The organism is Leifsonia sp. YAF41 (genome assembly GCF_052113185.1).
Lineage (GTDB): Bacteria > Actinomycetota > Actinomycetes > Actinomycetales > Microbacteriaceae > Cryobacterium.
Genome location: NZ_JBFRCS010000015.1, coordinates 1 through 56645, shown reverse-complemented (window position 1 = coordinate 56645; position 56645 = coordinate 1). Strand labels below are relative to the sequence as shown.

The 56645-nt window shown below is 65.7% G+C and carries 53 protein-coding genes (1 of these 53 running past the window's edge); 19 read left to right on the top strand and 34 right to left on the bottom strand.

Going from position 1 to position 56645, the window contains the following annotated elements; genetic code table 11:
• From AB4Y63_RS16710 to AB4Y63_RS16685, 6 genes are all read right to left on the bottom strand, one after another.
• Positions 1 to 393: the beginning of a globin domain-containing protein gene (locus AB4Y63_RS16710; protein WP_441792202.1), read on the bottom strand. 774 nt of this gene lie to the left of the window's left edge; 393 of the gene's 1167 nt are visible here — the first part of the coding sequence; the start codon lies at positions 391 to 393; its stop codon lies off the left edge, out of view.
• 101 nt (positions 394 to 494) lie between these two features.
• The gene (locus AB4Y63_RS16705) at positions 495 to 956 is read right to left on the bottom strand and encodes an RrF2 family transcriptional regulator (protein ID WP_441792201.1); all 462 of its coding nucleotides are present in this window, start codon (positions 954 to 956) and stop codon (positions 495 to 497) included.
• 75 nt (positions 957 to 1031) lie between these two features.
• Positions 1032 to 2318, bottom strand: a complete 1287-nt coding sequence (locus AB4Y63_RS16700; RefSeq protein ID WP_441792200.1) for a sugar ABC transporter permease — start codon at positions 2316 to 2318, stop codon at positions 1032 to 1034.
• Positions 2315 to 3085, bottom strand: a complete 771-nt coding sequence (locus tag AB4Y63_RS16695) for an ATP-binding cassette domain-containing protein (RefSeq protein ID WP_441792199.1) — start codon at positions 3083 to 3085, stop codon at positions 2315 to 2317. The genes AB4Y63_RS16700 and AB4Y63_RS16695 overlap by 4 nt, the downstream gene beginning before the upstream one ends.
• Positions 3086 to 3208: 123 nt before the next feature.
• Positions 3209 to 4270: a sugar ABC transporter substrate-binding protein gene (locus AB4Y63_RS16690; protein WP_441792198.1), complete on the bottom strand. Its 1062-nt coding sequence runs from the start codon at positions 4268 to 4270 to the stop codon at positions 3209 to 3211.
• 179 nt (positions 4271 to 4449) lie between these two features.
• Positions 4450 to 5559, bottom strand: a complete 1110-nt coding sequence (locus tag AB4Y63_RS16685) for a sugar ABC transporter substrate-binding protein (RefSeq protein ID WP_441792197.1) — start codon at positions 5557 to 5559, stop codon at positions 4450 to 4452.
• A 149-nt stretch (positions 5560 to 5708) separates the two neighbouring features.
• Between AB4Y63_RS16685 and AB4Y63_RS16680 the strand changes: the two genes are divergently transcribed.
• The 4 genes from AB4Y63_RS16680 (at position 5709) to AB4Y63_RS16665 (ending at position 8927) form a co-directional block, all read left to right on the top strand.
• Positions 5709 to 6998: an Nramp family divalent metal transporter gene (locus AB4Y63_RS16680; RefSeq protein WP_441792196.1), complete on the top strand. Its 1290-nt coding sequence runs from the start codon at positions 5709 to 5711 to the stop codon at positions 6996 to 6998.
• A gap of 67 nt (positions 6999 to 7065) precedes the next feature.
• Complete coding sequence (locus AB4Y63_RS16675) at positions 7066 to 7749, top strand: metal-dependent transcriptional regulator (protein ID WP_441792195.1); 684 nt, start codon at positions 7066 to 7068, stop codon at positions 7747 to 7749.
• 53 nt (positions 7750 to 7802) lie between these two features.
• Positions 7803 to 8603, top strand: a complete 801-nt coding sequence (locus tag AB4Y63_RS16670; RefSeq protein ID WP_441792194.1) for an HAD-IIA family hydrolase — start codon at positions 7803 to 7805, stop codon at positions 8601 to 8603.
• A 189-nt stretch (positions 8604 to 8792) separates the two neighbouring features.
• Entirely contained in the window at positions 8793 to 8927 is a 135-nt protein-coding gene (locus AB4Y63_RS16665) for a hypothetical protein (protein ID WP_441792193.1), read from the top strand.
• Positions 8928 to 8979: 52 nt separating this feature from the next.
• Here the strand turns inward: AB4Y63_RS16665 and AB4Y63_RS16660 are convergent, their stop codons facing one another.
• The 12 genes from AB4Y63_RS16660 to AB4Y63_RS16605 all read right to left on the bottom strand — a co-directional run bounded on the left by AB4Y63_RS16660 (position 8980) and on the right by AB4Y63_RS16605 (position 22863).
• Positions 8980 to 10614 (bottom strand): hypothetical protein, encoded by a 1635-nt coding sequence (locus AB4Y63_RS16660; protein WP_441792192.1) that lies wholly within the window; start codon positions 10612 to 10614, stop codon positions 8980 to 8982.
• Positions 10614 to 11162 carry an orotate phosphoribosyltransferase gene (gene pyrE / locus AB4Y63_RS16655; protein ID WP_441792191.1) on the bottom strand — a complete coding sequence of 183 codons (549 nt, stop codon included), beginning with the start codon at positions 11160 to 11162 and terminating at the stop codon, positions 10614 to 10616. The genes AB4Y63_RS16660 and pyrE overlap by 1 nt, the downstream gene beginning before the upstream one ends.
• 195 nt (positions 11163 to 11357) lie before the next feature.
• Positions 11358 to 11999 carry a HutD/Ves family protein gene (locus tag AB4Y63_RS16650; protein ID WP_441792190.1) on the bottom strand — a complete coding sequence of 214 codons (642 nt, stop codon included), beginning with the start codon at positions 11997 to 11999 and terminating at the stop codon, positions 11358 to 11360.
• Between the two features lie 12 nt (positions 12000 to 12011).
• Positions 12012 to 13511 carry a CoA-acylating methylmalonate-semialdehyde dehydrogenase gene (locus tag AB4Y63_RS16645; protein WP_441792189.1) on the bottom strand — a complete coding sequence of 500 codons (1500 nt, stop codon included), beginning with the start codon at positions 13509 to 13511 and terminating at the stop codon, positions 12012 to 12014.
• A 142-nt stretch (positions 13512 to 13653) separates the two neighbouring features.
• The gene (locus AB4Y63_RS16640; protein ID WP_441792188.1) at positions 13654 to 14991 is read right to left on the bottom strand and encodes an aspartate aminotransferase family protein; all 1338 of its coding nucleotides are present in this window, start codon (positions 14989 to 14991) and stop codon (positions 13654 to 13656) included.
• A gap of 154 nt (positions 14992 to 15145) precedes the next feature.
• Positions 15146 to 16306, bottom strand: coding sequence for an ABC transporter substrate-binding protein (locus AB4Y63_RS16635; protein ID WP_441792187.1), 1161 nt, complete (start codon positions 16304 to 16306; stop codon positions 15146 to 15148).
• A 98-nt stretch (positions 16307 to 16404) separates the two neighbouring features.
• Positions 16405 to 17181, bottom strand: a complete 777-nt coding sequence (locus tag AB4Y63_RS16630) for an ABC transporter permease (RefSeq protein WP_441792186.1) — start codon at positions 17179 to 17181, stop codon at positions 16405 to 16407.
• Positions 17178 to 18176 carry an ABC transporter ATP-binding protein gene (locus tag AB4Y63_RS16625; protein ID WP_441792185.1) on the bottom strand — a complete coding sequence of 333 codons (999 nt, stop codon included), beginning with the start codon at positions 18174 to 18176 and terminating at the stop codon, positions 17178 to 17180. Before AB4Y63_RS16625 ends, AB4Y63_RS16630 begins: the two co-directional genes overlap by 4 nt.
• Entirely contained in the window at positions 18173 to 19075 is a 903-nt protein-coding gene (locus AB4Y63_RS16620) for an ABC transporter permease (protein WP_441792184.1), read from the bottom strand. Before AB4Y63_RS16620 ends, AB4Y63_RS16625 begins: the two co-directional genes overlap by 4 nt.
• 156 nt (positions 19076 to 19231) lie before the next feature.
• Complete coding sequence (locus tag AB4Y63_RS16615; protein ID WP_441792183.1) at positions 19232 to 20248, bottom strand: TIGR03842 family LLM class F420-dependent oxidoreductase; 1017 nt, start codon at positions 20246 to 20248, stop codon at positions 19232 to 19234.
• Positions 20249 to 20338: 90 nt separating this feature from the next.
• Entirely contained in the window at positions 20339 to 21799 is a 1461-nt protein-coding gene (gene hydA / locus AB4Y63_RS16610; protein WP_441792182.1) for a dihydropyrimidinase, read from the bottom strand.
• A 200-nt stretch (positions 21800 to 21999) separates the two neighbouring features.
• Positions 22000 to 22863 carry a nitrilase-related carbon-nitrogen hydrolase gene (locus AB4Y63_RS16605; RefSeq protein ID WP_441792181.1) on the bottom strand — a complete coding sequence of 288 codons (864 nt, stop codon included), beginning with the start codon at positions 22861 to 22863 and terminating at the stop codon, positions 22000 to 22002.
• A 213-nt stretch (positions 22864 to 23076) separates the two neighbouring features.
• On the opposite strand from AB4Y63_RS16605, the gene AB4Y63_RS16600 reads away from it, so the two are divergent.
• A complete protein-coding gene (locus AB4Y63_RS16600; RefSeq protein WP_441792180.1) occupies positions 23077 to 24483 on the top strand; it encodes an aminotransferase-like domain-containing protein in 1407 nt (468 codons plus the stop codon).
• A gap of 144 nt (positions 24484 to 24627) precedes the next feature.
• The gene (gene cofD, locus AB4Y63_RS16595) at positions 24628 to 25656 is read left to right on the top strand and encodes a 2-phospho-L-lactate transferase (protein WP_441792179.1); all 1029 of its coding nucleotides are present in this window, start codon (positions 24628 to 24630) and stop codon (positions 25654 to 25656) included.
• 715 nt (positions 25657 to 26371) lie between these two features.
• Here cofD and cofE read toward each other — a convergent pair.
• Together cofE and AB4Y63_RS16585 are read right to left on the bottom strand one after the other, a co-directional pair.
• Positions 26372 to 27286, bottom strand: coding sequence for a coenzyme F420-0:L-glutamate ligase (gene cofE, locus AB4Y63_RS16590; RefSeq protein ID WP_441792178.1), 915 nt, complete (start codon positions 27284 to 27286; stop codon positions 26372 to 26374).
• Positions 27283 to 28284: a TIGR03557 family F420-dependent LLM class oxidoreductase gene (locus AB4Y63_RS16585; protein ID WP_441792177.1), complete on the bottom strand. Its 1002-nt coding sequence runs from the start codon at positions 28282 to 28284 to the stop codon at positions 27283 to 27285. The genes cofE and AB4Y63_RS16585 overlap by 4 nt, the downstream gene beginning before the upstream one ends.
• 87 nt (positions 28285 to 28371) lie before the next feature.
• Here AB4Y63_RS16585 and AB4Y63_RS16580 point away from each other — a divergent pair, with 87 nt between their 5' ends.
• Together AB4Y63_RS16580 and AB4Y63_RS16575 are read left to right on the top strand one after the other, a co-directional pair.
• Positions 28372 to 29208, top strand: a complete 837-nt coding sequence (locus AB4Y63_RS16580; RefSeq protein ID WP_441792176.1) for an exodeoxyribonuclease III — start codon at positions 28372 to 28374, stop codon at positions 29206 to 29208.
• Between the two features lie 45 nt (positions 29209 to 29253).
• A complete protein-coding gene (locus tag AB4Y63_RS16575) occupies positions 29254 to 30084 on the top strand; it encodes an alpha/beta fold hydrolase (RefSeq protein ID WP_441792175.1) in 831 nt (276 codons plus the stop codon).
• A gap of 254 nt (positions 30085 to 30338) precedes the next feature.
• On the opposite strand, the gene AB4Y63_RS16570 is transcribed toward AB4Y63_RS16575, so the two are convergent.
• Both AB4Y63_RS16570 and AB4Y63_RS16565 read right to left on the bottom strand, forming a co-directional pair.
• Positions 30339 to 31352, bottom strand: coding sequence for a serine hydrolase domain-containing protein (locus AB4Y63_RS16570; protein ID WP_441792174.1), 1014 nt, complete (start codon positions 31350 to 31352; stop codon positions 30339 to 30341).
• A 259-nt stretch (positions 31353 to 31611) separates the two neighbouring features.
• Entirely contained in the window at positions 31612 to 32448 is an 837-nt protein-coding gene (locus AB4Y63_RS16565) for an SDR family oxidoreductase (protein WP_441792173.1), read from the bottom strand.
• A 143-nt stretch (positions 32449 to 32591) separates the two neighbouring features.
• On the opposite strand from AB4Y63_RS16565, the gene AB4Y63_RS16560 reads away from it, so the two are divergent.
• From AB4Y63_RS16560 to AB4Y63_RS16530, 7 genes are read left to right on the top strand one after another with little or no spacing between them, the layout of a single operon-like run.
• On the top strand, positions 32592 to 33881 hold the full coding sequence (locus AB4Y63_RS16560) for an extracellular solute-binding protein (protein ID WP_441792172.1): 1290 nt from the start codon (positions 32592 to 32594) through the stop codon (positions 33879 to 33881).
• On the top strand, positions 33881 to 34846 hold the full coding sequence (locus AB4Y63_RS16555; RefSeq protein WP_441792171.1) for a carbohydrate ABC transporter permease: 966 nt from the start codon (positions 33881 to 33883) through the stop codon (positions 34844 to 34846). The genes AB4Y63_RS16560 and AB4Y63_RS16555 overlap by 1 nt, the downstream gene beginning before the upstream one ends.
• On the top strand, positions 34843 to 35670 hold the full coding sequence (locus AB4Y63_RS16550; RefSeq protein ID WP_441792170.1) for a carbohydrate ABC transporter permease: 828 nt from the start codon (positions 34843 to 34845) through the stop codon (positions 35668 to 35670). The genes AB4Y63_RS16555 and AB4Y63_RS16550 overlap by 4 nt, the downstream gene beginning before the upstream one ends.
• Positions 35667 to 37304: a glycoside hydrolase family 3 N-terminal domain-containing protein gene (locus tag AB4Y63_RS16545; RefSeq protein WP_441792169.1), complete on the top strand. Its 1638-nt coding sequence runs from the start codon at positions 35667 to 35669 to the stop codon at positions 37302 to 37304. The genes AB4Y63_RS16550 and AB4Y63_RS16545 overlap by 4 nt, the downstream gene beginning before the upstream one ends.
• Positions 37301 to 38233: an N-acetylglucosamine kinase gene (locus AB4Y63_RS16540; protein WP_441792168.1), complete on the top strand. Its 933-nt coding sequence runs from the start codon at positions 37301 to 37303 to the stop codon at positions 38231 to 38233. The genes AB4Y63_RS16545 and AB4Y63_RS16540 overlap by 4 nt, the downstream gene beginning before the upstream one ends.
• Positions 38226 to 39188, top strand: coding sequence for an N-acetylmuramic acid 6-phosphate etherase (murQ, locus tag AB4Y63_RS16535; protein ID WP_441792167.1), 963 nt, complete (start codon positions 38226 to 38228; stop codon positions 39186 to 39188). Before AB4Y63_RS16540 ends, murQ begins: the two co-directional genes overlap by 8 nt.
• Positions 39175 to 40083: a MurR/RpiR family transcriptional regulator gene (locus AB4Y63_RS16530; protein ID WP_441792166.1), complete on the top strand. Its 909-nt coding sequence runs from the start codon at positions 39175 to 39177 to the stop codon at positions 40081 to 40083. The genes murQ and AB4Y63_RS16530 overlap by 14 nt, the downstream gene beginning before the upstream one ends.
• A gap of 222 nt (positions 40084 to 40305) precedes the next feature.
• On the opposite strand, the gene AB4Y63_RS16525 is transcribed toward AB4Y63_RS16530, so the two are convergent.
• The 8 genes from AB4Y63_RS16525 to mshB form a co-directional block, all read right to left on the bottom strand.
• A complete protein-coding gene (locus tag AB4Y63_RS16525) occupies positions 40306 to 40794 on the bottom strand; it encodes an OsmC family protein (RefSeq protein WP_441792165.1) in 489 nt (162 codons plus the stop codon).
• Positions 40795 to 40918: 124 nt separating this feature from the next.
• Entirely contained in the window at positions 40919 to 41884 is a 966-nt protein-coding gene (locus tag AB4Y63_RS16520; protein WP_441792164.1) for an ROK family protein, read from the bottom strand.
• Positions 41862 to 43382 (bottom strand): argininosuccinate lyase, encoded by a 1521-nt coding sequence (gene argH, locus AB4Y63_RS16515; RefSeq protein ID WP_441792163.1) that lies wholly within the window; start codon positions 43380 to 43382, stop codon positions 41862 to 41864. Before argH ends, AB4Y63_RS16520 begins: the two co-directional genes overlap by 23 nt.
• Positions 43383 to 43405: 23 nt before the next feature.
• Positions 43406 to 45178: an ABC transporter permease gene (locus tag AB4Y63_RS16510; RefSeq protein ID WP_441792162.1), complete on the bottom strand. Its 1773-nt coding sequence runs from the start codon at positions 45176 to 45178 to the stop codon at positions 43406 to 43408.
• Positions 45175 to 46266: an ABC transporter ATP-binding protein gene (locus tag AB4Y63_RS16505; RefSeq protein WP_441792161.1), complete on the bottom strand. Its 1092-nt coding sequence runs from the start codon at positions 46264 to 46266 to the stop codon at positions 45175 to 45177. Before AB4Y63_RS16505 ends, AB4Y63_RS16510 begins: the two co-directional genes overlap by 4 nt.
• A gap of 4 nt (positions 46267 to 46270) precedes the next feature.
• Positions 46271 to 47362: an extracellular solute-binding protein gene (locus AB4Y63_RS16500; protein ID WP_441792160.1), complete on the bottom strand. Its 1092-nt coding sequence runs from the start codon at positions 47360 to 47362 to the stop codon at positions 46271 to 46273.
• 76 nt (positions 47363 to 47438) lie between these two features.
• A complete protein-coding gene (locus tag AB4Y63_RS16495; protein ID WP_441792159.1) occupies positions 47439 to 48587 on the bottom strand; it encodes an ROK family protein in 1149 nt (382 codons plus the stop codon).
• Complete coding sequence (mshB, locus tag AB4Y63_RS16490) at positions 48580 to 49500, bottom strand: N-acetyl-1-D-myo-inositol-2-amino-2-deoxy-alpha-D-glucopyranoside deacetylase (RefSeq protein ID WP_441792158.1); 921 nt, start codon at positions 49498 to 49500, stop codon at positions 48580 to 48582. Before mshB ends, AB4Y63_RS16495 begins: the two co-directional genes overlap by 8 nt.
• A gap of 291 nt (positions 49501 to 49791) precedes the next feature.
• Between mshB and AB4Y63_RS16485 the strand changes: the two genes are divergently transcribed.
• On the top strand, positions 49792 to 50814 hold the full coding sequence (locus AB4Y63_RS16485) for an LLM class F420-dependent oxidoreductase (RefSeq protein ID WP_441792157.1): 1023 nt from the start codon (positions 49792 to 49794) through the stop codon (positions 50812 to 50814).
• Between the two features lie 238 nt (positions 50815 to 51052).
• On the opposite strand, the gene AB4Y63_RS16480 is transcribed toward AB4Y63_RS16485, so the two are convergent.
• Both AB4Y63_RS16480 and AB4Y63_RS16475 read right to left on the bottom strand, forming a co-directional pair.
• Positions 51053 to 51889: an SDR family NAD(P)-dependent oxidoreductase gene (locus AB4Y63_RS16480; RefSeq protein WP_441792156.1), complete on the bottom strand. Its 837-nt coding sequence runs from the start codon at positions 51887 to 51889 to the stop codon at positions 51053 to 51055.
• On the bottom strand, positions 51886 to 52611 hold the full coding sequence (locus tag AB4Y63_RS16475) for a hypothetical protein (RefSeq protein WP_441792155.1): 726 nt from the start codon (positions 52609 to 52611) through the stop codon (positions 51886 to 51888). Before AB4Y63_RS16475 ends, AB4Y63_RS16480 begins: the two co-directional genes overlap by 4 nt.
• A 79-nt stretch (positions 52612 to 52690) precedes the next feature.
• On the opposite strand from AB4Y63_RS16475, the gene AB4Y63_RS16470 reads away from it, so the two are divergent.
• Positions 52691 to 53155: a MarR family winged helix-turn-helix transcriptional regulator gene (locus AB4Y63_RS16470; RefSeq protein ID WP_441792154.1), complete on the top strand. Its 465-nt coding sequence runs from the start codon at positions 52691 to 52693 to the stop codon at positions 53153 to 53155.
• A 197-nt stretch (positions 53156 to 53352) separates the two neighbouring features.
• On the top strand, positions 53353 to 53736 hold the full coding sequence (locus AB4Y63_RS16465) for a MerR family transcriptional regulator (RefSeq protein WP_441792153.1): 384 nt from the start codon (positions 53353 to 53355) through the stop codon (positions 53734 to 53736).
• 57 nt (positions 53737 to 53793) lie between these two features.
• On the opposite strand, the gene AB4Y63_RS16460 is transcribed toward AB4Y63_RS16465, so the two are convergent.
• Positions 53794 to 55041, bottom strand: coding sequence for an MFS transporter (locus tag AB4Y63_RS16460; protein WP_441792152.1), 1248 nt, complete (start codon positions 55039 to 55041; stop codon positions 53794 to 53796).
• 182 nt (positions 55042 to 55223) lie between these two features.
• On the opposite strand from AB4Y63_RS16460, the gene AB4Y63_RS16455 reads away from it, so the two are divergent.
• Complete coding sequence (locus tag AB4Y63_RS16455; protein WP_441792151.1) at positions 55224 to 56480, top strand: methyltransferase; 1257 nt, start codon at positions 55224 to 55226, stop codon at positions 56478 to 56480.
• Between the two features lie 18 nt (positions 56481 to 56498).
• Here the strand turns inward: AB4Y63_RS16455 and AB4Y63_RS16450 are convergent.
• Positions 56499 to 56645 (bottom strand): integrase core domain-containing protein (locus AB4Y63_RS16450; RefSeq protein ID WP_441791731.1); only part of this gene is annotated, 147 nt, incomplete at its 5' end.

Below are 56645 nucleotides of genomic sequence, written 5' to 3'. Positions count from 1 at the left end.
CAGCCAGTAGACCTCGGTCCAGGCTCCGGCGATCTCGGCGGTGATGACGTCGGCGAGCTCCTCGGCGATGGCCTCGAACAAGTACTGGTACACGACGTCGTACTGCTCGGGGCGCACATCGAGGGAGACGTGCTTGTGGGCGATGCGGGAGAGCATGATCTCTGGCGCGCTGTCCGGGTTCTTCACCAGGTGAGCGGCGAAGGCGGCGATGCTCCCGGCGAGCGCCTGCTGCTGGGATCCATTCGCCTGGTTCGATCGACTGAACATTCCGTCAAAGAGCCCCGGGTGGGCCGCGAACAGGCGGCCGTAGAAGTTCTTCGCAATGGCGGGCAGGCGCTCCCCGACCAGCGGAAGCGTGGCTTCGATGAGGGGAACGGACTGAGTCGAGAGCATGCTTACTCCTTGATTTCCGGCGAATTGGTCAAATCCGCATGTGAAATGCTGATTTCTACTCCGAATTCTACGCCCTGTAGAAGTTTGCTATTTACCGCGGTCTACCGAACGGTTTCCGCGAGTGACCTGAGCGTCACATTCACCGGCACTGTGCCCGAATGCCGACGCGGGGCGAGCGCCGCAATGACAACGTCGTCGAGCTCGGCATAGAACGCCCCACGGGCGCGGCGAAGAGCGCCGCGCAAGCCGCATCCGTCGCGCAGCGGACAGTCGCCGTGCGGCGACTCGCACTCCGCCACATCGCTGCGCGTGTCGAGCTTGCGCAGCAACCAGCCGGCGGTGACACCGCGCCCGGCCGCGCTAATCCGAACGCCTCCCGCTCGCCCCCGCACAGATTCCACCAGCCCCAACTCCCGAAGCTGGATGACCGCTTTGCTCACGTGGTTGTACGGAGTGCCGACGCGTTCTGCGATGACGGCCGTGGTCATCAGGTCGGCGCTGGGCTCCCCGGCCAACAGCATCACCACCCGCAGGCAGACATCCGAAAACGCGTTGATCTTCATCCGCCCAGAGTAGATGGTGCGGCTGTGCACCGGGTCGGCGATGGAGCCTGCCGATCCCTGGCGACAGGCTGCCGCTTAGGTGCGTGTGAGCGAGCCACCCGAACGAACACGGGAAACCGCATCGATCGTCGCAGCCAGGATCAGAACGCCACCGGTGACGACGAAGTTGACGCCGGCCGGAAGATTCAGCAGGCCGAGACCGTTCGTGATAACCGCGATCACCAGCGCACCGATGGCCGCGTGCAGCAGGCGTCCGCGTCCGCCAAACAGGCTGACACCGCCGACAACCGCCGCGGCGACGCCGCTCAGCACGATGTCGCGACCGGCTGCGGCATCCACCGACCCCACCTTGCTGATGCTGAAGAGTCCGGAGACCACCGCCAGAGTCGAACAGACGATGAATGCCGTCCAGCGGATGAGCACCACCTTGACGCCCGCGCGCCTGGCCGCCTCGGCATTGCCGCCGACCGCGTAGATGTAACGGCCGAACCGGGTGCGGTCGAGCACGAAGGTGCCGGCCCAGAGGATGGCCAGGGTGAACGGCACGACGATCGGCACACCCGCCACGACCCTGAACCCAGTGCCGCGATTCTGGCTGAGAATAGCGATGACGGTGCCACCGACCACAAGGATGACAGCGAGCTTGATCCAGACCAGGGCAATCGTGCGGTTCGGCACACCGGCTCGGGTACGGCGCGAGCGGTCCCAGAACGACGTGGCAAGCGAGACTCCGAGAATGACGACGAGCATCGCCCAGCCCGCCCATACCGGCATGTTGCTGTTCATGATCGCGAGGATCTCCGGCGTCTGCACCCGGTAGAGACCGCCACTGCCGATGATGATGAGCTCGAGGCCCTGAAAGGCGAGGAACAGGCCCAGGGTGACGACGAAGGAGGGAATACCGACGCGGGCGACGAAGAAACCGATGAACGTACCGATCGCGACGCCGGCGAGCAGCGCGATGAGCAGTGCGACCATCCAGTTGAGACCGTTGACGTTAACGAGCACGATGAAGAGCACCATCGTGAGTCCGGAGGTGACGCCGGCGGAAAGGTCGATCTCTCCGAGCAGGATCACGAAGACCAGCGCCATTCCGAGCATTACGAGCGTCGCCGCCTGGGTGAGCAGATTGGCGAAGTTGCGCTCGGTGAAGAAGAACGGGCTCAGAATTCCGAACAGCACGCTGAGCACGACGAAGCCGCCGATCGCGGGCAGCGCCCCCATGTCGCCGTGACGCACCCGCTGCAGATACGCCTTGGCTTGATCGATAACCGTGCCCTCTTGGCCACTGCCGATGAGTTCGGCGGTGCTCTTCGTCGCCAGGGCGGCGGTCGGCGTGGTGTCGGGCGCCTTGTTGCTCATGATTGTGCCCCCGTGTAGGTCTTACTGCCGGTGATGTAGCCCACGATGTCGTCACGGTTGGTGTCTGCCGCCTTGACGGATGCCACCATCTGTCCGAGGTAGAGCACGCTGATGAAATCGGCGACCTCGAACACATCGGCGAGGTTGTGACTGATGAGGATGACCGCCACATCCTGCTCGGCGAGCCGGGCGACGAGCTCAAGCACCTGCTCGGTCTGGGCGACGCCCAGCGCAGCGGTCGGCTCGTCAAGGATGACGACCTTGGCTTTCTTCAGCACGGATCGCGCGATGGCGACCGTTTGACGCTGGCCGCCGGAAAGCGAGGAAACCTTCTGCCGCACCGACCGTACTGTTCTCACTGAAAGCTGGCGCAGCGTCTCCGCGGCCTCGCGCTCCATCCTGCCCTCGTCAAAGGTGCCGGCACTGAGTTCCTCTCGACCGAGAAACATGTTCTGCACGATGTCAAGGTTGTCGCAGAGGGCGAGGTCTTGGTAGACCACTTCGATGCCGAGCCTGGCGGCCTCGCGCGGCGAATGCAGGTGGACGATCTCCCCGTTGAAGCGCACGTTGCCCGAGTCGTACGGCTGCACACCGGCGAGACCCTTGATGAGGGTCGACTTGCCGGCGCCGTTGTCGCCGACAAGCGCGGTGACTTTGCCCGGGTAGGCCTTGAGGTTCACCCCCTTCAGCACGCTCACCGGGCCGAAACTCTTGACGACATCCGTCAGTTCGATGATCGGGGCAACTTCGGTGGTCGGCGCATCCATGAGCCGTTCCTTCCTGACAGGGAGGGTACTGAAGGGAGGTGCTGTGGTGATCTTGAGGGGACTTACGGGGATGCCGGAAGGGCCTCGCTCAGTGAGCGAAGCCCCTCCGCGGGGGTTCTACTGCTACTTCACGCCGTACTGTGCACAAGCGGCCTGCACCTCAGCGGTGCAGATCTCGGAGGCTGACGCATCGCCATTCGTGACGACTGTCTCGACATCTGCCGGTCCGACAAGCACCGGAGTCACAGCGATATACGGAGTGCCGTCGGCGAGCTTCTTGTCCGCGGTCGGCTTGTCGCCCTTCAGCAGGCTGATGGCGAGCTTCGATGCGGCGTCCGCTTCAAGAGGAACCTGCTTGTAGACCGTGGCCGTCTGCTTGCCGAGCAGCACGTTCTGCAGACCGGCGACGCTGGCATCCTGGCCGGAGACCGGAACCGTCAGACCGTTCTTGTCGAGGATCGTGATGACTCCCGCGGCGTTGGTGTCGTTGGCGACCCAGACTGCGTCGACCTTGCCGCCGAGTGCGGTCAGTGCCTGTTCGAAGTTCGTCGCTGACTTGTCACCGTCCCAGACTCCCGGGGGCTCCTGCGCTGGCTTGATGCCCGCGGCCGCCATGATCTTGTCGGCGCCGTCGTGGAACATCTTCGCGTTGCCGTCAGCCGGGTCTCCGCCCATGTAGACGACCGACGCAGTGGCGGGATCCTTACCTGCCGCCTTCAACCCGTCGACGATCGACTGGCCCTCGAGCTCGCCGACCTTCTCGTTGTCGAAGGAGACGTAGTAGTCGGCGCCTTCGATCGGACGGTCGTAGGCGATGACGGGAATGCCCTCACCTTTGGCCTTGGCCGCGACCGCGACCGCTGCGCCGTTGTAGTCGACGAGCACCATCACGCCGCAACCCTTGCTGAGCTGCTGGTCGGCGATCGTTGCATACTTGCTCGTGTCGCCCTGGGCGTTCTGGATGTCGGCCTCGAAGCCGGCATCGGTGAAGGCCTTGTCGAGGGACGGACGGTCGAGGGTCTCCCAACGCGGCGAGGTCGCTGCATCCGGCAGGATCACGCATGCGCGCTCTGCTGCCGTTGTGGCCGTGGTTTCACCGCCGCCGCCGGAATTCGAACAGCCGGCAAGCATCAACAGTGAGACGCTGGCGAATGCGGCAACCGGGATCAATAGAGACTTCTTCAAGACTCTGCCCTCCTGTGGGGTGCTGAGAGAATTCCCTCGCGGGGTCACCTTCCACGTCGAACGGTGGCAAATGGATACTGCTCCGTTTCATTGACCAGGGCAACGATCATTGAGATATTCTCAGGTGCCAATTTGGTAACGGCCCCTGATCCCGGGTGCTGCTCGACCGGCCGAGGATGCTACTTGATGCCCGCGGCCGTGCAGGCCGCCGCGTAATCCGGAGTGCAGATTTCGGCGGCGGTGTAGAAACCGTCCTTCACAACGGTGTCCTGGATGTTGTCGACGAAGACAGCAACCGGCGCCAGCAGGAACGACTCGATGTCGGCACCGCTCGTGGGCGCCTTCACCGTGTTGTCACCCTTCACCGTCTTGCCGTTGACAAGATCCACGGCCAACGTGGCCGCCTTCTCCGCTTCAAGCCGTAGCGCCTTGTAGACCGTCATGTACTGGTCACCAATGAGGATTCGCTGGATTCCGGCCAACTCGGCGTCTTGCCCGGTCATCGGTGGAATCGGGGCGACTCCGGCGGCCTTCAAAGCGGCGACCGCGCCACCCGCGATTGCGTCGTTGGCTGCGTAGACACCCTTGATCTGCGGGCCGAACCTGGCGATCTGGCCGGCCACCCACGATTGCGCCTGGGCCGGGTCCCACCCGGGTGTGTCGAATTCGGCGAGGATCGCGTAGCCGCTCGGGTCGATGACCTTGTGCGCGCCGGCCTTGAACAACGTGGCGTTGTTGTCGGTGGGCGGACCGTTGAGCATCAGGATGCCGCCGTCACCGGGGGCAACGCCATCCTTCTTCAACCTGTCAACCAAGGCCTTGCCCTGCAACTCGCCGATCTTCTCGCTGTCGAACGAGACGAAGAACGCGAGGTCAGGGCTGTCGATCAGACGGTCGTAGGAGATCACCGGTACGTTCTGCGCCTTCGCCTTGTCGACGATGGCTGCCGCAGCAACACCGTCGAACGGGTCGAGCACGAGAACCTTGGCACCCTGTTCCAGCATCGACTCGGCCTGCTGCTGTTGCTTCGCGGCGTCGCCGTCGGCATTGGCGTAGAGAACCTTGCAGTCAGGGCAGAGCGAAGCAACTTTCGCCTCAAAGTACGGCTTGTCGGCACTTTCATATCGGGCGGTCACCGAGTCGGGCAAGAGGAGACCGATCGAGGCTGTCGAGGCCGACGCCGAACCGGTGGCGGCAGTTTCAGATCCGTTCGAACAAGCGGTGAGAGTGCCGGCTGCGATCAGAAGGGCAGTCGTGACAATGACAACTCTCCGGGTGGAAATCTTCATTTTGAAACCTCCCAATCGGGGCGGGGTTCGCCGTTGAGTGACCACTCGCACACGATACTGCCGAAAACTGCCGAGCGGCTGGGCGGCTGGGCGGCTGGGTTGGGTTGGGTTGGGTTGGGTTCAGTCGAATCCATGCGTATGATTTAGGTATGCCTAAAAATCAGACGGGTGGCACTGTAGCCACTCCGGTATCCGAGCGCGTTGCCACCCCGCATTCGACGGGAACACCGGCATCCGCCCGGCTGCTGTGGCTGCTCGGCCCGGCGCTCGTCGCCGGAGTCGCCTACCTCGATCCGGGAAACGTCGCGAGCAATATGACGGCCGGTGCGCGCTACGGCTACCTGCTGGTCTGGGTGGTTGTCGCAGCGAATGTGATGGCCTGGCTGATTCAGTACCTCTCGGCGAAACTCGGCATCGTGACCGGCAAGAGCCTGCCTGAAATTCTCGGGGAACGCATCCGTCACCCGCTCAGCCGTCGGCTCTACTGGTTGCAGGCTGAGCTCGTGGCGATGGCCACCGACTTGGCGGAGATCATCGGCGGGGCGGTGGCGCTCTACCTCCTCTTCGACGTGCCCCTGCTGCTCGGTGGAATCATCACGGGAACGATCTCGATGATCGTGCTCACGGTGCAGACGAAGCGCGGCCCGCGCACCTTCGAACGCGTCATCATCAGCCTCATGCTGATCATCACGGTCGGGTTCACGGCCGGGGTGTTCTTTGCGCCACCGGATGCCGCAGGCGTCGTTGCCGGGCTCGTCCCGCATTTCGAGGGTCCAGACTCCGTGCTCCTTGCCGCATCCATCCTCGGTGCAACGATCATGCCGCACGCGATCTACGCTCACTCGGCGCTGGCCCGCGACAGGTTCCCGCAGTTCCAGGGCACCCTGCCGACCCGCCGCCTTCTGTGGGCAACGAAGTGGGACGTGTCGATTGCCATGCTGATCGCCGGCACCGTGAACCTGGCGATCCTGCTGCTGGCGGCATCCGCACTGCAAGGAGTCGAGGGCACCGACACACTACAGGGGGCCTACGCGGCATTGCAGACCACGCTCGGGCCGGCGGTGGCGACGATCTTCGCGGTCGGGCTGCTTGCGTCGGGGCTGGCGTCGACCTCGGTCGGCGCCTACGCCGGCGCTGAGATCATGCACGGGCTGCTGCACGTGCGGATTCCGCTGTTGCTGCGCCGACTCGTCACGCTCATCCCGGCGCTCGTGATTCTCGGCTCGGGATTCGACCCGACCGAGGCCCTCGTGCTCAGCCAGGTGGTGCTGTCGTTCGGGATTCCGTTTGCGCTCATCCCACTGGTGTGGGTCAGTGCGCAACGTGGGCTGCTCGGTGAGTTTCGCAATCGCTGGTTCACGACCGCGGCCGGAGTGCTCTGTGCGGTGCTGCTGGTGACGCTCAATATCGTTCTGCTCGTACTGACTTTTGCCGGATAGCTGACGTTTGCCGGATAGCTGCCCCATGGCCGGCCCGGCGCGGATGCCGGACTAGCCTGAAGTCAGCATGAAACAGATCACTGTCGCCACCGAGGACTACCTCAAGACCATCTACGCGCACACCGAATGGCAGAACAACCCGATCACGCCGTCGGTGCTGGCCGTGCGCCTCGGCGTCGCCCCGCCGTCGGTGACCGAGATGGTGAAGAAGCTGGCGGCATCCGGTCTGATCACCCACGTTCCCTATGGGCCGCTCACTCTGACCGACGAGGGACTCCGTCTGGCCACCGCGGTCGTGCGGCGACACCGGTTGATCGAGACCTGGCTTGTGCGCGAGCTCGGCTACAGCTGGGACGAGGTGCATGAGGAGGCCGAGGTTCTCGAGCACGCCATGTCCGACCGGCTGCTCGCGGCGATCGATCTGCGACTCGGCTCACCCACCGCCGACCCGCACGGCGACCTGATTCCCGCCGTCGACGGCACCGTCACTCGCGTGCCGGCTGTGCAGTTGTACAATGCCGAGCTCGGCCACAGCGGAACAGTGCTGCGCATCAGCGACCGCGACCCCGGTATCCTGCGCGATCTGGCCGCCGACGGGATTATGCCCGGAAGCACGCTCACGGTGACCGGGCGAACTGCCGACGACGCAGTGACCGTGCGCCTCGGCGACGGCCCGGTCGACAGCACGGTCGACGGCGCGGCGCACACCCTCGCAGCGGATGTCGCCGGCTCGATCTGGCTCAGCGCGTAACTCCCCCGAAACCTGGCGGCGATAGGCTGAAGGTCCGACGAGAGGAACGCCAGATGGCACGCCGTGACGAGATTGAATGCTGGCTCACCGACATGGACGGCGTGCTGGTGCATGAAAACAGCGCCCTCCCCGGTGCGGCGGCACTCCTGCAGCAGTGGACCGACGCGGGAACCCCGTTTCTGGTACTGACGAACAACTCGATCTTCACCCCGCGCGACTTGAGCGCGCGCCTCCGCGATTCCGGCCTGAACGTTCCGGAGGAGCGCATCTGGACCAGCGCTCTGGCCACAGCCGATTTCCTCAAGTCACAGATTCCCGGCGGCAGCGCATTCGTGATCGGCGAGGCCGGCATCACGACGGCCCTTCACGAGGCCGGCTTCATCATGACCGAGACCGACCCCGATTTCGTGGTCGTCGGCGAGACTCGCAACTACTCCTTCGAGGCCATCACCAAGGCCATCCGCCTCATCCTGAAGGGCGCGCGCTTCATCGCGACGAACCCGGATGCAACGGGGCCGAGCGCCGACGGACCGATGCCCGCGACAGGTGCGATCGCCGCGCTGATCACCAAGGCCACCGGCATGGACCCCTACATTGTGGGCAAGCCGAACCCGATGATGTTCCGCTCGGCGATGAACAAGATCGGCGCGCACTCCGAGAACACCGGCATGATCGGCGACCGGATGGACACCGACATCATCGCCGGGATCGAGGCCGGACTGCACACCATCCTCGTGATGACCGGAATCAGCGACGAGGCGGAGATCAACCGCTACCCGTTCCGTCCCGACGAGATTCTGTCTGGCGTGCACAAGCTGGTCGCTCCGACCCCGGTGGAGTCTGACGAGATCTAGCGTTCGCGCTGGGGGTGCGCGCTTGGCAGTGCGCGCTGGGCGCTTGGCCGGATGGCTGGCCTGGGCGCGGGACCCCTGTTTTCGCTTCTGAACTTCAGGGTCAGATGAGCCTGAAGTTCAGAAGCGAAAAGAGCTCTCCCGTCGCGCTCACGCGGGGTCGCTACTCACGACTGCCGTTAGGGTTGTGCCATGAATAACGACGATGACACCTCGATCTACAGCGAATCCCGCAAGCGCAACCAGCGCATCCTGGCCTGGACCCTCGTGATCGCCCTTTTTCTCGGCGCGGGCGGCGCGATCGTGCTCTCGCTGATCCTGAACTAGCCCAGATCCTGAACTAACTCGGAGCCAGAACTAGCTCTGAGCCAGCCCCGAGCTACGCGGTCGGTCCGGGGCCAGCCAGGCTCGCCGTCAACGGTTCCCCCGAAGACCGGCTCACGAAGCAGTAATAGTAGCGATCTCCGGTATCCCATTCTTCGGCCGTAACCGGGAAGCTGCCCTGCACCTGAACGTCGGGGTACTCGCCGGCAACATTGAGATCGATGACACCGGGAGCATTGCAGAGCAGGTTCATCTGCGCGGCAAGAGCTGCTTCACCGGGGAAGACGACTGCAGGGTCGGCGTTGACGACCCCCCGGTAGACGAGTTCGGCTGCATGCGGGGTCGCGCAGTCGACGACGGTGAACTCTTCGTCCCATGGCGAGGTGAACGGCTGCAGGCATTCTCCACCGCGCAGGGTGTTCCATTTGTGCACTCCGGCCGCCTGCGGGCCCGTCGGTTCGACCGTGGGAGTGGGGGTCGGAGTCGGGGACGGGGACGGCTTCGCCGTTGCCGAGGGGGACGGCGCGGCGACCGGTGCGGAACCTCCGCCGATCCTCTGGCCGAGGAAGAACAATCCGACGAGCACGATGACGACGAGCAGGACGGCGGCAATCGAGATCAGCGCCTTCTGCGCGGTGCTGGTCGGTTTGCCCGAGGCGTTGGTGGCCATGCCACCGGTGGGAGTCGCGCCGCCCGAAGAAGTCGCTCCGCCCGTGGCGGGGCTCGCGGCCACGGTGGGCGTGCGCTGGATGGGCTGCGGCTGAGCTGGGGGTTGCTGGGCTGGGCGCTTCACAACACCGGCGGTCAAGCCTGTCGAGGCCGCTTCGCGAGCGACGACACTCTCGGCCGATGACGGGATCACGCGAGTTGTCGCATCGGCGACGGCAGCCGCTGCAGCCGTCGCGGCAGCAGCGGCAGCGGCAGTGGGGATGACCACGGTCGCGGCCGGTGCGACCGGCGGGATAGCAACAGTCGGTGCGTCCAGCGGGGTAGCAGCAGTCGGTGCAACGGGCGGGGTAGCAGCAGGTGCAACGGGCGGGGTAGCCGCAATCGGTGCGACCGGCGGGGCCGGGACCTCATCGGCAGCGGCGTTCGGCGCCGCAGCGCCCGGCCCGCGGGTGAGGTCATCGAAGGAGGGCTCGGCGCCGCGCTCACGAACGGGAGGAGTCGGGTTGTCAGCCGCGGACGGGAGGGACGTCTCGGGTGCGGGAGTCGCCGGAGCGGGTGCGGGCGCTGCAGGTGCGGGTGTCGCGGGAGCAGGCGTCGGACGAATCGGTTCGGGCCGCGGGGTGGATGCGATCGTCGGAAGCGTGAGTTCCTCGGTGTTCAACACGAGCGGAGACTGAATGTGGGTGGTCCACCAGGGCTCGGGCTCGGTGGCAGGCGCGGGCACGACCTCGGCTTCGGCTTCGGCTTCGGCTTCGGCTTCGGCCTCGGGTCCGGGCTCGCTCGCGGGTTCGGTCTCAGACTCGGCGCCAGACTCGACGGCGGTTTCGAGCTCGACCTCGGGCTCGACCTCGACGGCAGGCTCCGCCTCGGCCGAAGGCTCGGTCACTTCAGGCGTGTGCGTTTCGGGAGCTTCAGCCGTCTCGGCCTCTGAAGCCGGGACATCCGTGTTTACAGTCTCGGTGTCAGCAGCCTGCTCGTTCAGCTGATCGGGTGTGGGGTCAGGCTTGCGCCCATCCTTCACTAGCTCAATCCCAGGTCGTCGAGACCGATTGCTGCGTAGTAGGGGTAGCCGGCGGCTTCGATGACTTCGCGCGCACCGGTGTTGCGGTCAACGACCACGGCGACGCCGACGATGATCGCGCCGACCTTTTTGAGGGCTTCGGCGGCGGCGAGGGGCGAGCCACCGGTGGTCGAGGTGTCTTCGAGCACGATCACGCGCTTGCCGGCGAGGTCGGGTCCTTCAACCTGCTTGCCGCGGCCGTGGTCCTTCGGCTCTTTGCGCACGACGAATGCGTCGTAGGTCGCACCGCGAGCTGCACCCTGGTGCAGGATGGCTGCGGCCACGGGGTCGGCGCCCATCGTCATGCCGCCGACGGCGAAGACATCCGGGATGTCGGCGATCAGATCGAGCATGACCTGGCCGATCAGCGGGGCAACTCGGTGGTCGAGGCTCACCTTGCGGAGGTCGACGTAATAGGTCGCCTTCTTGCCGCTGGTGAGGGTGAAGTCGCCATGGAAGACGGCTTCTGCCGAGATGTAGTCGATGAGCTGCTGCCGAGTGTCCGTCACACGGTCAAGTTTACGGTACGCGACCGGCTGATCCTCTCGAGGCAGGCCGTCTCGTTGGTCGAGCTTGTCGAGACCTCCGCCGGCCGATCCTCGGACGCAAGCTGCGTCTAAAGGTCGGCTCGCGAGATCTCGACAAGCTCGATCACCGGGTTCAGGGATCGACTCGCGAGATCTCGACAGGCTCGATCGCCGGGGTCAGGGATCGGCTCGCGGGATCTCGACAGGCTCGATCACCGGGTTCAGAGATGAGCTCGCCCGGATTCGGGCGATCGCAAGGTTCGCGACTCCCGACAGCTCACAGCGAGCTCCATTCGCGAGCCTCACGGCATCCTGAGCGCCGAGTAGAACCTCGCCGAGGCGAGCCGCCCCGTCGAGCACGATGACGAGCACGACCTCCTCGGGGCCGGACTCGATCGTCAGGGTTCCGTCGAGAATCAGCGCGGTCAGCTCCCCGGCGGCCCGGCTGCGGGTCAGCATGAGGTTCAGATCCTGCGCCGGCTCGGTCACGTTCACCGAGGCGACGACGCTCTCGCCCTCGAAACGGTGAACCCAGAACTGACGGATGCCGACCGCCTCGCCGTCGACAACGAGGTCGAGCCCGGCGGGAGTGAGGGCCATCAGGTACCGATCGACGCCGGGATAGGCGGAGAAGTCGACGTCGCCGTCGACGCTCGCGATGCTGACCCGCCAGTCGAAACCGCCCGCGCTCTCAGGTGCGGACGGCTCGGTCAGCCCGACGGCGACTTCCTGCGTGACTCCGCGTCCGTTCTGCCAGCGAACAGTATCGCGAGCCGAAGCCGGAAGAAGCTCGAAGAAGGCAATGTCGCCGTCGGACATCCGTACTCTTTTCTAGTCGTGCTGCGGGAACCCCAGGTTAATGCCACCGTGGCTCGGGTCGAGCCAGCGGCTGGTGATCGCCTTCTCGCGGGTGAAGAAGTCGACGCCGCTCGGTCCGTAGGCCTTCGCGTTGCCGAACGCCGACTGCTTCCAGCCGCCGAACGAGTGGTAGGCCACCGGCACCGGGATCGGCACGTTGATGCCGACCATGCCCACCTGCACCTCGTTCTGGAACCGGCGACCAGCCCCGCCGTCGTTGGTGAAGATGGCGGTGCCGTTGCCGTAGCGACCGGTGTTGATGATGTGCAGGCCCTCTTCGTAACTGGCCACCCGAATCACCGTGAGCACCGGGCCGAAGATCTCGTCTTGGTAGACGGCCGAGTCGAGGCTGACCTTGTCGAACAGGGTCGGGCCGAGCCAGAAGCCGGATGCCTCCCCATCGACCTCGACACCGCGACCGTCGACGACGACCGTGGCTCCGTCTTTCGCCGCGAGGTCGATGTAACTGGCCACCTTGTCGCGGTGCGCCTCGGTGATCAGCGGGCCCATGTCGCAGCCGCGCATTCCGTCGCCGACTTTGAGGGTCGCCATCCGTTCGGTGATCTTCTCGATCAGTTCGTCGGCGATGGGTTCGACCGCGAGCACGACGCTGATGGCCATGCAGCGTTCCCCGGCCGATCCGAACCCGGCGTTCACCGCGGCATCCGCCGTCAGATCGAGGTCGGCATCGGGCAAGACGAGCATGTGGTTCTTCGCGCCGCCGAGCGCCTGCACGCGCTTGCCGTTGCGGGAGGCGGTCTCGTAGATGTAGCGAGCGATGGGGGTGGAACCGACGAAGGAGATCGACTGCACGTCGGGGTGGTTCAGCAGCGCGTCGACCGACTCTTTATCGCCGTGCACGACGTTCAGCACGCCGGCAGGTAGGCCGGCCTCGGCCATCAGCGCGGCCATCCAGTTGGAGGCCGACGGGTCTTTCTCGCTCGGCTTCAGCACCACGGTGTTGCCGGCGGCAATTGCGATCGGGAAGAACCAGAGCGGCACCATCGCCGGAAAGTTGAACGGGCTGATGATTCCGACGACGCCGAGCGGCTGGCGCAGCGTGTAGACGTCGACGCCGGTCGAGACGTTCTCGGAGAAATCGCCCTTCGACAGGTGCGGCATGCCGAGCGCGAACTCGACGACCTCGATGCCGCGCGCGATCTCGCCGAGCGCGTCGCTGGTCACCTTGCCGTGTTCGGCGGTGAGAATGTCGGCCAGCTCACCCTTCCGGGCGTTGAGCAGCTCGCGGAAGTTGAACATGACGGCCTGCCGTTTGGCCTGCGAGGTGTCGCGCCAGAGCGGGTAGGCAGCGGATGCGGCGGCGACGGCGACGTCGACATCCGCCGTGCTGGCCAGGCGCACGTTCTTCGCGACCCGGCCAGTGGCCGGGTTGAAGATGGGCGAGGTGCGGGTGGAGCTGCCGGTGGCTTCGGCGCCGTTGATCCAGTGGTTCAGGGTAGGGGTGTCAGTCATGAGGATTTCCTTTCGTGGAAAACGGTGATCGAGCTCGTCGAGATCCGGTGAGCCGGACGTGTGAACTGTGGGGGCGTTTGGAGGTCGGCTTGCGAGGTCTCGCTCGGTTGTCGAGCCTGTCGAGACACGACCAACGGGATGGCTAGCCGAGCAAGTCGAGGCCGAAGACCTCGTCGTAGATCGCCAACGCCTCCGCCACCTCGGCATCGGTGACGACACAGGGCGGAACGACGTGCACGCGATTGTCGGCGAGGAACGGCAGCAGGTTGCGGGCGAGCAGCTCCGCTTTGATGCGTCCCATCACCGTGGCGCCGACCGGCGCCCGGGTCTCGGGGTCGGCCACCAGATCGAGCGCCCAGAAGACGCCGACCCCGCGCACCTCGCCGATGATCGGATGCTTGGCCGCCAGTGCCGCCAGGCCAGGTGCGAGCACATCGGTTCCGATGCGCTCCGCATTCGTCACGATGCCCTCGGATTCCATCGCATCGAGCGCCGCGATGATCGACGCCATGGCCAACGGATGGCCGCTGTAGGTGAGCCCGCCGGGGAACACGGTGGTGTCGAAGTCGCTGGCGATCGCATCCGAGATGATCACCCCGCCGGTCGGAATGTAGCCCGAGTTCACGCCCTTCGCGAAGGTGATCAGGTCAGGCACGACGTCGTAGCCCTGGAACGCGAACCACTGCCCGGTGCGCCCGAAACCGCACATCACCTCGTCGAAGATGAGCATGATGCCATAGCGATCGCAGAGAGCGCGCACGCCCTCGAGATAGCCGGGCGGCGGCATCAGCACGCCGGCGGTGCCGGGGATCGTCTCAAGCAGAATCGCCGCGATCGACCCGGCGCCTTCACTCTGGATGACGCGCTCGAGGTGGTGCAGCGCGCGCTCCGACTCCTGCTCCGGCGTGGTCGACCAGAACTCGCTGCGGTAGGCGAACGGCCCGAAGAAGTGCACGTGGCCGCGCGCGAACTCGTTGGGGATGCGGCGCCAGTCCCCCGTCGCGACGATGGCCGCGCCGGTGTTGCCGTGGTACGAGCGGTAGGTCGAGAGGATGGTGTCGCGCCCGGTGTGCAGGCGGGCCATCCGGATGGCGTTCTCATTCGCATCCGCGCCGCCGTTGGTGAAGAAGACCTTGTTGAATCCGGCCGGTGCCAGGTCGACGATGCGCTTGGCCGCTTGCCCGCGCGTGAGGTTGGCCGTGGCTGGGGCGACGGTGGTGAGGGTCTGCGCCTGCGCGGTGATGGCGTCGACGACGGCCGGATGCTGGTGGCCGATGTTCACGTTGACGAGCTGGCTGGAGAAGTCGAGATAGCTGCGCCCGTCGTAGTCCCAGACGCGGGCGCCCAGGCCGCCGGCGACCACGAACGGGTTCAGGCCCGCCTGCGCCGACCAGGAGTGGAAGACGTGATCGCGATCGAGCTGCCGGGTGAGGGCATCAAGCTCGGAAGCATCGAGCTCGGAAGTTTCGGTGTCGGTCATGGCGCCAGTGCCTTTCGCGTCGTACGGGTGGGGCGGGTGGGGTTGTGGCTAACTCCGGCAATCTGGTGCCGATTGAGAAAACAGGCCCGGAATCATGCGGCTGCGAACAGCGCCGCCCGGCGATTACCGGAGTTAGCCACGGATGGAACGGGTGCTACTCGCCGCCCTCCTTGAGGGTGACGGTGATCGGAGCCCAGTCGGCCCCCATCACGTCGACGCCTTCGGCCTTCAGCTCGTCGAGCGCCTTCGTCACGTACTCATTCGTGTACGCGGTTTCCGGCGGGTCGGCGGTGATGATGGTGGCACCGGTTTCGTTCTTGGTGTTCTTGGCGATATCGACGGTGTTGTTCCAAGAGGCTTCGTCGATCATTCCGATGCCGTTGGTGGACGGCCAGATCAGCTTGTTCACCTCGTTGGTCATCCAGAGCTGGTGGCCGGCGGGCAGCTGCGACCCGGCAGCAGCCACAATGTCGGCGGCTTCCTGCGGGTTGTTTGCGGCGTAGATCCAGCCCTTGATGGAGGCCTTGATGAACTTCACCGTCTGATCGGCGTAGGCAGAGTCGCTGGACAGCTTGTCGGCGTTGGCCCAGATCGCATCCTGCAGCATGGCGGTTCCGACATCGTTCCAGTTGATGACGTTCAACTCGTCGGGCTGGTACAGCTTGCCGGTTTTCGGGTTGATCGTCTCGAGCACCTGGGCGTATTCGTTGTAGGTCATCGCCTGGGCCGCGTCGATGTCACCGGCGAGGAAGCCGCTCATATCGAACGCCTGCTGCACCAGGTTGATGTCGCTGACCTGCACGCCGTCTTTCTGCATGCCGGCAAAGAGCTCCCACTCGTTGCCGTAGCCCCAGCTGCCCACGTTCTTGCCCTTGAAGTCGGCCGGGCTCGTGATGTTCTTGTCCTTGAACGAGATCTGCGTGGTGGCGCTGCGTTCGAAGATCTGGGCGACATCCGTGATGTTGGCGCCCTGCTCGATCGAGCCGAGCACCTTGGGCACCCAGGAAATCGCGTAGTCGACGTCACCGGCCGCGAGGGCATCCTGCGGAACAATGTCGGCGCCGCCCTCCTTGATCGTCACATCGAGGCCTTCGTCTTTGTAGTAGCCCTGGTCGACCGCCGCGTAGTAGCCGGCGAACTGCGCCTGCGCCACCCACTGCAATTGCAAGCTCACCGGGGTGAGGTCGCCGCTGCCGCTGCTGCTCGTCGAACTTGATCCTCCGGTGTCGCCACCGGTGCTGCACCCGCTGAGGACGAGCGCGCTGACCGCGGCCACGGCGCCAACCGTGCCGAGCCATCGTGTGCTGTGTTTCATGTCTTCCTCCTTGCTTGGTGTTTCTGGGATGGTGCTACGCGTGTGATGCGTGGTGCGTCGTGCTGATTTCGACCGGTCCGCTCGTGGCAGACCGACGTTTAGCCGGCTTTCCGGCGGGTGACCAACTTCTCGAGGCCGAGCGCTGCGCAGTAGAAGAGGAGGCCGAGCAGAATCGAGCCGAGCACGTAGGCCCAGGCCAAGCCGTAGTTGCTGCCTGACGCCGCCGAGGTGATCGACTTGCCGAGCCCGCCGACCGGGCCGCCGAAGTACTCGGCGATGAGCGAGGAGATGACGGCGAGCGAGGATGCGATGCGGAGGCCGGTGAAGACATACGGCGTCGCGGTCGGCAGGGTCACCGTCTTCGTCGCCTGCCTGCTCGATGCCGCATAGGCCCGCATCAGGTCGCGATGCACCGGGCTCACCTGGCGGAGACCCTTGAGCGTGTTGAAGTAGACGGGAACGAAGACCGCCAGGCCGGCCACGATCTGCCGGGCCGTGTCGGCCGCTGCCCCGAACATCGTGTAGAGCACGGGAGCGAGAGCCACGATCGGAACCACGGCGATGGCCGCGACGATCGGGGCCGCCATCTCATCGAAGATCCGCAGTAGCGCCGAAACAATGGCGGCGAGAATGCCGATGATCGAGCCGACGATCAAGCCGATCAGGGCGTTGCGACCGGTGACCACCATGCCGGCCCAGACGTTCGATAGGTTTGAAATGAACTGCTCACCGATCGCGAGCGGGCCGGGCAGGATGAACGGCTTGATCTCCAGCGTCGTCACCGCGAGCTGCCAGATGGCCACAACGAGCAGGCCGAACAGCACCGGCGCCAGAATGGTGCGGGCGAGGCTGTTTGAGGTGGTGGTGTCTCTCATCGGATGTCGACTCCGCGAGGCCCGCCGGAAGCCGCGCCGCCCGTGCCGCCCCCGCCCGCTGGCGTGCCGTGCAGCAACTCCCGCACCTGGCTGACCGCGTGGAAGAACTGCTCGTCTTCACGCAGGTTCTCGCCTCGCTCGCCGGTGTCGCCGAGCTTGACGCTGAGCACATCGCGGATGCGTCCGGGCCGCGGCGACATCACCACGACGCGGTCGGAGAGGAAGACCGCCTCGGGAATGGAGTGGGTGACGAACACCACGGCGGCCCCGGTCTCACCGCAGATGCGCACGAGTTCGTTCTGCATCCGCTCGCGGGTCATCTCGTCGAGGGCGCCGAACGGTTCGTCCATGAGCAGCAGGCTGGGGCTTTCGGCCAGAGACCGGGCGATCGCCACGCGCTGTTGCATGCCGCCGGAGAGCTGGTCGGGATAGTGACCGGCGAAGTCCGACAGCCCGACGAGCTCGATCAGATCGGCAACCCTGGCCCGCCGCGCGGCCTTGCCTGCGCCGTGAAGTTCGAGCGGAAGTTCGATGTTTCCGGCCACCGTGCGCCAGGGCAGCAGGCCGGCTTGCTGAAAGGCGATGCCGTAGTCCTGGTCGACGCGCGCCTGCCGGGCCGGCTTGCCGAACACCGTGATGCTGCCCATCGTCGGGCTGTCGAGATCGGCGATCAAGCGCATCAACGTGCTCTTGCCGCATCCGCTCGGCCCGATCAGCGACACGAATTCGCCGGGTGCGACGGTCATGCTCACGTTGTCGAGCGCGGTGACTGTTGCCCCTTTCTTGCCCGGGAAGATGCGGCTGACGCCGGTCACCTCGACGGCGGGGATCACCGGCGCACGATTCGGCGCGACGGATGCCGTCGGCGCGGTCGACGGGACGGCTGCGGGTGGGGATGCGGCGTGCGCCGGTGCGCCCGTGGCAGGTGTGCCCGTGGCAGGTGTGCCCGCCGCCGGTGTGCTCGGTGGTGACGTGTCGTCGGTGTGAACGCTCATGCTGCAACCTCTCCCCTACGGAAACGACCTAGAAATAGCCCGATCAGAGCGACGAAAGCGGCCGCCACGAGACCGACGAGAATCGAGCCGAAGATGGGCGCCCAAGGCTTGCCGGGATCGCTTCCCGCGGCCCCTGCGAACTCGACGATCATGCGGCCCAGGCCGCCCCGCAGCCCGATTGACACCTCGGCGACCACGGTGCCGATCACTGCGCTGGCCGCGGCGAGACGCAGGGCGGGCAGCAGGTAGCCAATGCTCGCCGGAAGCCGCAGCCGCCAGAGGGTCTTCCACCAGCCCACCGAGTAGCAGTGCATTAGATCTTCGTGGGCCTGCTCGGGAGCGTTCAGTCCGCGAAGCGCCCCGACCGACACCGGGAAGAACGCGAGGTAGGAGGCGATCAGTGCCACCGACATCCAGTTCTCCCAGGTGAACTCCCCGACATGTATCTGGGCACCCCAGCGCCGAACGAGCGGGGCGAGTGCGATCAGGGGCACCGTCTGGCTGAGAATGACCCAGGGCAGGATGCCGGCTTCAGCCAGGCGAAAGCGCTGCATGACCAGGGCCAGCGCGAGGCCGACGGTCACGCCGACCAGCCAGCCGACCGCCGCGATTCCGAGCGTGAACAGGCAGGCCTGCAGCACGGCCAGCCACATCGGCAGGGCGGTGGATGCCCCGGTGACCGGTTCGAAGATGCGGGTGAACATCGTCCAGAGGTGGGGCATGGCCAGGTCGCTGGTGCGCGGCAGAATCGTGATTCCGCCGACGACCACGCCGTTGGCCGGGCCGGCGAACTTGTAGAGCTCCCAGAGCGCGGCGAGCGCGAGAATCCCCAGGGCGCCAAGCGCGAACCGTTGTCCCGTCTTGGACCCGTGCGGGGACTCCCTGCCGCTTCGGCTCATGCCTTCGCCACGATGTGTTCGGCGAGCGCCGGGCCGAGAAGATGGCCCCGCGTCGAACCGTCCCGGTAGTTCATATTCATGCCTTCGCCACGATGTGTTCGGCGAGCGCCGGGCCGAGAAGATGGCCCCGCGTCGAACCGTCCCGGTAGTTCATATTCATGCCTTCGCCACGATGTGTTCGGCGAGCGCCGGGATGACCGTCTCCCCGTAGACGCGGAGGGTCTCCTCTTTGTTGTCGTGTTGCAGGTACCCGGCGAACTGGTCGACGCCCATTTCTTTCAGCGCTTTGAGCTTGTCGATGTGCTGATCGGCCGTGCCCAGCAGGCAGAACCGGTCGACGATCTCATCGGGCACGAAGTCGGCGTGCGTGTTGCCGGCGCGGCCGTGCTCGTTGTAGTCGTAGCCCTCGCGGCCCTTGATGTAGTCGGTCAGCGCCTTCGGCACGGGCGCATCGGCACCGTACTTGGCGACGATGTCGGCCACGTGGTTGCCGACCATGCCGCCGAACCAGCGGCACTGGTCGCGCATGTGCTCCCAGTCGTCGCCGATGTACATGGGGGCGGCGACGCAGAACTTGACCGACTCCGGATCCCGCCCGACGTTCTCCGCGGCGGTGCGAACCGTTTTGATCATCCACTCGGCCACGTCGAGGTCGGCCATCTGCAAGATAAAGCCGTCACCGACCTCGCCGGCGAGCTTGAGCGCGAGCGGACCGTAGGCGGCCACCCAGATGTCGAGGTGCGAGCCGGTGCTCCACGGAAACTGCAGCGTTGCCCCGTTGTATTCGACCGACCGCGAGTTGGCGAGTTCCCGGATGACGTGAATCGACTCGCGCAGGGTCTTGAGGGTGGTCGGCGCCCCGTTGGTGACGCGCACCGCCGAGTCGCCGCGGCCGATCCCGCAGATCGTGCGGTTGCCGTACATCTCGTTGAGCGTGGCGTAGGTGGAGGCGGTGACGGTCCAGTCCCGGGTGGCCGGATTCGTCACCATCGGGCCGACGATAATTTTGCGCGTCTCGGCGAGGATCTTGCTGTAGATCACATAGGGCTCCTGCCAGAGCAGGTGGGAGTCGAAGGTCCAGACGTGGCTGAACCCGTGATCCTCGGCCAGCTTGGCCAGTTGCACGGTGCGCGCCGACGGCGGGTTGGTCTGAAGTACTGCTCCGAAGTCCATCTGTTGTCTCTTCCTCTTACGGCGTCAAAATCTCGGTCGGGCGGGTGAGCTGGCGAGTCTTCCTCGTGGCCGGCTAGGCCAAGCGGATGTCTAGATCAGGTACTGGCTGAGGCCCCGCTTCACGTACTGTCCGTCACCCTTTGTGCCCAGGTACTGGTTGTCGTCGACGATGACCTTGCCGCGGGAGAGCACGGTGTCGACGTGTCCGTCGATTTCGTAGCCTTCCCAGGCGGAGTAGTCCATGTTCATGTGGTGAGTGCGCCCGGTCGGCTTGCCCTCGGCATCCGTTGGCAGACCGATCGAGGTGTGACCGTTCGGGTCATAGATGACGATGTCGCCGTCGGCACCCGGCTGGATGACGCCCTTCTTGCCGTACATGCCGAACATGCGGGCCGGGGTGGTCGAGGTGACCTCGACCCAGCGCTCGAGGGAGATCTTCTTGTCGACGACGCCCTGGTAGAGCAGGTCCATGCGGTGTTCGACCGAGCCGATGCCGTTGGGGATCTTCGAGAAGTCGGTCAGCCCCATGTCTTTCTGCCCCTTCATGCAGAACGGGCAGTGGTCGGTGGAGACCATCTGAATGTCGTTGGTGCGCAGGCTCTGCCACATGTGGTGCTGGTGGCCTTCCTCTTTGGACCGCAGCGGCGTGGAACAGACCCACTTGGCGCCTTCGAAGCTGCCCCACTCGTCGCTCTCGGCACCGAGGTTGTCTTCGAGTGAGAGGTAGAGATACTGCGGGCAAGTCTCGCCGAACACGTTCTGGCCGCGGTCGCGGGCGATGGCGATCTGTTCGACGGCCTGCTTCGCCGAAACGTGCACCACGTAGAGCGGTGCCCCGGTGAGGTTGGCGAGCATGATCGCGCGGTGGGTGGCTTCTTCTTCGGCCTGCCAGGGCCGGGTGACCCCGTGGTAGTAGGGAGTGGTGTTGCCGGCGGCCAGCGACTGCTGCACGAGCAGGTCGATGACGCTGCCGTTCTCGGCGTGCATCATGATCATGCTGCCGTTGGTGGCCGCCCGCTGCATGGCCTTGACGATCTGGCCGTCGTCGGAGAGGAAGACGCCCTTGTAGGCCATGAACAGCTTGAAGCTGGAGACGCCCTCCTTCACCAGCTCGTCCATCGCGGTCAGGCTCGAGTCCTGCACGTCGGAGAGGATCTGGTGGAAGCCGTAGTCGATGGCGCAGTTGCCGCCGGCCTTCTCGTGCCAGAGCGCGTACTGGTCGAGCACGTTTTCACCGGCGTACTGCACGATGAAGTCGACGATGCTTGTGGTGCCGCCGTGCGCGGCCGCCCGGGTGCCCGTCTCGAAGGTGTCGGAGGCCTCTGTGCCGCCGAAGGGCATCTGCATATGGGTGTGCGCGTCGATGCCTCCGGGGATCACATATTTGCCGCCCGCGTCGATGACCCGGTCGACGTTCCGTTCCACGTCGAAGCCGAGCAGCGTCGAACCCGGTGCGAGCACCGCGGCAATGGTCTCACCGTCGATCAGCACATCGGCACGTGCGGTGCCGGTGGAGTTGACGACTGTTCCGTTTTTGATGAGCGTCTTCATGAGGTCTCCTGGGGGTAATCCGTTGATCGTGTCTCGACAAGCTCGACAACCGGGTCAAGATCCGGTGACCGGCATTTCGGTGATCGAGCCTGTCGAGATCTCGGAAATTGGTCTCGACACGCTCGACCACCGACTATTCGGGTGCGCCGATCGAGCATGCCGAGACTGCAGTCTTGGCATGCTCGATGGCGATCATGTCGTTACGGAGCGACGATCGGGTCGTACGAGTCGGGCCGACGGTCACGGTAGAACTGCCAGGAGTTGCGCACCTCACGGATGAGGCCCATGTCGAGGTCGCGCACCACCATCTCTTCGGTGTCGGTCGAGGCGACGTCGCCGACATAGTTGCCGCGCGGGTCAGCGAAGTAGGAGCTGCCATAGAACGTCACGGCGTCTTCGCCGAACTCGGCTTCTTCGTTGCCGATGCGGTTGTTTGCCCCGACGTAGTACTGGTTGGCGGCGGCCGCGGCGGGCTGCTCGAGTTCCCAGAGACGGTTGGAGAGGCCGGGCTTGGTGGCCGAGGGGTTGAAAACGATCTCGGCTCCGTTCAGACCGAGCACGCGCCATCCTTCGGGGAAGTGACGGTCGTAGCAGATGTAGACGCCGACCTTGCCGACAGCGGTGTCGAAGACGGGGTACTCGGCGTTGCCGGGGCGGAAGTAGAACTTCTCCCAGAACTGCGGCAGGTGCGGGATGTGGTGCTTACGGTACTTGCCGAGGTAGGTGCCATCGGCATCGATCACCGCGGCGGTGTTGTAGAGCACACCCGGCTGATCCTCTTCATAGATCGGCAGAACGATGACCATTTTGTATTGGGCCGCGAGCTTCTGAAAACGCTCGGTCAGGGGGCCGGGAATCTTGTGGGCGTACTCGTAGTACTTCGAGTCCTGAACGATGCCGAAGTAGGGGCCGTGGAACAGTTCTTGGAAGCAGATGATCTGCACACCCTGTTCGGCCGCCTTCCGCACGAAGTCTTCGTGTTTGGCGATCATCGACTCTTCGTCGCCGGTCCAGGTGGCTTGGGTGATTGCTGCACGAACTGTTCTTGAACTCTCAACGGTCATACTTCTGTCTCCTCAATCTCCGTTGATCGAGCTCGTCAGCCTTGCGGCCCTCGACGATTGTCGAGTTTTTCGAGACACGATCACCGAACGGAACCGAACCGAACTTCTTTGCTCGGTTTTGTTATTATTCGACGTAAACATTTCTGTTGTGTTTCTGAGTGTGACGCACGCGTTAATCATCCTGTCGTCCAAACCAGTCGGGGGCAAGAGCTCATGCAAATCTTTCTTGACGAAATTGAGAGCCGCACACCTGCTGGAATCGCGGCCGCGATCGGCCGTTTGATCGCATCCGGAGCGCTGGCCCCTGGCGACCGTTTGCCGACCGTGCGCGAGTTCGCCGCCCTGCTCGGAGTGAGCCCCGCGACCATCAGTCACGCCTGGCAGGCGCTCGGCTCGGTCGGACTGATCGTCTCGCGCGGACGCAGCGGAACCTTCGTGCTCGACACCGCCCCCAAATGGCTGCCGGCGCGCAGCCAGTCGATGGTCGGCCGGCACCAGAGCGCGCGGATCGACCTCTCCCGGGGCACGCCGGACCCGCAGCTGCTTCCCGCCCTTGGCCCCGCGCTCTCGCGGGTGTCGCAGCGTGCCGTCACCCCGATCTATCAGGATCTGCCGGTGATTCCGGAACTGCTCACGGTGCTCAGCGAGTCGTGGCCGTACCCGGTGGAGTCGGTCACCGTCGTCGATGGCGCGCTCGACGCGATCTCGCGCAGCCTCGATGCGGTCACCCGGTTCGGCGATCGGGTCATCGTGGAGAGCCCGGGTTTTCCGCCGTTCTTCGACCTGCTCGACCAGTTGGGACTCGAGCGGGTGCCGGTGGATGTCGACCGGCACGGAATCGTTCCCGCCTCATTTCGGGCCGCGCTCACACTCGGCCCGACCGCCGTGATCTTGCAGCCGCGTGCGCAGAATCCGACCGGCGCCTCGATGACGGCGTTGCGGGCCGAAGTGCTGGCCGGGCTGCTGGCAGAACACCGACTCAACGCAGACACCGTCGTGATCGAAGACGACCACTCGGGCGAGATCAGCATCAGCCCGGATGTGAGTCTCGGCCGCTGGCTGCCGAATCGAGTTCTTCACGTGCGGAGCTTCTCGAAGTCGCACGGCCCCGATCTGCGCATCGCGGCGCTCGGCGGTCCGGCCAGCCTGGTCGATCCGATCGTCGCCCGACGGATGCTCGGCCCGGGTTGGACCAGCCGGATGCTGCAGACAATCCTCTACGACCTGCTCACGTCGCGCGAAAGTGTCGATGAGATCAGCGAGGCGCGGCGCATCTACTTTGCCCGGCAGAAGGCGTTGGCCGACGCGTTGCGGGAGCACGGCCTCGACCTGGCCCAGGCAGACGGGATCAACGCCTGGCTGGCGGTGAACGATGAGCGGGATGCGATTGTGCAGCTGGCCGCATCCGGAATTCGCGTGGCCGGCGGCTCACCGTTCTTCGCGACCGAGCCGGCCCCCGCATTCATCCGCGTGACGGCCGGAGCGCTGCCCGACGACATCGAGCCGATCGCCGCGGCGCTGGCCGCGATCGCTCGGGGTGCGAACGACGGCGGGAACGGGGTTGAGGCCGGTTCGGGGCGGGTGCCCGGGGTGCATTCGTTGGAGGCGCGCTGGGCGTAGGCCGAGTCGCGCGGCGCATCCCTCTCGCGTGCGTGCGCTCAAATCGTCGCGCGGGCGGGTCTCGAGGCGACAATTTGAGCGCACGCGTGGCTCGGCAGCCCGGTCAAGATGCGAGAGCATTGCACCAAGGCAACGAGGAGAGTTATGACGAAGATCACTGTGCTGGCCGGCGGCGTGGGCGGGGCGCGCTTCACGCGCGGGCTGCTGCAGGAACTCGCGAACCTCGATGCGGCCAGCGGCACGGATGCCGGCACAGCGGACACCTCAGTCACCAGCTCAGTGACCGTGATCGTCAACACGGGCGACGACATGTGGCTCGACGGGCTGCGCATCTGCCCCGACCTCGACACCGTCATGTACACACTCGGCGGTGGGATCAATGAGGAGCAGGGCTGGGGGCGTCCGGACGAGTCGCGGCGCACCTCGGCAGAGATCGCCGCGTACGGGCGCGGCTGGTCGTGGTTCACGCTCGGCGATCTCGACCTGGCCACGCACATTGTGCGCACCGATTTGATGCGGAATGGCAGGACGCTGAGTGAGGCGACCGAGTTTCTCTGCCGCCGCTGGCAACCCGGCGCGACGCTGCTGCCGATGAGCGACCAGCCGGTCGAGACACACGTGCGCCTTGCCGCCGCGGTCGACGAGCACGCGGCCGGCGACCTGATCCACTTCGAGGAGTGGTGGGTGCGCTACCGGGCCCACGTCGAGGTGACCGAGTTCGTGCAGATCGGACTCGAGAACGCGACGCCAGCGCCCGGCGTGCTGGAGGCCATCCGTGACGCCGATCTGGTGGTTCTGCCGCCGTCGAACCCGGTCGTCTCTGTGGGAACGATTCTGGCTGTGCCGGGCATCCGTGAGGCGCTGCACACGACGACGGCTCGCGTTGTCGGCGTCTCGCCGATCATCGGGGGCAGTGCCGTGCGCGGGATGGCCGACCACTGCCTGCGCGTGATCGGCGTCGAGACGTCAGCGGCCGCGGTGGGGCTGCACTATGGGTCGCGCGGGTCGGGCGGCGTGCTCGATGCCTGGCTCGTCGACGAGACGGATGCCGCGGGGGTCGCCGAACTGGAGGCCGCGGGCATCCGTTCGGCGGCGGTTCCACTCTGGATGCGCGACGTCTCCTCGACGGCCGCCATCGCCCGCGACGTGCTCGCGATCAGCGCGCTCGTATAGGGACCGACGCCGAGGTGCAGTGCCTCGGCGAGGTTGGCGACAGTGTCGACGTCCCGGCGGATCGAGGCGGTCGGCGGGATCGCGAGCGGGATGTGCCCGGCAGCCTCGTGGGCGGCGCGGGAGCCGGCTCCGAACTGGGGGGTGAAGGCGGCCGCGGCGCTGGCGAGCGCGAGGAGGGCGGTGGTTCCGGTGCCTTCTTCGTCAGGGATCATTGAGCGCTCGTGCGCGGCGGCGAGAGCGAGGGCGTTCTCGACGTCGACGACCGTGAGGGCGGGTAGATCGCCGGTCACGATCGCGATGTTGCTCGCGGGGGCGGCGGCGCGCGCGGCAGTGATCCCTTGTCGGATCGCCGCGTTGAGGGGGTCGACGTGCTGCTCGGATGTCCGGGGTTGCGGCGACTCGGGCTCCGACGACGACTCGGGGTCCGACGACTTGGGCGACGACGACTCACGGATGATGTGGGCGCCGAGGGCCGACATCCGTTCGGCGATCTCGTCATCGGCCGTCACCACGAACACCCGGTCGACGGCCGGAGCGGCCAGGAGCGCGGTCACGGTGTCGAGCGCGAATGCCTCGGCGAGCTGCACACGTTCGGGATGAGTGCCGAATCGGGATTTGGCCCGTGCGGTTCCCTTGACCGGAACGACCACCACCCAGCTCATGAAACGCGCCTGCCTGACAACTCGCGGGCAATACGAACTCTGGAGGTCACTCGTCAGCCCTCGGTCGGAGTGGAGGTAGGCGATGGAGTTGTTGCGGTCGTCGAAACCGTCGGAGCTGAATTCGCGCGGAGTTCTGCGAGCGCCGCCGCCCGTCCGGCGGCAAATCCCTCGGCAAATCCCTCGGCGTGCGCCTCGGCCGTGCCCAGACGGAACATGTCGAACTCGCTGGGGCGTTGCAGGAGACGAGCGCCTCGGGCCGGCAGCGCCTCAAGCTCCCCCACCAGGCGGCCGAGACCGCGCACGACGGCCACCGGATTGCCGCTCGTCTTGCCCTTGATCAGGTCGGCGGCCGCGGCGATCTCATCGGCGACCGCGGCGACCGTGACGTCGAGGCGGCGGCCACCGGCATCCGTCGTGCCGCGCAGGTCATCGAGCACGGCGACCCCGGCGGCGCCGATCGCGATATCGGTCTGCCCTTCGCGCCACGGCCGACCGGCAGTGTCGGTGATGAGAACGCCGAGTCGCAACCCGGTGCGCTCCCGCAGGGCGGTGCAGAGAGCGTGCGCCGAGGCATCCGGGTCGATCGGCAGCAGCAGAACGATTCCGTCTGGGGTGTTGCTGGCGTCGACGCCGGCCGCGGCGAGCACAAGGCCTTGCCGGTTTTCGACGATGCGAGTCACGCCACCCGGATGCGCGCGGGTCGCGACAACCCGCACGGTCTCCTCGGTGATCGCTTGCTCACGATCGTCGGCGGCGCGTTGGCGGCCCTCGGCTTTCGAGACGATCTTGCTCGTGACGGCGAGAATGTCACCGTCGGCCAGTTGCGAACCGGCCGCTGCAAAGATCGCCTCGGCCAGGTCGTCGCCCGCGGTGATCTCGCCGATCCCGTCGAGCACGAAGATGCGAATCTCGGCCTCTCCGGCCGCCGCCGGCGTGGAGATATCGTGCGTCACATCCGTCATCGTCATCGCCCTAGTTTCGGCAGCACGTCGCGCCCGAAGACGTCGATCCACTCGCGTTGATTGCGGCCGACGTTGTGCAGGTAGATCTTGTCGAAGCCGAGGTCGACGAACTGCTGGATGTGCGCGCGGTGCACGTCGGGATCGGAGGAGATGACCATCCGCCCGTCGAAATCCTCCGGGCGCAGGTGCTTGGCGATCTGCTCGAACTCAAACGGCGATCTGATGTCGCTCTTCGGAAATCGCATGGCACCGTTCGGCCACTCGCGCAGTGCATTGGCCATCGCAAGCTCGTCGGTCTCGGCCCAGCTCAGGTGAAGCCGCAGAACCTTGGGCATGCTCGACGGGTCTTTGCCGACCTCCCGCGCGCCCGTCTCGAACCGGTTGAACAGCATCGCGACCTTGTCGAGCGGCGCCCCAACGGTGATCAGCCCGTCGGCCTGCCGACCGGCGCGCTTGGCGGTGATCGGACCGGCCGTGGCGATCAGAATCTCGGGGGCGACGGCGGGCATCGTCCAGAGGCGAGTCGACTCGAGCTTGTAATACTGCCCGGAATGCTTCACATCACGCCCGGCGATCGATGCGCTGAACAGTTTGGAGATGATCTCGACGGCCTCGAACATCCGGTTGAGCCGCTCGGCGGCCTCGGGCCAATAGACGCCGACGATGTGCTCGTTCAGCGCCTCACCGGCGCCGAGGCCAAGCCAGTGCCGGCCCGGATACATCGAGGCGAGCGTGGCGGATGCCTGCGCCACCATCGCCGGATGCCAGCGGAACGTCGGGGTCGTCACGCCGGGCCCGAAGTCGCCGACGGTGCGTTCGCCGACCGCGGCCAGCACGCTCCAGACGAAGGAGGATTCGCCCTGCGCCGGAACCCACGGCTGAAAATGGTCGGCCGCCATCACGCCGCTGAAGCCGCGCTGCTCGGCGTAGGCCGCAAGCGCGACGGCCTCGGCGGGCGCGAATTGTTCGAGCATCGCCGCATAACCGATCTGCACGTTGACCATTGCTCCATTCTGCCGGGTCGGGCTGGGCCTATGGGCAAGCAGCACCCGTTGAGATCTTCCGCTCGCACACCAAATAGGCTTGAGGGCATGCGCATCGCCACCTGGAACGTCAACTCCATCCGTGCCCGCGTCGACCGCACGGTCGACTGGATGGTGCGAGAGGACATCGACGTGCTCGCCATGCAGGAAATCAAGTGCAAGCCGGAGCAGTTTCCGAGGGAACCGTTCGAGGCGGCCGGCTACGACCTTGAAGTGCACGGCCTCAACCAGTGGAACGGCGTTGCTTTCGCCAGCCGCCTGGAGATGACGGATGTCGTCACCAGCTTTCCGGGGATGCCCGGCTTTCTGAAGGGCCAGGAAGGCCCGGACCAGCCGCTCGAAGCCCGCGCGCTCGGCGTCACGGTCAACGACATGCGTCTGTGGAGCCTCTACGTGCCGAACGGCCGTGCCCTCGACGACCCCCACTTCATCTACAAGCTCGACTGGCTGGCCACGCTGGAGAAGCACGCCCGCGAAGAGCTCGCCCGCAACCCGCACCTCGCGCTCGCGCTGATGGGCGACTTCAATGTGGCGCCGACCGACGCCGACATGGGCGACCCGAGTTTCGTGCCCGGTCTCTCCACCCACATCTCCCCCGCCGAGCGCGCGGCATTCGCGGCCTTCGAGGCGGCCGGCCTGACCGACGTCGTGCGCCCGCTCGTTCCCGGGGGCTACACCTTCTGGGACTACAAGGCACTGCGCTTCCCGCGCAACGAAGGCATGCGCATCGACTTCATTCTCGGATCGCCGGCATTCGCCGAACTCGTCACCGAGGCAAGCATCCACCGCGACGAGCGCAAGGGTGACGCCCCGAGCGACCACGTTCCCGTGGTGGTGGATGTCGAGATCGAGGGCGAAGACGACGATCGGCCGATGATCTTCTAGCGTTTCACGCCCGAAAAAACAGGGTGCCCGGCCTACGCTGAATCCATGCCTCACCTCGACGTGCCCGGTGCCTCGCTCTACTACGAGACCGACGGCCACATCTCGTCGCCGGCGCTGCTACTCATCCATGCCGGGGTGGCGAACCTGCGCATGTGGGATCCGCAGATCGAGGCCCTGGCCGCCGATCATTTCGTCATCCGCTTCGACACCCGCGGGTACGGGCAGACGCAGAGCCAGGATGTCGCGTCCTCGAACCGCCCATTTTCGGACCGAGCCGACGCGATCGCCATTCTCGATCACCTCGGCGTCGCCCGCGCGACACTGATCGGGGCGTCTCGCGGCGGTGCGATCTCCCTCGATCTCGCGCTGGAGCATCCGGATCGGGTGGCCGGGCTCGTCACGGTCGGATCCGGGCCGAGCGGATTCCCGCCGACTCCGCTCACAGAGCGGGAGGGCGAGCTTTTCGCCGCGATCAACGCGGCGGAAGCCGATGACGACTGGCACACGGCGGCTCGGCTCGAGGTCACCCTCTGGGACGTCGGCCCGCTTCGCGCCGAGCGCGATCTCGATCCCGAGTTCGTCAGTCTCGCGGCCGCGCTCAACCGCATCAACGCCGCGCATGCCCACGAGAAGCTGAGCCGAATTCCGCTCGATCCGCCAGCGTACTCGCGGATTGGCGACATCTCGGTTCCGACCCTGGTGACCGTCGGCGAGTTCGATCTCAGTTCAGAGCTTGCGCACTACGAGTACCTCACCGCGACGATGCCTGAAGCGAGCGGTTACGTGTTCGGCGACTCCGCCCACCTGCCGAGCGTCGAGCATCCGGCTGAGTTCGAGCGGTTGCTCGTCGATTGGCTGGCCGAGAACGGTTTGTAGGCGCGCAGCGTTCGCGTGTGCCCTCCCGGTGGTCGAGCTTGTCGAGACCCGGTGAGACGACGTTCGAACGCGGCCATCCCGGTGGTCGAGCTTGTCGAGACCCGGTGAGACGATCCGTGAACGTGAGTTGCGTTTGAACATCGGCTCACGAGATTTCGAGACGCGTGCTCGCCGGCTCGCGCGCTCCTCAATCAACGAGCGAGACGCGTGCTCGCCGGCTCGCGCGCTCCTCAATCAACGAGGTGGTGAAACGACTAGCCGCCGAGGCGCTCGTCGAGTTCGCGGATGACATCCCACGCGCCCTCTTCTGAGTTGCTCAACACCACGACATCCAGACCCTGCTCGTAGTAGTGACGCAGAATTCCGCCGGCGCCGGCATTCACGCCGTCCTTGTAATAGGAGCGCACCGAACCGTCTTCGTCGAGGTCGAACTCGAGGCCGAAGCCGTAGGACGTGGCCTCGTCGTGCTCGACCTGGGGGCTGAAGAACTCCTCGGTCATCTCGGCGTTGAGCAGGATTCCGTTGCGGAGGGCGTCGAGGAACCTCACCAGATCGGCTGCCGTCGCCTGCGCGCCACCGTCGGGCGAGCCGATCGGCGGGGTCGCGAAGACGCTCGAGCCCCAGGTGCCGTTCTCGGCCTGGTCCCAGCCCTCGGCCAGGCGCGGAGTGGCTTCGCGGCGGTCGAAGAAGCCCGAATCGCTCATCCCGGCCGGAGCGAAAATCTCGTTGATGACGTACTGGCGAAAGCTCAGGCCGGTCACCTTTTCGACGGCGAGGCCGGCGAGGATGTAGCCGGCATCGCTGTATTCGCTGTCGAGACCGGGCGCGGCGACCGGCTCCTTGTGAGCGAAGAGCGGCAGGTAGTCCGCAGTTTCGGTCAGCGTGTAGTTCGGAACCCGGGCCCACAGCGCTTCGTACTCTTCGCCGGCTTCCTCGTCGACGATGTCGGCGATGCCGCTCGTGTGGGTCAGCAGATGAAGCAGGGTGACGCCGATGCCGATCGTGGTGTCGGCGAGGTCGACGTAGTGGTGGATCGATGTCTCGAGGTCGAGCGTGCCGCGCTCAACCTGCTGCAGCACGGCGACGGCGGTGAACAGCTTGGTGATCGACGCGGTGTCGAAGCGGGTGTCCATCGTGTTCGGGATGCCCCAGCGCTGGGTGGCGAGACCGGTGGCCGACTCGAAGACGGTCGCGTCGCCCTCTCGCACGAGCACAACGCCCGCGAACTCGTTGTCGGCCAGAAATTCATTCAATCCAGTGGTATCCACCTACCAAGTGTAGGCACCCGGCGGGTGCCTACCGCGCCGGATGGTTGGCTCGCAAGATCTCGACAGGCTCGACCCCCGGGGCGCCATCACCGAGTGGCGTGCCGGTCGTGTTGGTAACTCCGGTCATCCCGGAAGCGACGCCGCGGCATCCGCAAAAACACGCGGCGGAATTCGACGCCGCTCCCGAATCCCCGGAGTTACCAACCGACAGCATCCGATGCCGCGAAAGACGTCTGACGCGACGGGCGGCGCGACAGACTCAGTTGCGCCCGGTGAACTTGTCCATCGAGCGGTAGACGCCGAAGAGTCCCCCGGCGACGGCGTCCCAGGCGGGCTGCGGCAGCACACCGCGGAGTGCCCGGGCCAGGCCGACGGTCCACGGCATCATCAGCTGCGGTTTGCCGGCGAGCATCGCCGCCCAGACGCGGTCGACCACGTATTCGGGCGTCATCACCGGCGTGAGCAGCGGGCCGCGCGCGCCCGCGAACATCCCGGTCGAGATGTAGCTCGGGCTGACCGTGGTGACCTTGACGTTGCGGTGGTCCTGCTGCTCGAGTTCGAGGCGCAGGCTGTCGCTCCAGCCGATCAGCGCGGCTTTCGACGCGGCGTAAACGCTCATCCGCGGGTTCGAGAGGGTGCCGGCCGCCGAGGCGATGTTCACGATCCGGGCCGCGCGGTAGAAGTTGTCCATCATGCCCGGCAGAAACTCGCGGGTGATGTACATCGGCGCCAGTGCGTTGATCTGCATGGTCGGCCGGGTGTCGTCGCCGTTGTCGTGCTCCCAGAAATACTTGCCACGGATGATGCCGGCGTTGTTGATCAAGATGTCCGGGTTACCGACCTCGGTGCGCACCCGCTGGGCGGTCTGGGCGATCGCGCCGAGGTCAGAGATGTCGATGACGTAGGAGACGACGCGCGTGCCTTCGCCGGCCAGAGCGCTCAGCTCGGCGGCGGTGGACGTGACGCCCGCCGCATCCCGGTCCCAGAGCACGACGGCCGCGGCGCCCTCGGCGACGGCCCGTTCGGCATACAACCGGCCCATGCCGCTGGCCGCCCCGGTGATTAGCACGCGGGCTCCGGCAACGGTTCGAGTCATGTCTCAATCATCGCAAGTTTTTCACCGAGCCCACGCCGCGTATGAAAGTAATTTGCAGCTTTGATGAATCCGTTGAATACTTCTTTCATAACCACATTGCTGGGCCACAAGCCCGTTTCTACGTTTCAACGAGGAGACTTCGTATGAAGAAGCGCTATCTCTCTATTGCCATGTTCGCCGTGGCATCACTCGGTCTTGCCGCGTGTTCCAGCGGCGCGACCGGCAGCGGAGACACCGTCGACGGCAAGGGACAGACCCTCTCGGTCTGGATCATGCAGGGAACGAACCCGAACTCCGAGGAGTTCTTTGACAAGGTCGGCACCGCCTTCACCGAGGAGACCGGCGCCAAGCTGAAGGTTGACTTCGTGCAGTGGGCTGACGCTCACGACCGCTTCGTCACCTCAATCGCCGGCGGAACGACACCGGATGTCGCCGAAACCGGCACCACCTGGACCGCAGAGTTCGCCGACGCCGGCGCCCTGCTGCCCATCACGAAGCAGGTCACCGACGCGGGCCTCGACGGCAAGCTCGTCTCCGGCCTCGTCGAATCGGGCACCTACGACGGCGAGCTCTACGGCATGCCGTGGTACGCCGGCGTTCGTTCGCTCGTCTACCGCTCGGACATCTTCACCGAGTTGGGTCTCTCCGCACCGACGACCTGGCAGGAACTCGTCGATGCCGGCAACGCGATCAAGGCGGCTCACCCCGACATGATTCCGTTCGCCGTTCCCGGCAACGCCGAACAGGGCGTTTACCCGTGGGTCTGGGGCGCCGGTGGAGAGGTTTCCACCAAGACTGGTGACACCTGGACGTCGGGCCTCGACAGCGCGAAGTCGCGGGAGGGCATCCAGTTCTACACCGATCTGGCCACCAAGCACGGCTTCTCCACCCCGGGTGCTACCACCTGGAAAGAGAGCGACGTTCTCGATAACTTCGTGCAGGGCAAGGTTGCGATGGCGTTGACCGGCTCGTGGACGCCGGCCACCATCATTCAGAAGGCACCGGAGCTCGAGGGCAAGTTCGCTGCCACTCCGATCCCCGGAAAAGACGGCGGCATCAGCCCGTCGATGCTCGGCGGCTCGCACCTCTCCACCTTCAGCACGACAAAGAACGAGGCGCTGTCGTTCGAGTTCGTGAAGATGATGACCACCGGCGAATTCGCCAAGGAATGGGCAGCGCAGACCGGTTACTTCCCGGGCGAATCCACGCTGCTGGCCAAGACCATGAAGTCTGACAACCCCCTGGTGACCCCGTTCGCGAAGCAGATGGTTGACGGCGGCGCCTCGCTGCCCGTCACCCCGAAGTTCGGTGCGGTGCAGGCCAAGCAGACCACCAACACGATGATGCAGTCCATCCTCTCCGGTCAGAAGTCCGTCGAGCAGGCAACGGCTGATGCCGCTGCTGAGATGGACTCGATTATGAACGGCAAGTAGTGACAACCACGCTTAACCGCCCGTCGTCGACCGTGAGCGAAACGCTCACGGTCGGCGCCCGGCCCCGCCGCCGGTTCACCTGGGCGACATCCCGCCCGTGGATTCTGCTGACGCCGGCCCTCATCATCCTCGGGGTGCTGCTGCTCTGGCCTCTCGTTCGCGTCTTTCTCTTCTCGCTGCAGGACTACGGTCTGCGTGAGATCGTCAGCGGCAAAACAAACTTCATCGGCCTCGACAACTACGTCGAGATCTTCACGAACCCCACCCTGTGGACCGTGGTACTTCCGAACACTGTCGGTTTCGCCGTGCTCTCGGTCATCGGCACCGTCGGCCTCGGCACCGGCGTGGCCCTGCTGATGGCCTCGCTCGGTAATTTCTGGCGCACCGTCGTTGGCAGCTCGATCATGATCGCCTGGGCCATGCCCGCCGTGACCGGCACCTACGTCTGGACCTGGATCTTCGACGCCGACAACGGAATCGTCAACCAGACTCTGATGGGCCTCGGCCTGATGGACGAGCCGTTCAACTGGTTCACCAACCAGTGGACCTTCTACGGCATCGTGCTGATCAACATCATTCACCACGGTTTCCCGTTCGTCGCCATCACCGTGCTGGCCGGTCTGCTCGGAGTCTCGAAGGAGATGCTCGAAGCGGCACAGATGGATGGCGCCGGCGCGATTCGCCGTTTCTTCCAGATCATCGTGCCAACCCTGAAATCGGTCTTCGCGGTCGTGATCATCCTCTCCACGATCTGGGACTTCAAAGTGTTCGCGCAGGTCTATCTGATGCCGGGCGGCTCCGGCACGAACCGGTCGGTTCTGAACCTGGGCGTCTGGTCCTACGTTGAATCGTTCGGCCAGAACCGCTACGGCTTCGGCTCAGCCCTGGCCGTGCTGCTGACCCTGGCCCTGCTCGCCATCACGATTGTCTACGTTCGCACCATGCTCAAGGAGGACAAGCTGTGAGAAAGAGCTGGCGCACCAATCTCGGCAAGGCAGTACTCGTCACGCTGCTGCTTCTGTTCACACTGTTCCCGGTCTACTGGATGCTCTCCAGCGCGTTCGACGCGAAGGCCTCCAGCGGCGGCCAGTCACTCGTGCCCACCGAGTTCACGCTCGACAACTTCACCTATGTGCTGACGGAGGGCGGCTTCGACGTCTTCCTCCGCAACTCGGCGATCGTCGCCGTCGTCACGGTTCTCGTCTCAGCGCTCGTCGCCGTGCTGGCCTCCGTGGCCGTTGCCCGGTTCAAGTTCAAGTTTCGCACCGCGATTCTGTTCATGATCCTGGCCGTGCAAATGGTGCCGCTGGAAGCTCTAGTCATTCCTTTGTTCGTGCAGGTGCGCGACCTGCACATGCTCAACACGCTGCTCGGCCTCGTCGTGGTCTACGTGGCGCTCTCGTTGCCGTTCGGCATCTGGATGCTGCGTGGCTTCGTCGCCGCAGTTCCGGTTGAACTCGAAGAAGCGGCCTATATCGACGGCGCCAGCTGGTGGCGGATGTTCCGCTCGGTCCTGCTTCCCCTCATCATGCCCGGCCTCGTCGCAACGAGCATTTTCTCGTTCATCACCGCCTGGAACGAGTTCATCTTCGCGATGACGCTGCTCGGCGGCGCGTCTGACCAGTACACCGTTGCGATCGGTCTCAAGCAGTTCTTCGGCGAGCACTCCAACGAGTGGGGCTATGTGATGGCCGCCTCGACGCTGATCACGATTCCGGTGATGATCTTCTTCGTGCTCGTGCAGCGCAAGCTCTCGAGCGGTCTTGTGGCAGGAGCGGTCAAGGGATGACCAGCAGAAACGATCCCGCTCTCCGCGCCCTCGTCGGGAGTGTGCTCTGGCCGGGATTCAACGGCTATGTTGCGCCCGATTGGCTGAAGTCGGCACTGGACGAGGGTCTCGCCGGCGTCGTCTACTTCGGTCAGAACATCGACGGCGACGACGCCGAACAGCCGGCCCGGCTTTCCAGCGAACTCCGCAGCATCCGTTCCGGTGTGCTGATCGGCGTCGACGAAGAGGGCGGGAACGTTTCGCGGCTCGAGGCCGCACGCGGCTCAACCCTGCCGGGGCACGCGCAACTCGGCCGCCGGGGCGACGTGGCACTGACCAGGGAGGTGGGCGTCGAACTCGGCCGCCGCCTCGCCGCGGCCGGAGCTAACGTGGCCCTCGCCCCCGTTGCCGATGTCAACACGAACGCGCAGAACCCGGTCATCGGCGTGCGCGCCTTCGGCGACTCGGCCGACCTCGTCTCCCCCCATGTCGCGGCGATGGTCGCCGGGCTGCAGTCGAACGGTGTCGCGGCCTGCGTCAAACATTTTCCCGGACACGGCGACACCCACACCGACTCGCACCACAGCCTGCCCCGGCTCGACCTGACCTGGCAGCAGATCGAACGCGATCACCTGCCCCCGTTCCACGCGGCAATCGCGGCCGGCGTGCTGGCCGTGATGACCGCCCACATCGTGGTGCCGGAGTTCGGTGAGCTGCCGGCAACTCTGAACCCGGCACTGCTCGCCCGCCTGCGTTCCGCCGGTTTCACCGGCACCATCGTGACCGATGCCCTCGACATGGCCGCCATCCGTTCCACGGTCGGCGCGGGTCCGGGCGCGGTGCAGGCGATTCTGGCCGGAGCCGATCTGCTCTGCATCGGCAACCCTGCGAACCTCGGCCCGAAGGCCGGCGCGACCAGCGACCTCGACGACTTTCTCGAGGTGCAGAACGCACTCTTCGATGCCCTCGACGACGGTTCGTTGCCGGTGGCGGCGCTGGAGCGGGCATCCGTTTCGGTGGCGACCCTGCTTCTGCCGGCGCCCGCCGTGGACCCGGCCGACGCGGCCTCTTCCGGTGCTGTCGCGGGCGTTGCCGGCGTTGGACCCCGCGCCCCGCGCGAGTTCACCGCGCTGTCACGCGACCTCTGCGCGGTGACCGGGCCGCTTCCCGTCATCGGCGAGACGCTGACGGTGCTTGACCTGCGCAATCGCGCCACCATCGCCGTCGCCTCGACCGTGGATGTCTTCAGCACCGCACTGCGTGAGCGCTTCGACGTCACCCGGATCAGCCACGGCGGCCTGGCCGCGCGCACCGCCGACGGTGCGGCTCCTCTTGCCGCACAACTCTCCGCCCTGCTCGAGCGCGTGCCGGGCACATCCGGCCTGATCGTGCTCGTCGACGCCATCGCCGGTGCGGGGCTGCAACGCGACGCCCTCGCGGTCGTCGCAACCAGCCGTCCCGACGCACTCGTCGTGAACGCCGGGTTGGCGGCGACCGAACCACTGCCGCTGACCGCGATCGAGTGCCTGAGCGCCAGTCGTCTCTCGGCCGAGACGGTGCGCGAGCTCGTGCTGCAGGCCAGCGAACGCGGCACCCGCACCACAGCTGAAGAAGAAGCACCGCTGGCCCTGGCCGACGATCGGAGCGGCGCGTGACGCTCGCCTCGGTTCCGGTGATTCTCGCGGTCGACCTGGGCAAGACATCCTGTCGGGTGCGCGTCACCCGTGCCGGTCAGGTTCTCGCTGAAGCCGCCGGCGCCGGCGCCCCCGGCCTGGCCGACCATGACGGCGCCGCAGTGTCGGCCCGCGCCATTGCCGCGACGCTCACCACTCTGCGCGCCACCGCCGACGGCGCGCATACGCTTCGGCAGGTCACCCATCTCGGTGTGGGCGCTGCGGGCGCCGCGGCCGCACCCGCCGCCGCCGCCGCCCTCGCCGTGCTGCTGCGCGCCGAGCTCGATGTGCCGGTTGCCGTGCTCACCGACGCCCTGGCCGCTCACGCCGGAGCCTTCGGCGGCAGCGCAGGAACTGTGCTGATCACCGGGACCGGGGCCGTTGTGTTTTCGGTGCAGGCTTCCGGACTGGTTCTGCAGGTCGACGGCTGGGGCCCGTGGCTCGGCGATGACGGCAGCGGCCGGTGGATCGGTCAGCGCGGTCTACACGCCGCTCTCAGCGCCCACGACGGTCGCGGACCGCAGACCGCTCTGCTGGCCGACGCCCAGGCGTTGACCGGCGATGTGGCGACCCTGCCGATCTGGGTCGCTGAAACCGACGCGCCGGCGCGGCGCCTCGGCTCGTTCGCCCCGACCGTGCTGCACCGCGCCGCCGAGGGTGACGCCGTCGCCGTCGGCATCGTTGACGAGGCCAGTCGGCTGCTCGCCGCCAGTTGCGCGGCGGCCGGCCAACCCGATGTCAGCTTCGCGGGGGGTTTGGGCTCAAGCGACTACTTCGCGCGTCGTCTCACTGACGCGCTGGCGGCATCCGGTCTGCACCGCGTCACACCGCTCGGAGACCCGCTCTCCGGCGCAGCCCTTGTGGCCACAACTCTTGCTCTCCCCTATGAAAGATGGATTACCCGTGGCTGAGTCACTCACCCGGCGCCGTGAAATGCGCGACATGCTCTCGACCCTTTCGACCGAGCAGGTGAGTGAAACCTGGCCAGATATTGACCTTCTCGGCGTCGACGAACTCGTCAACGCGATGAACACCGACAGTGCGACGGTCGCTGCTGCTATCGAAGCTTGCGCGCCGGCCATCACACAGGCGATCGAGGGTGTCGTCGAGCGGATGCGACGGGGCGGGCGACTGCTCTATGTGGGCGCCGGCACCGCCGGACGCATGGGCATCCTTGACGCCAGTGAGATCCCGCCGACGTTTGGCACCGCGCCGAGCCTGGTCGTCGGAATCATCGCCGGAGGGCCTCGTGCCATTCAGGCGGCGCTGGAGAACGCCGAAGACGACGCCTTCGCCGGGGCGGCCAGCCTCGCGGAGCTCGGCATTACGCCGGGCGACGCGGTTGTCGGGATCTCCGCATCCGGTCGCACCCCGTTCGTGCTGGGCGCGCTCGACGCAGCGAAACATGCCGGCGCCTTCACCATCGGCTTCGCCTGTAATGCAAACTCGGCGATCGGCCAGGTCGCCGACGTCGCCATCGAGACAGTGGTCGGCCCCGAAATCGTGACCGGCTCAACCCGGCTGAAGGCCGGCACCGCGCAGAAGCTCGTGCTCAACATGATCAGCACCATCGCCATGGTCAAACTGGGCAAGGTGCACGGCAACCTGATGGTCGACATGAAGGCCACCAACGAAAAGCTCCGTGCCCGGTCCGAACGCACCGTTATGCTTGCGACGGGCGCTGACGCTGAAACCGCTGCACGTGCGCTCGCAGAAGCTGGCGGTTGGGTGAAAGCGGCAATCTTGATGGTTCTGACCGAGCTGGATGCGCCCCGCGCGCGCGACGCTCTCGACCGCCACGACGGGGTCTTGCGCGATACGCTGCGCGACGTGCTGGCAGGCGTTCACGATCATGCACGGGACTAATGTTCTGCTCGCGCTGCGCCAGGCTTTGCCCGGGCTCAGCGCGGCAGAGGCGAAAGTCGCCAACGCGATCATCGACAACCCCTCCCTCGTCGTCGACCTGACCATCACCGACCTGGCCCACGCCTGTTCGACATCGCAGGCCACGGTCGCCCGGTTCTGCCAGAGCCTCGGCTATTCGGGCTATCGGGAGTTTCGGCTGGAAGTCGCGAGCGCCACCAGCCGGGAGCAGGCGACGCGGGAACGCTTCGACCTGGCTGACAGCGAGATCGACCCGACCGACAGCGCTCAGGAGGTCGTCGCGAAGATCGCTTACCAGGAGACGTTGGCCATCGAACAGACGGCCAAGGGCCTCGACTTCGAGACGCTCGACCAGATCGTGGCGGCGCTTGTCACTGCCCCGCACATCGACATTTATGGCTTCGGCTCCAGCGGACTCACCGCGCAAGACCTGCAACAGAAGCTGTACCGCATCGGCTTGCCGGCCCATTGCACAGTCGACACGCACCTGGCGCTGGCGTCCGCAGCGTTGCAGCGGCCCGGCAATGTGGCGATCGGGTTCTCCCACTCCGGGTTGACCAGCGACACGATCCAGGCCCTCGAAACCGCGGGAAGCAAGGGCGCGACGACCGTCGGAATCACCAATTTTCCGGAATCGCGCCTGGCCGACAAATGCGACTTCGTGCTCACGACCCAGGCCAGGGAGAACCGGTACCGCTCCGGTGCGATGTCGAGCCGGATCGCACAGCTCGCCCTCATCGACTTCCTCTTCGTGCGGGTCACCCAGAGCATCTACGACCAGGCGACCGAGTCGCTGCGTCTGACCTACGAGGCGGTGCAGAGCCACCGGCTGCCGCCCGAGCGGCATCGGCTGGCACCTGAGCGTCCGCCCGAATAGCTCGCCCGAATAGTCCGCCCGAAGAGCTCGCTCGCGAATGCGAGTGGTCGAGCCAGCGCGGCCGGTGGTCGAGCTAATCCGGGAATCGGCGGCGGTCCCTCCCATTCGACGGAGATTCTCACCGTTTTGACCAATTCCAGGCGAGTTTGGCCGATTTTGCGAACAATCTCCGTCGAATGGGAGGTGGTGTTTCCGAACGTTTCAGTTCCAGCTCACCCGGCCTCAACGGGAGGTGGGCGCTCGCACGACGGTGATTTCAGTCGGATTGCGTAGGGCGATGAGCACCGGACAGGTGTTCTGCGCTTCTGTCACGAACGCGTCCCGCTCGCTCTCGGTCAACGTCGGCGCTTCGAGGTCGACCGTCACCATAATGTCGTGCGGCGTCGTCGGCCGATCCGACTCAACGTGGAAGAACCCCGCGTCGTTGTTCTTCGCGCTTACGTGCACGTCCACCCGGTCAAGCGAGAGGCCTCGCATGGCGGCCAGGCACAGAATCGTGTGCGTCAGGCAGGTCGAGATCACGCCGCACAACAGCTCGGGTGAACTCGGCCCGAGTTCGTAACCGCCGATGCCGGGCCCGCCATCGCCGACATAGTTCCACTCCCTGATGCGCCACTTGCGCGCACCGGTGATGTCGTCGGCGACGCAGCGGGCCTCGATGACTTCATCCCAGCTGGCAGCCGTCGGGCGCGCAAGCGCCTCGGCCCGCATCGCCTCCCTCTTTTGGACGAGATGGGTGGCGAGTGAACGCCGTTCAGCAAGCTGCTCTGACATATCGTGCTCCTTCTGTGAATCGGACTGTTCGCCGGTCGCGCGGTGGGCCGGCGAACACGGGTTACTTCGACAAACTGGGTTTCGCGGCGAGTCCATGAGCCAGCTCAATCGCTCCGCGCAACGACGCGCCGGCACCGAAGCTTGATTGGACGACCTCGGGAGGAAACGCGAGCGCCGAGTTCAGGCGCGCCCGGATCGGGTCGATGATCTGCTGCGTTGCCCCGCTCATCCCACCACCGACGACGACACGCTGCGGGTCGAGCAGCAGCACACAGGTAAGGATGTGCCTGGCTAACTCATCGAGGCTGGCACCCAAGAACTCGGCGACCTCGGGGTTCACCTCGGCCAGCTCGAGTACGGCCCGTGCGCTCACCGAGGTGCCGAACCGGCCCGCTCCGCGCTCACCGAGCCCGCGGCCACCAATGTGCTCCTCGAGCGGCGCCCTCTTCCCCGACCAGTCGAGAAGGGATGCCGCGCCGACGACGCCGTAGCCGATCTCCCCTGATGCGCCATGAGCGCCTTGTACGACGGCTCCGTTCACAACCATCGCCGCAGCGATGCCCGTGCCCAGGTTGAGATAGAAACCGGGATCAAAACCGACGAGAGAGCCAGATGTCGCCTCGGCGAGCGCTGCGGATTTAACGTCGTTTTCGACAACGACGAGGTCGATTCCAAGACCGTCCTGAAGCAGGGTCCGCAGGGAGAGATCCGACCAACCGTCGACGTTGGGAGCCAGTTGGATACCGTGTTCGTGCACGATGCCCGGCGTGGCGATGCCGACGGCGACAACCTCCCGCGCGCATCCGCTCAGAAGTTCCCGAGCGGAATCGATCGTTCGGTCGACGACGTTCTGAGCGGGTTCTCCAGCCGCGATCGGGAGCCGAACCTCGGCCAGGATCTCTCCTGCGCTCTCCAGACAGAGGGCGACCTTGGTGCCGCCGAAGTCAATCCCCAAGACTGCGTCGCCGGGCGGCGTCTCACGAGAGTTCACGGTGCCGCCAGGGTTAGACGCGAGCAGAAACGCCACGCAGTTCCTCACATTCGGTGCGAAGACGGGCATCGACCTGGGCGAGGTGATCGATCTGGTCCTGGTGCCACGTCGCGAACGCGGCCGCACGCTCGACGCGCTCCGCAGCCATGCGTGCAACTTCGATGGGGGCGACCCCGCCACGCGACGTGCGGACAGCCACGAAATTGTCAGCGTTCAGGGCGAGGCTCACGCTCTCTTCGCTCATGTCGATCTCGCGGCCGCACACCTCGCGTGCGGTGGCCATGACCTCGGAGGCGTGCACCTCACGCACATCCGTGACGCCCCGGTTGTCGGCGCTCGTCACCACACGGGAGACGATGGTGTGGGCTTCTTTGAACGTGCAACCGGCGTCGCGCACGAGGGTATCGGCAAGTTCAGTCGCGTTGGCAAATGACGCGAGGGCCCGCTCGCGCATGACATCAACGTTCACCTCGATCGTGCCCAGCACATTCGAAAGCAGGTGTAGCACATTTGTCAGCACCTCGACCGAGCGCCAGATGTAGGGCTGCAGGTCGTCTTCGGTATCGACGATGTCGCCGAACGGGGTGTTGTGCATCATCGTCAGAACGGTCGCCGCGCTGGCCGACGCGGCGGAAAGCAGAGAGCGCGAGTGCTCGATCGAAACAGGGTTGCGCTTCTGCGGCATGATCGAGGAGATCTGCACATAGGGCGCGGCCACCTTGTAGAGGCCGAACTCAGCCGTGCACCAGGTCAGAAAGTCGACGCAGCTGCGGCCGGTGTCGATGGCCATCAGTTGCAGTGCCGTCGCGCCGTGCGCAATGTAGTCGGTGCTGGCGACGGCGTCATAGGAGTTCTCGACGAGGCCGGAGAATCCGAGAAGCTCGGCCATCAGCTCGCGGTCGATCGGGAACCCAGTGCCGGTGAGTGCCGCGCCGCCCATCGGCGAGAAGTCGAGGCTGCCGTACGCAGCCTTGACCCGCTCGATGTCGCGACCGAGGACATCCGCGATGGCGAGGAAGCGATGACCGAGGATCGACGGCTGAGCGGGCTGGGTATGGGTGTGCTCCAGCGTGAGCGTCTCCGAGTGCTCGCCGCCCAGGCGGACGAGTGTCGTGTAGAGCTCGGTGGCCGCGGCGATGACGCGCAGCAGCTGATGACGCATGACCATGCGGTAGAGGCACATACCCATGTCGTTGCGCGACCGGGCCGTGTGCAGGCTGCCGACGACATCCCCATCCAGCTTGATCATCGTCGATTCGACGGTGAAGAACAGGTCTTCGTATTGACCGGTGTACTCCGAGGCCGCGATGGCCTCCAGATCAAGCCCGTCGATCGATCCCGCGATGGTCGCCGCGTCGGTGGCATTCAGGATGCCGACCGAGCGCAGCATAAGCAGATGCGCGCGGTGGATCTGGATCATCGACGGCAGCAGCACCGTTTTGGCTTCGTCATAGGCAGGACGCAAGACCGCATTCGTGTAGCTGGCGCCGGGAAAAACCGCCCCGTCCCGGGCGATGATGTCTTCGCGATTCATGATTCTTCTTTCGGTGAGGTGGGTCAGGAGGAGGGGATGGATGCGGCGTTCGCGCGCGATTCCATCTGCCGGGTGATGATGAGAACGATCAGAACGAGCCCGACCTGGATCATGCCGTAGACCGATCCGGTGCCGATGTTGCCCTGGTAGTTCTGGTTGAGGATCTCGATTGACAGCGGCGTCCACGACGGCGAGTAGAGCAGCACAGATGAGACGAACTCACCCACGCCGTCGACAAACGCAAGAAGTGCCCCGGCCATGATTCCGCGAGAGACCAGCGGCAGCACGACCTTGCGGAACGTGTACCACCACGTGGCGCCGAGGCTGCGTGCCGCGTCCTCGAGGTTGGGGTCGAGCTGCGCCCAGGAGGCGGAAGACGAACGGAATACCAGCGGGTTGAATCGCACGAAATACGCCAGCGGCACGATCGCAAAAGTACCGACCAACACTTGGCCCATTGCAAAAGGTGACGGGCTGGAGAACGCGGTGATCAGGTTGATCGCCACGACGGTGCCCGGCAGCGCCCAGGGCAGCATGATCGCGATGTCGAGGGCCAGTTTTCCCTTGAACTTCATCCGGCTCATCACATAGGCGGCACCAGCACCGAGCACCACGGCGGCGCCGACGGCGATCAGGCTCATCAGCAGCGAGTTCGTGACCGGACGCCAGAATTCGAAGCCGGAGAACATCTGGGCGTACCAGTCGACGGTGAACGAGGTCGGCAGGATGGTGTTGAGCCAGCCTCCCTTGGCCGTGAACGAGAGCACGAGAATCATGATGATCGGCAGGATCAGAAAGATCGTGAGCGGAATCGCGACGACGGCAATCACTGTCTTGCCGAGTGGCGATGTCACGGTCGATCGACGACGGCCGCCGCCCTTCGACTGCGTGCGATAGATCTTGCGTTGTTCGTATCCCCTGATGACCGCAAGGAAGACGATGGAGATCACAGCCAAGGTCGTGGCGATGATGGAGGCCAGTCGCATGTCGCCGTTCGACTTGGCGATCACGACCTGCTGGGTCATCACATCCGTGTACTGGAACAGGAGCGGTGCCGTGTACGACGACATCGACGACATGAACGTGATGAGGGCGCCGGCGACGACCGCGGGCGTGAGCATCGGCAGAACCACCTTCAGCCACGTGCGCAGCTTCGAGGCGCCCATGCTGTACGACGCCTCCTCCAGCGAGACGTCTGCGCTCATCAACGCGGCGGACACTGTGAGATAGAAGTACGGATACATCGTCATGGCGTGCACGATCAGCACGCCGGCCAGCCCCTGCAACCAGAGATCCTGTTGCGGGATGCCGAACCACTCCTGGAACGCGAACGGGATACGCCCGCCCACACCGAACAGCAACTTGAACGACCAGACGCCCATCAACGGCGGCAGCGCGATCGGCAGTAGCGCGAGCACCTGGCAGATCCGGCGACCGGGGAACTCCCAGCGGGTCAAAAGCACAGCCATCCCGGTGCCGAGCAGGCCGGCCACGATCACACTGAGGATCGAGAGCGTGATACTTCCCACAATGGCACTGCGTTGCGCGTTCGAGAGGAAGAAGTCAGCCCACGCCTGAAATGAGAACCCGACGGTGTCGATTCGGTCCTGGGAGAGGCTGCGCCGGGCGGTGGCGATCATCGGCCCGATCACGTAGCCGACGAGCACGACGATCAGAACCGTGAGCGTTGCGATCACGGTGAACCGGCGGCGGAACCACGACGGTCGCTTGTAGACGGATTCCGCATCCGGCAGAACCGGAGACGGGCTTTCGGTGGGAGTCAGGGTCGCGGTCATGGGGTGTGCTCAGCCGGAACGAAATAGATGCTCTTCTCCGAGAGGTGCACGGTGAGACGCTGACCGAGAGTCGGACGGATGCCGGCACCGGTTAGGTCGAGCAGTACCCGACCAACGGCCGTCTCGAGTTCACAGGAAAGCGTTGCGCCGACGTATTCCACGTCGGACACAGTTCCGTCCAAGAGGTTTTCGCTCTGATCTCCGGTGGAAAATTGGACTGCCTCGGCCCGAATCGTCGCGCCGATCAGGCTTCCGGGTGACAGCGGGAGGCCGGGTGAGGTGCGGGACGCCGAGCCGCGAAGCATGCTGCCGTCGGCGAGGCGCAGATAGACCTCGTCACCATTGACGGCGGAGACAGTACCGTCGAAGACGTTGTTGCGGCCGAGGAACATCGCGACGAAACGCGTGTTCGGCCGTTCGTAGACTTCAGCCGGAGTGCCGACCTGGTGCACGACCGAGGTGTTCATAACGGCGATGCGGGTGGACATGGCGAGGGCTTCCGCCTGGTCGTGTGTCACGTAGATTGACGTGATGCCGGTCTCGTTGTGGAGGCTGCGCAAGGCACCACGCATGTCCAAACGCAGCTTGGCGTCGAGATTCGACATGGGCTCGTCGAGCAGGAGAAGCTGGGGACGGAAGACAAGTGCTCGCGCCAGGGCGACCCGCTGCTGCTGGCCGCCGGACAGCTCATCGACCCGCGCATCCACTTGCTTGGTGAGGTTCACCTGGGCGAGGGCATCCTGAATCATTTTCTTGGCATCGATGCCGCGGATCTTGCGCACGGCGAGACCGAAGCCGACGTTCTTCGCCACGGACATATGCGGGAAGAGCGCATAGTTTTGAAACACCAGGCCGACGTCACGCTTGTTCACCGGTGCGTAGGTGACGTCACGATCGTTGAAGCGAATTTGACCGGAATCGGGCTCGTCGAACCCGGCGATCATCCGGAGCGTCGTTGATTTTCCGCAGCCCGACGGACCGAGGAGGGTGAAGAATTCACCCTCCTCGGCCCGAAGGTCCACATGGTCAACAACCACTCCCGAGCGCTTGAACGACTTCGTCAGCCCATCAAGAGTCACTGAGACCATAGGGTTATGCTCCGCCCTTGCCCTTGATGTTGTCGGCCCAGTAGGTCATCCATGCGTCCTGGTTCTCACCAAGAACGTTCCAGTCGATGTCCATTTCCTTGATCTTGAGCTTGGCGAGCCAGTCCGGCTTGTCAGCTTCAGCGATCTCCATGGCCGGGACCTGGTAGTACTGGTCAGCCAGCGAAGCCTGCAGCTTCGGGTCCATCAGAAAGTCTTCGAAGTCCTTCGCGGCCTGGTCCTGGTTTTTGTTCTTGATGATGCCGACCCCGTCGAGCAGCACCGGAGCGCCGGATGACGGCATCACGTAGCTCCACGGGCGGTTGTTCTTCAGCGGCTGGATGAGCGCATCCTGCAGGTTCCACAAGGTGATGACTCCCGTGCCCTGGTCGAGCTGGGTGTACATGTCATCCGGGTTCGCCGCGTAGCTGACGGTGTTCGCGTCAAGCTTCGTGAGGAAGTCGTAGCCGGCGTCAGGCGAGCCGTCCTTGGCGAACGAGTCGTAGACCATCGACGAATAGATCGTGCGCATGGTTCCCGACGCCATGACGTCGCGGATGACGATCTTGTCCTTCCATTTCGGGTCGAGCAGGTCAGCCCAGTCCTTCGGGGCATCCTTCTCTTCAACGAGGGTGTTGTTGTAGATGATGATCTCGGGCAGCAGCATCTCGGCGAACCACTGGTTGTCCGCATCCTTGCGACCGTCAGCAATCTTGTCGGCGCTCTTCATCTCGTAGGGCTCGAGGAGGCCTTCGCTGGCCGCCTGCTCGAACTGCTGCTGCGTGCCGCCCCAGAGGAAGCCGCCCTGCGGGTTTGACTTCTCCGCGCGCATGCGGTCGAGATTGTCCTGGGCGCCTGCGATGACCGTCTGGACCTTGCCCTTGTACTGCGGGTATGCCGTTTCGAACTGGGCAACGACAGAGGCAACTTCGTCTTTGTCGCGGCCGGTGTAGATGGTGAGCGACTGGGCCGGAGCGGCTGCATCGCCGGTCGGTTCGGTCTTCGGTTTGACGTCTGCTGCGCAACCGGACAAAACGAGTGAACTGAGGGCGACTGCAATGACGCCGGTGAGAACCGCGGAGCGGGCTTTTCTTCTCATATGTTTTCTTATTTCCTTGTTTCAGGGTCGGATCGAACCGAACTCATGGTGCGGGGAGCGTTGTGCCCGAATCAGGTCATATGCCTCCCGCGAGAATGCGCTGCCAGCACTGTTCGTGGGCGGCAGAAATCAGCGCTTCTGTACCCAGCTGCGCAAAATCAATAACGGGAAGGGCCGGCGTGCGCAAGGCAAGCCGCTCGCCCAGCTCCGCGAGGTCGAGAGCCGTGAGGTCGGCAGCTGCCCCGCCGATCAGCACGACAGTGGGGTCGAGGATGACCGAGAGAATGAGAATCGATTGCGTGAGCGCGTCGAGGACCGCAGTACGGATGGCGCGGGCTTCGGTGTTGCCGGACTCCGCCCAGCGCACAAGGGCGGGCACCGGTGCCGGCTCGACATCGAGGCCGCTGGCCTCCAACGCGCCTTGGATGGCCGCAACCGAAATGCGGTCTTCGATGCGGGTCGGCCGTTCTGAGCTATCGCCAGCAGAGAGCGGGATGATGCCGACTTCGCCTGCCGCACCCTTTCCGCCCTGTGTCAGACGCCCGCCGGACACGATGCCGGCGCCGACGCCACGACGCCCGAGGTAGAGGTAGACGACATCGTCGACACCGACGGCTGCGCCGGACTCGCGTTCGGCGATGACCAGCAGGTTTACGTCGTTATCGACGGTAACCGGCACTGCATAGGTCTCTTCGAGTAGTGATCGCAGGGGAACAGCCACCAACCAACCGAGATCGGGCGCCTGGCTGACGGCGCCCGTTTCTGCGTCGACCACACCGGGCACGGCCACGGCAATTCCGAGGAGGCGACCGTCGGCCAACCCGGCGTTCTCTCGCGCAGAATCGATCTGGCTCATAATCAGGGCGATGTCCAGAGTCTGCTCGCGCAGCTCGACGATACCGACCCACACCGGCACTGCGTGCGTGTCAAACACCCCCACGCGGATGCGGTCCCCTTCGCAGGACACCGCAACGACGTGCCCGTACTCTGCGACGAGTTCGAGCTGTACCGGAGGCCGCCCGAGCGCCGATGACACCGACCCGGTCTCCCGGAGAATTCCATCGTCGATCAGGCCCCGCACCAGGCGCGTCACGAGTGACGAGCTGATCTGAAGCCTCGCGATCAAGTCGGACCGGGACAGCCGCTCGGTGCGGAGAATCTGCACGACAGCGGCACGCTGCACCTCGCGCGACGCGGCCGCGAGGCTGCCGAGGATGCTAGCCACGATCGATCGCTCCGGCCACCCCGGCGAGACCAGCGAAAAGGTCGGGCTCCCACCCGTTCGCATTGCGCTCGGCCCCCACCTCACCTTTGACCAGGATGAACCATTCGCGGTCCTGGATGCGCATGCCTCGACCGGAGGCAAGCACCCAGTACTCGCCGTGTACGGTGAGCTGGGTCCTGTGGGCGGCGAGTGCGTCGCGCTTGGCATCGAGGTGCGCGGCGACGTCGAGCTCCGTGGTGATCTCGGCGTCATCGTGCACACCGTCCGGGTATTCGCTCGTGTCGGTGTCGACCCAGAGATAGGGATGCTTCGACTCGTCGCGTTTGAGCGTGTCGAGTTCGGCCTGGATCAGGTCACGCGGCACAGCGCACCAGTACACCTTGGGCACGTCCCACGGCTCCCCGGTAACGGCGGCGTCCGCGTCGGGTGCGATCTCGATCGCTCGCATCGTCACGCGATGGGTCTGAATGTGATCCGGGTGGCCATAGCCGCCGTTCGTGTCGTACGTGACGACGACGTGCGGACGGGTTTCACGGATGACTCCGGCAAGTTCGGCAGCGGCAATCTCGAGATCGGCTTGCCAGAAAGCGTCGGGACGGTCATTGCTTTCGCCGCCCATCCGGCCAGAGTCGCGATAGCGGCCTTCGGCGCCCAGGTAGCGGTGGTCGGTCAGGTTGAGAGCGACGACAGCGGCGCCGAGTTCAGCGGACCGGCAGTCACCGAGGAGATCATCCTGATCAGCGCTCAGGTGGGCGAGTTCGGCAACGGCGATTCGGCCTTGTTCGCCCCGGGTCGAGGTGACGACGGTGACCTGCGCGCCTTCTGCGACGTATTTGGCGATGGTCCCGCCGGTCGCACACGATTCGTCGTCTGGGTGTGCGTGCGTCAAGAGGATACGGCGTTGTTCCGCCATGTCTTTCCCTTCATCAACATTGATTGAGCCGAATTGACTTTGATTCTGTCAGAAAGAATTAAAAGAAACAACAAGTAATGGCGTTGCTTTCGGTTCGGTTCGACAGCGGCTCGACCGCGGTTTCGACAACTGACCAGCAAACGCGAGCTGCCGGATGCGCCGGCTCGGCGTGGGATGATCTCCGGGAGGTGCCAGCTTTCGCTCGTGCAGCGTCAGGAACATCGGCAAAAGTTGGCGGCTTTCGAGGCAGCGCCGCGCACACCTGCAAGGACGAAACCCTAGGCTGTCTCCATGCGATTCGGACTCTTTGTACCCCAGGGCTGGCGACACGACCTCGTTGGCATCGACCCGGCCGAGCAGTGGGCGGCGATGAGCGGCCTGGCCGCCCATGCGGATGCCGGCGCTTGGGAGTCGATCTGGGTGTACGACCACTTCCACACCGTTCCGGTGGCGACGGATGAAGCCACTCACGAAGCCTGGACCCTCATGGCCGCCTTCGCCGCGACCACCTCCCGCGTGCGCCTCGGCCAGATGTGCACCTGCATGAGTTACCGCAACCCGGCGTACCTGGCCAAGGTCGCTGCAACCGCCGACCTCATCTCCGGCGGACGCGTCGAAATGGGCATCGGCGCCGGCTGGTACGAGCAGGAGTGGAAGGCCTACGGTTACGGCTTCCCCCGCGCCGGCGAGCGCCTGGCCCGCCTCGAGGAGGGCGTACAGATCATGCAGCAGGCCTGGACGACCGGCCGCGCCACCCTGCAGGGCGAGCACTATCAGGTCGAGGATGCGATCGTGCGGCCGCTTCCGTTGCAGGAGGGCGGCATCCCGCTGTGGATCGCCGGCGGCGGCGAAAAGGTGACGCTGCGGATCGCCGCGCAGTACGCGCAGTACACGAACTTCGACGGGTCGCCGGACGGATTCGCACATAAGAGCGAGCTGCTGCGTGGGCACTGCGAGGCGCTCGGCACCGACTTCGATGCGATCACCCGGTCGTCGAACTACAACACCATCGTCGCCGCGACCGAGGCCGAAGTAGCCTCGCGCATCGACGCGGTCGAGGCGCGGGTCACCCCCTACCTCGGCGAGGCGAAGGCGGCCGAGTTCGTTTCGGAGTACCGCAGCGGCGACGCGCTCGGCGTCGGAACGCCGGAGCAGATCGTCGAGCGCCTGACCGGGATGCAGGAGCTGGGTCTCGGCTATTCGATCCACTACTTCCCCGAGGCTGCCTATGACCGGTCGGGAATCGAGCTCTTCGAACGCGAGGTCATGCCGGCGCTGCTCGGCGTGCGGGAGGCAGTGTCTGAGCTGGCGTAGCCCGCTCGCGCGCTGAGCTTGAACCGGGCGAGCGTCGCCGTTCGCACCGAGAGTCGCCGCAACAACGGCGATTCTCGGCAGCGGTGGCAACACTCGGCGCGGCGGACGCGGGGCGTCGTGCATCCGCTCTCAACGGAAGCGCGCACGTAATGTCGCCTCGCCACGTCACGTCACCTCACCGAGCTTGAACGTTGCGGTCGAGTTGCCCTGTTCTGCCGGGCAAAGTCGACCGCAACGCTCAATCTCGGCGGGACGGCGGCTGCGGAACGGTGAACGCGGGAACCCCCGCGAGGCGCCCGCCGTCGACGGCGAGCACGGTGCCGGTGACGAACGACGACGCGTCGGAACAGAGCCAGACCGCCGCCGCTGCAACCTCATCGGATCGACCGACCCGGCCGAGCGGCACCGCTCGGGCCGCTCCCGCCTGAGCGGCGGGGCCCGCCGCGGCGAGACGGTCGGTGAGAATGGGGCCTGGCGCGATCGCGTTCACCCGGATTCCGGACGCCGCATAGTCGAGCGCCGCCACGCGCGTGAGCCCGCCGACGCCGAACTTGCTCGCCACATAGCCGGTGAGGCCGGCGACGCCCTGCTCCCCGGCGGTCGAGGAGAGGTTCACGATCGCGCCGCCTCCGTTCTCGAGCATCAACTCGACCTCATACTTCAGGCATAGGAAGGTGCCGCGCAGATTCACCGCGATCGCCGAGTCGAAACTCTCGACCGGCCAGTCGGCGAGCGGGGTCGGCGGGAGTCCGCCGCCGGCCGCGTTGTTCACGGCGGCATCGAGACGTCCGAAACGCGCCGTGATGGCTTCGAAGAGATTGCGCACCGAATCTTCACTCGTCACGTCGACGGGGATCGCCACCGCGCTGCCTCCGGCGGCTTCGATCGATTCCACCTGGCGGGCGAGGGCTTCCTCACCGCGGGCGGCGAGAATGACACGGGCACCGGCTTCAGCGAGCGCCTGCGCAATTGCGGCACCGATCCCCTGACTTGCACCGGTGACCAATGCGACCTTGCCGGCGAGCGGGCCGGCGACATCCGCTCGTGCGTCGCTCGGCCGGGCCTCGGCGCTCATCGTTCTCCCCGATTCGAGACGGGCCGATTCGCCGCAGCCCGGTTCTGAGGAAGCAGGAAGCCGGCGGCAACGAGCCAGATCAGCCCACCGAACCGGGCGACCGGAAGCAGAAACTGCAGCGGCTCGATCGCCATCGACAGAAAACTGAGCTCGGCGAGCGCGGCAATCACCAGGCCGATCCAGGCGAGCCAGCGTGGAACGAACCGCAGAATCAGCGCGGGAACCGCGATCCCGGCGATGAGAAGTCCAAGCCCGACAACGAATCCGACGCCGCCCGTGATGAACGCGAAGAACGCGAGCGCGTGCGTGAGCGTGACGTCGGTCGTGATTTCGGGCCGGCTCAGCAGCCAGATCACGCAGCCGGAGAGCATCAAGAAGACGGATGCCGCCACGCCGCCGAAGAAGCCGATGCCGGGACCCGGCACCCGCACGCCCAAGCGCAGTTGGCGCGCGTACACCGTTGCGGCGAAGATGCCGAGCGGCACGGCGGATCCGAAGATGAACAGGCTCGAGATGCGCGTAGCCTCGGGGTTGGCCTGGAAATATGCGGCGACCTGGCTCGCCGATTCAAACGGCGAGACGAAAAATTGGCCGCCGGTCATCACCGCGCCGACGATCAGTCCGGCGAGGGTGAGCGCCAGGCTCACCACGGCCAGGATGCCCGGGTTGGGGCCACCGGATCGCGCCGGCCGGTCGACGCGCTGCAGAGTGGCGTCAGTCATGTCATTCCTCCTCACAATTGAGTCATACCAAGAATGATTCACCTATTGAACTATTCTGTCAAGGAGGTAATCTGGAGCCATGGACTCCCCCACGCCCCGGCCGCGACGCACCGCCTTTCTGCTCTCGCAGCTCGGCGCGCTGGCCTCCGCGCGGTTCGCCGAGCGCACGCGGGAGATCGGGCTCACGCCGAGCGACGCCGGGGTGCTCCGCCTGCTCGGCCGCACCCCCGGCCTGAGCCAGCGCGAACTCGCCGATCGCCTCGGCGCCGTGCCGAGCCGGATCGTTCCGCTCATCGACTCGCTCGAAAGCCGGGGTCTCGTCGGTCGCGAACGCAGCAGCACCGATCGGCGCAACTACGAGCTCACGCTGACGGACGCCGGCCGCGCGATCCTCACGCGACTCCGGTCAATTGCGGAGCAGCACGAGGCCGAGTTGCTCGCCCCACTCTCTCCCGAACAGTCGGAGCAACTCGAGTCGCTCCTGGCACAGCTTGCCGGAGGCGCCGCGCTCGACGCGGATCTGCACCGGGATCTCGGCCGCTAGGCAGCAGGCATGCCGGCGGATGCTGATGCCCCCGCCCGGGACTTGCCTACGAAACCTCTGCGGGCGCGGAGCCGATCTCCACGAATTTCATGCGGCATCCGTTTCTCCGCCGTGTCGGAGATACACTAGCCTTCACACGCATGTGAAGGTAGTGAGCGCAGGCACTGCGCGCGAGTGTCGGCACGAAGGAGCACAGGATGAAGATCGGCGAGCTGTCCAAACGCACCGAGGTGTCGACGCGGCTTCTGCGCTACTACGAGGAGCAGAACCTGCTCACCGCCGACCGCGAGAGTAATGGCTACCGCGACTACCCGGAGGCGGCCGTCGACCGGGTCGCGCAGATCCGCGGGCTGATCGACGCCGGCATCCCGACCGCCTTGATCAAGGACATGATCCCCTGTTTGAAAGGCCTCCCCTCGGTGCAGGTCGAGAAGATCACGCCCGAAATGATTGAGACTCTCGGCCAGCGCCGCGAACAACTCGCCAAACGCATCGACTGCCTCACCCGCAACCTCGACGCCGTCAGCGCCTACCTGGCCGAGGCGACCCGAACGGATGCCGCGGGCCAGCTGGCAAGCTAACGCCCGCCGGCCCGGCGCATCCGTCGCCGCAGCGTTCTTAGAACCGGCGGGTCGGGCTCAGAACTGTCGAGTGCGAGCCGCGAACCCCGTGCGCGCGGCGAACGCCAGCAGGAGGCTGACGAGCGCGATCGCTCCGGCAACGTAGGGAAGCGCGCCGACGCCGCCCAGGTCGAGCGCCACCCCGCCGAGGAAAGCTCCGGCCGCGATCGCTCCGTTCCAGACCGTGACGACCATCGACTGGGCCACATCGGCCGCCTCCCCGGTCACGCGCGCCGGCGCGTTTTGCAGCAGCGCCGGCGCGCCGCCGTAGGCCAACCCCCAGAGACCGACGGCGATGATGGTGATGATCGGGTTCGACCCGGCCACTCCGATCACGAGTGTCGCCACGGCGAGAACCGCGGTAGCCAGCAGCACGAGCGGGCGCAGATGCCGATCGATCAGCATGCCAACCAGGCCGATCCCGGCGATGGCACTGACCCCGAAAACGAGAAGCGCGACGTCGAGGTGGTCGCTCCAGCCCGATGCCCGCATCAGCGGCGCGATGTAGGTGTAGGTCACGTTATGAGCAAGCACGAAGGTGAGAGTGACGGCCAGAATCGCAGCCAAGCCCGGGGTGCGGAACACCTGCCAGAGCGTCGCCCGCCCGCCTGCACGCTCCCCCGCGAACTGCGGAACCGTCAGCAGCACCCAGATTACGAGCAGCGCCGTCACCACGGCGATGAGGCCGAAAATCATCCGCCAGCCGAGCAGCGTGCCGAGCAGGGTGCCCAGCGGCAGGCCAAGCGCGAACGCGAGCGGAGTGCCGACCATCGCGAGCGCGAGCGCCTTTCCCGCCTGCGCGGGCGGAACCATCCGCATGGCGTAGCCGGCCATCATCGCCCAGAGCAATCCGGCGAGCACCCCGCCGCCCACCCGGGCGATGAGAATCACGGAGTAGCTCGACGACACCGCGGTGACTACGTTGACCAGGGCGAAACCGATCACCAGCACGAGCAGCAGCGTGCGACGCGGGATGCCGCGGGTCAACGCGATCAACGGAATGGCGGTCAACGCGGTGGCCAAGGCATAGACGGTGACGAGTTGCCCGATCTGCGACTCCGAAACCTGCAACGCCGCACTCATCTGCGGGAGCAGGCCCGCCGGCAGGATCTCGGTCAACACAGCGAGGAAGACGACGGCGGCGAGCGCGAGGAGCCCTCCGATGGGAAGCCGGGGCTCGGGTCCTGGCGAAGCAGAGTCAGGGAACGCAGCAGAGTCAGCGACTGAAGCAACCGCAACCGGTGCGGTGAGGGGTGATGAGGACATAACGCCAGTGTCTAACCTTGACACTAATGTCAAGGTCAAGACGACTCGCTGTGGACACAGCACGCACAGGGTGGGCTGCGATACTCGAAAGCAGACCGCGGAGCCCGATCTGGCCGCACCCGCCCCCGTGCACGAACGAGGGCGGTGTTGCCCCAGCCGTGTCGTGTCACAGGAGTTGATGCATGCCGAGCACGCCCCCGAATTCAGCCGCCGCCGATGCCGCGACCCCGGTTTCCGCGGCTCCAGTTGCCGACGCCCCGCGTTCCGACGCCCCGGTTGCCGACACCCCGGGATCCGACGCCCAGATCAGCTGGCTCGAAAACGGACAGCAGCGTTCGGCGGCCTGGCGCTCCGACGGCGGCTGGCCCGCCCCGGCGACGGTCGTCATCGGTGACGACGAAATGACCGCGGATGCTGCCTACCGGCTGGTGTCCGCCGGCACCGGCGTGCTCTGGCGCGGGGATTTCAACAACGCTCGCCAGCTGCAGAGCGCGCTGGCTCGCCGCGTCGACAAGCGTTCGCGTTCGCCGCGCAGCGACCTGACGACGGCTTTTCATACTTTTCGAGCGGATGCCGCGAAGCGCGCCCGCCGTCTCGGATTGATCTTGGTGGAGCTCGACTCCACCCTCGCGGTGCCGCTGCGCCGGGCGCCCGAGGTGCGCGACGCATGCCTCGAAGCGTTCGGCCCGAGCCTCGGCCGGCCTCCCGGCACCTCATCGGTTCTCTCACTGCGCGAGCTGCTCGGCGTGATCGGCGCCCACGAATGGCGCCGCGAAGGCGTGCCTGTCGCGGCGCTTGGCGCGCGCATCCACCCGCATTACGGTGTCTTCTCACCGGTGCGCGGGGAGTACCTCGACCTCGTCTCTAAGGCGCCGCTCCCCGCCGCCGCGACCCGACCCGGTGGCGTCGCGTTCGACATCGGCGCCGGAACCGGCGTGCTGTCGGCGATCCTCGCGAAACGCGGCGTGACCCGAGTGATCGGCACCGACCTCGACCCGCGCGCCCTCACCTGCGCGGCCGACAACATCACGCGCCTCGGGCTCAGCTCGCAGGTTGAAGTGGTGCAGGCCGACCTGTTCCCGGAGGGCCATGCTGACCTCATCGTGTGCAACCCGCCGTGGATCCCGGCGTCGGCCACGACCTCCACCGATCATGCCGTGTACGACCCGGACAGCCGCATGCTGCGCGGCTTTCTGGCCGGCCTGAACGAGCACCTGGCTCCCGGCGGCGAAGGCTGGCTTATCATCTCCGACATCGCCGAGCGGCTCGGGCTGCGCTCCCGCGCCGACCTTCTGGACCTCATCGAAGACGCCGGACTCATGATCGTGTCGCGCCTCGACATCCGCCCGACGCATCCGAAGGCCGTCGACGCCAGCGATCCACTGCATGCCGCGCGTGCTGCCGAGATCACGTCGCTCTGGCGACTCGCTGCGGCGTAGGGGCCGCGGTCGGGCCGGCTAGTTGTACTGCCCAGCAAGGTTAGTTAACCGGCTGATGGGTGGTTGGCCTCCGATTGCGGTGTGGGGCCTGTGGTGATTGTATTCGTGGAGCCAGGCCGGCAGTGCGTTGCGGCGGGCTGATTCGCTGGCGTAGAAGCGCTTGAA

Bases quoted from the DNA above. Each gene is read 5' to 3' on its own strand.
- AB4Y63_RS16705 (WP_441792201.1), bottom strand. From the start codon at position 956: ATGAAGATCAACGCGTTTTCGGATGTCTGCCTGCGGGTGGTGATGCTG.
- AB4Y63_RS16700 (WP_441792200.1), bottom strand. From the start codon at position 2,318: ATGAGCAACAAGGCGCCCGACACCACGCCGACCGCCGCCCTGGCGACG.
- AB4Y63_RS16695 (WP_441792199.1), bottom strand. From the start codon at position 3,085: ATGGATGCGCCGACCACCGAAGTTGCCCCGATCATCGAACTGACGGAT.
- AB4Y63_RS16685 (WP_441792197.1), bottom strand. From the start codon at position 5,559: ATGAAGATTTCCACCCGGAGAGTTGTCATTGTCACGACTGCCCTTCTG.
- AB4Y63_RS16680 (WP_441792196.1), top strand. From the start codon at position 5,709: ATGCCTAAAAATCAGACGGGTGGCACTGTAGCCACTCCGGTATCCGAG.
- AB4Y63_RS16675 (WP_441792195.1), top strand. From the start codon at position 7,066: ATGAAACAGATCACTGTCGCCACCGAGGACTACCTCAAGACCATCTAC.
- AB4Y63_RS16670 (WP_441792194.1), top strand. From the start codon at position 7,803: ATGGCACGCCGTGACGAGATTGAATGCTGGCTCACCGACATGGACGGC.
- AB4Y63_RS16665 (WP_441792193.1), top strand. From the start codon at position 8,793: ATGAATAACGACGATGACACCTCGATCTACAGCGAATCCCGCAAGCGC.
- AB4Y63_RS16650 (WP_441792190.1), bottom strand. From the start codon at position 11,999: ATGTCCGACGGCGACATTGCCTTCTTCGAGCTTCTTCCGGCTTCGGCT.
- AB4Y63_RS16645 (WP_441792189.1), bottom strand. From the start codon at position 13,511: ATGACTGACACCCCTACCCTGAACCACTGGATCAACGGCGCCGAAGCC.
- AB4Y63_RS16640 (WP_441792188.1), bottom strand. From the start codon at position 14,991: ATGACCGACACCGAAACTTCCGAGCTCGATGCTTCCGAGCTTGATGCC.
- AB4Y63_RS16635 (WP_441792187.1), bottom strand. From the start codon at position 16,306: ATGAAACACAGCACACGATGGCTCGGCACGGTTGGCGCCGTGGCCGCG.
- AB4Y63_RS16630 (WP_441792186.1), bottom strand. From the start codon at position 17,181: ATGAGAGACACCACCACCTCAAACAGCCTCGCCCGCACCATTCTGGCG.
- AB4Y63_RS16625 (WP_441792185.1), bottom strand. From the start codon at position 18,176: ATGAGCGTTCACACCGACGACACGTCACCACCGAGCACACCGGCGGCG.
- AB4Y63_RS16620 (WP_441792184.1), bottom strand. From the start codon at position 19,075: ATGAGCCGAAGCGGCAGGGAGTCCCCGCACGGGTCCAAGACGGGACAA.
- AB4Y63_RS16615 (WP_441792183.1), bottom strand. From the start codon at position 20,248: ATGGACTTCGGAGCAGTACTTCAGACCAACCCGCCGTCGGCGCGCACC.
- hydA (WP_441792182.1), bottom strand. From the start codon at position 21,799: ATGAAGACGCTCATCAAAAACGGAACAGTCGTCAACTCCACCGGCACC.
- AB4Y63_RS16605 (WP_441792181.1), bottom strand. From the start codon at position 22,863: ATGACCGTTGAGAGTTCAAGAACAGTTCGTGCAGCAATCACCCAAGCC.
- AB4Y63_RS16600 (WP_441792180.1), top strand. From the start codon at position 23,077: ATGCAAATCTTTCTTGACGAAATTGAGAGCCGCACACCTGCTGGAATC.
- cofD (WP_441792179.1), top strand. From the start codon at position 24,628: ATGACGAAGATCACTGTGCTGGCCGGCGGCGTGGGCGGGGCGCGCTTC.
- cofE (WP_441792178.1), bottom strand. From the start codon at position 27,286: ATGACGATGACGGATGTGACGCACGATATCTCCACGCCGGCGGCGGCC.
- AB4Y63_RS16585 (WP_441792177.1), bottom strand. From the start codon at position 28,284: ATGGTCAACGTGCAGATCGGTTATGCGGCGATGCTCGAACAATTCGCG.
- AB4Y63_RS16580 (WP_441792176.1), top strand. From the start codon at position 28,372: ATGCGCATCGCCACCTGGAACGTCAACTCCATCCGTGCCCGCGTCGAC.
- AB4Y63_RS16575 (WP_441792175.1), top strand. From the start codon at position 29,254: ATGCCTCACCTCGACGTGCCCGGTGCCTCGCTCTACTACGAGACCGAC.
- AB4Y63_RS16565 (WP_441792173.1), bottom strand. From the start codon at position 32,448: ATGACTCGAACCGTTGCCGGAGCCCGCGTGCTAATCACCGGGGCGGCC.
- AB4Y63_RS16560 (WP_441792172.1), top strand. From the start codon at position 32,592: ATGAAGAAGCGCTATCTCTCTATTGCCATGTTCGCCGTGGCATCACTC.
- AB4Y63_RS16545 (WP_441792169.1), top strand. From the start codon at position 35,667: ATGACCAGCAGAAACGATCCCGCTCTCCGCGCCCTCGTCGGGAGTGTG.
- AB4Y63_RS16530 (WP_441792166.1), top strand. From the start codon at position 39,175: ATGCACGGGACTAATGTTCTGCTCGCGCTGCGCCAGGCTTTGCCCGGG.
- AB4Y63_RS16525 (WP_441792165.1), bottom strand. From the start codon at position 40,794: ATGCGGGCCGAGGCGCTTGCGCGCCCGACGGCTGCCAGCTGGGATGAA.
- argH (WP_441792163.1), bottom strand. From the start codon at position 43,382: ATGAATCGCGAAGACATCATCGCCCGGGACGGGGCGGTTTTTCCCGGC.
- AB4Y63_RS16510 (WP_441792162.1), bottom strand. From the start codon at position 45,178: ATGACCGCGACCCTGACTCCCACCGAAAGCCCGTCTCCGGTTCTGCCG.
- AB4Y63_RS16505 (WP_441792161.1), bottom strand. From the start codon at position 46,266: ATGGTCTCAGTGACTCTTGATGGGCTGACGAAGTCGTTCAAGCGCTCG.
- AB4Y63_RS16500 (WP_441792160.1), bottom strand. From the start codon at position 47,362: ATGAGAAGAAAAGCCCGCTCCGCGGTTCTCACCGGCGTCATTGCAGTC.
- mshB (WP_441792158.1), bottom strand. From the start codon at position 49,500: ATGGCGGAACAACGCCGTATCCTCTTGACGCACGCACACCCAGACGAC.
- AB4Y63_RS16485 (WP_441792157.1), top strand. From the start codon at position 49,792: ATGCGATTCGGACTCTTTGTACCCCAGGGCTGGCGACACGACCTCGTT.
- AB4Y63_RS16480 (WP_441792156.1), bottom strand. From the start codon at position 51,889: ATGAGCGCCGAGGCCCGGCCGAGCGACGCACGAGCGGATGTCGCCGGC.
- AB4Y63_RS16475 (WP_441792155.1), bottom strand. From the start codon at position 52,611: ATGACTGACGCCACTCTGCAGCGCGTCGACCGGCCGGCGCGATCCGGT.
- AB4Y63_RS16470 (WP_441792154.1), top strand. From the start codon at position 52,691: ATGGACTCCCCCACGCCCCGGCCGCGACGCACCGCCTTTCTGCTCTCG.
- AB4Y63_RS16465 (WP_441792153.1), top strand. From the start codon at position 53,353: ATGAAGATCGGCGAGCTGTCCAAACGCACCGAGGTGTCGACGCGGCTT.
- AB4Y63_RS16460 (WP_441792152.1), bottom strand. From the start codon at position 55,041: ATGTCCTCATCACCCCTCACCGCACCGGTTGCGGTTGCTTCAGTCGCT.
- AB4Y63_RS16455 (WP_441792151.1), top strand. From the start codon at position 55,224: ATGCCGAGCACGCCCCCGAATTCAGCCGCCGCCGATGCCGCGACCCCG.